Raw genomic sequence first — 53806 nt, forward strand, 5'->3', positions numbered from 1 at the left:
AGGCGGGGCTGTCGGACGTTGCGCAGGCGCATGTCCATTCCGATCCGAAGAAGGGTGATTTCTACGTCGCGCATATCTCGAAGCCCGGCCGGGCGGCGGAAGAGGTGATCGCCGGGCTGGTGCCGGCGACGATCCGGAAATTCCCGTGGCCGAAGGAGATGCGCTGGGGCGCGGCGTCGGGGCCGAAGGGCCGCCGCTACGGCAGCGTCGAGGGCAGGGGAGGCGAGGTGCTGCGCTGGGTGCGCCCGCTACAGTCGATCGTATGCACCTTCGGGCCGGAGACCGAGGAGCCGGTCGTCGTCGCCTTCGAGGTCGACGGCATTGCGTCGGGCAACGTCACCTACGGCCACCGCTTCCACGCGCCGGGTGCGATCACCGTGCGGCGGTTCGAGGACTATGTCTCGAAGCTGGAGGCGGCCAAGGTCGTGCTCGACGCCGAGCGGCGCAAGGAGATCATTCGCGCGGACGCGAAGAACCTCGCGTTTGCGGCGGGCCTGGAACTGGTCGAGGACGAGGGCCTGCTGGAGGAGGTCTCGGGTCTGGTCGAATGGCCGGTCGTGCTGATGGGCGAGTTCGAGGAGGACTATCTCCAGATCCCGGCCGAGGTGATCCGGCTGACCATCCGGGCGAACCAGAAGTGTTTTGTCTGTGCGCCGCCGGCCGGCGCCCTTTCGGACGGCTTGACGCTGAGTGACGGAAGGCTCTCCAACCGCTTCCTGCTCACCGCCAACATCGAGGCCTCCGACGGCGGCGCCGAGATCGCGCGGGGCAACGGCAAGGTTGTGCGGGCGCGGCTGTCGGACGCGCTGTATTTCTGGCGGACCGACCAGGCGAACCTGCCGGACCGCGACGCGCTCAAGGACAGCGCGACGAAATTCGGCCTCGACCTCGCCAAGCCGCTCGACCAACGCATGGCCCGCCTCGATCATCTCGGCGTGACGTTCCACGCCAAGCTCGGCACGCAGGGCGAGCGGGTGCAGCGCATCGCGCGGCTGGCTGAGGACATCGCTCCGTTGGTCGGCGCCGATCCGGCGCTCGCCCGCCGCGCGGCGGTTCTGGCCAAGGCGGACTTGCAGACGGAGGTCGTTGGCGAGTTTCCGGAACTGCAGGGCGCGATGGGGCGGAAGTATGCGCAGCTGCAGGGCGAGGATGCCTCGGTCGCGGCAGCGATCGAGGAGCACTACAAGCCGCAGGGCCCGAGCGATTCCATCCCGACCGAGCCGGTGTCGATCGCCGTGGCGCTGGCGGACAAGCTGGATGTGCTGGTGGGATTCTGGACGATCGACGAGAAGCCGACCGGGAGCAAGGACCCATACGCGCTGCGGCGGGCGGCGCTGGGGGTGGTACGGATCCTGGTGGAGAATGGGATTCCAACAAATCTGGAGGCCGTCCTGCGTCGCAGTTGGTCATATTACCTTTTGCGAAGAGTTGTCCTTACCGAGGAGTCATTGGAGTGGCCTCACCAAGAAGATGACCGATTTGATGGGTTCTTTCTGCCAGTCAGTGACGAAATACTCAGCTTGGTCGTTCCTAGCAGTACTGACGACTTAGTGCCTATCAAAGTGTTGCAATCCGCACCTCTCAAAATCGAGAAACCAGCATACATCCTCTCCGCGAGTGAGGAGCGGATTGACCACGATGAAGATCTTGTCGAATTGCGACTTGAGGGTCGCGGGTTTGAAGAGGAAAGGCCTGAGCCGATTTGGGATGTTATTTATGGTAACGATCGGCTCCTCTCCTTCTTCCACGACCGCCTGAAAGTCTATCTCCGCGACAAGGGTGCGCGGCATGATCTGATCGACGCGGTCATCACACCGGCGGCCGACGACCTCCTCGCCATCGTGCGCCGCGTCGAGGCGCTGGGTGAGCTTCTGGCGACGGACGCCGGCAAGAATCTCCTCGCTGGCACGAAGCGCGCGGCGAATATTCTGGCGGCGGAGGAGAAGAAGGGGACTGCCATCGCCGACGCGGTCAATCTCGCGCTGTTCCGTCATCCGTCGGAGACGGTGCTGTTCGACGCGGTGAATCATGCCGAGAAGAGCGCGGCGGAAGCGATTGAACGCCAAGACTTTTCCGCTGCCATGCGTTCGCTTGCAGCATTGCGTGAACCGGTTGATTCATTCTTCGAGGATGTTCTCGTGAATGATGAGGATCAGGCCGTGCGGGCGAACCGGCTGGCGCTGCTGGCGCGCATCCGCTCCGTCACCGGCCAGGTCGCCGACTTCTCGAAGATCGCCGGCTGAGGCCTGCCGGACGTCCTTACTGGACGCCCTTGAGCGGGGCGGCTCCCCTGGGAGGCGAAGGCGGTTCAGCGGCCTTGTCCGCAGGCGGGTCGACCGTTTCGCGCACGGCCGGTTCGGGCGCCTTCGCCGGCGCGGACTTTGGTGTTCCGGCCGGTGCGGACGCCTGTGTCACCGGAACCGTCTCGGGCGTCGAGGCAGCTTCGCCGCCGGGGAAGGCGTCTCCCCGGATGCCGCCGCGCATCAGCAGCGGCATGCCGGCGAAAAGCGATCGCGCAGGCGTTTCCGGCTTGACCGCGGCAGCCTTGAAATATTCGACCGCCGGCTCGCCCATTGCGATGACGGAGGCGCTGACCCTGGTCTGCGCAACAGATGCGTCGATGCCGCCCGGCAGGGGCGGCGGGTAATGCAGTGCCAGCAGCGTCTTCTCGTCGGGACCGGCCTGACTCTTCGTTGCTTCGGCGGGCGTGTCGGCATGCGCGGCGAACGAGAGCGATAGGGGAGCCGGGTAATGCAGCGCGACCTCGATCGCGGGCGCTTCGGCGGGCTTCGAGGCTACGGCAGCTTCCGGCGGAGCGCCGAGGTGCACGACGGACGGCGACGTGGCCTCCCGATTCAAGGGCACCGTCACGAAGGACGAGGCGGAGGCGCCGGTGGAAGCGGCTACTCCGGCAAACAGGGCTATGCAGTACAGACGCATCGAGGATCCGGCTCCTGAGGCGGATATCGAAAGCTAGCCTATCCGGGTTAATTTGACGTGAGGTTGAGGAATCGATCGAAACTTTAACGATTGACGCCGTGGCCAGCGGCTGTATGTCGCTCGCGACGAAGGAAGTTTTCCGCACTTGGCGAAGATCATCCCAGCACACAGCGCCCTCGAGGAAGCCGCGGCCGCCCTTGCCGCCGGCCAGCTCGTCGCGATCCCGACCGAGACCGTCTATGGCCTTGCCGCCGACGCGACCAATGGCGAGGCGGTGGCGCGCATCTTCGAGGCCAAGGGCCGGCCGCGCTTCAACCCGCTCATCGCCCATGTCGACCGGTTTCCGCTCGCAGAGCGCATCGCCATCTTCGATCCGTTGTCGCGCCGGCTGGCCGAGCATTTCTGGCCTGGTCCGCTGACGCTGGTCCTGCCGCTCGCCGAAGGCAGCCCCGTCCATCCGCTTGTCACCGCCGGCCTCGATACGGTCGCGGTACGTATGCCGCGCGGTATCGCCCAGAGCCTCATCGCACGGCTCGGCCGGCCGCTGGCCGCACCCAGCGCCAACTCGTCAGGCAAGGTGAGCGGCACGACGGCCCAGGCCGTGGAAGCCGACCTCGGCGCCCGCATTGGCCTGATCGTCGACGCCGGCCGCACGCCGGTGGGGCTGGAATCGACTATCCTCAAGGTGGAGGACGGCCGTCCGGTTCTCCTGCGACCCGGCGGGGTGACGGTTGAGGAGATCGAGGCCTTTCTCGGCATGCCCGTCGAGCGGTTTTCGGGAACCGGCATCCAGGCGCCCGGTATGCTGTCGTCGCACTATGCACCCGCCGCCGCCGTCAGGCTCGATGCGCGGGAGGTCCGCGAGGGCGAGGCGTTGCTGGCCTTCGGGCCGACGCGCGTTGCCGGCGCGGCGCGGGCCGTGGCAATGCTCAACCTGTCCGAGGCGGGTGATCTGAGGGAGGCAGCGGCCAACCTGTTCTCTCACATCCAAGCGCTCGACCGGGAGGGCGCCCGCGCCATAGCAGTGGAGCCCGTGCCGCGCCATGGACTGGGCGAGGCGATCAACGACCGGCTGGCGCGCGCCGCCGCTCCGCGCAACGATCCGCCGGGATCAGACTAGGACATGCCGATGACTGCGATGCCGGAAGACGCCCTGCTCGATCGTTTCGCCGCCATCGTCGGCCCGGCTCATGCGCTGCGCTCCGAGATCGACATCGCGCCCTACGTCACCGAGCCGCGCGGCAGATATGGCGGCTCGACGCGCCTCGTCCTGCGGCCCGGCAGCGTCGCGGAGGTGAGCGCGATCATGAAGCTCGCCAGCGAGACGCGCACGCCGATCGTGCCGCAGGGCGGCAATACCGGTCTCGTCGGCGGTCAGATGCCGGACGGGTCGGGGCGCGAGGTCGTGCTGTCGCTATCGCGGCTCAACCGCATCCGCGAGATCGACCTGCAGTCCAACACCGTGACGGCCGAGGCGGGCGTGATCCTGCATGCGCTGCGGGAGGCGGCCGACGGGGTGGAACGCCTCTTCCCGCTCTCGCTCGCCTCGCAGGGCTCCTGCGAGATCGGCGGCAACCTGTCGTCCAATGCGGGCGGTGTGGGGGCACTTGCCTACGGCGTCGCGCGCGACCTCTGCCTCGGCCTCGAAGTCGTGCTGCCCACCGGCGAGGTGCTGGACGACCTGCGCAAGCTGAAGAAGGACAATACCGGTTACGACTTGAAGGACCTGTTCGTCGGCGCGGAAGGCACGCTCGGCGTCATCACCGCCGCCGTGCTGAAGCTGTTTCCCAAGCCGAAGGGGCGGACGGTAGCATGGCTGGGCATCATGTCTCCCGAGGAAGCGCTCTCACTGTTTACGCTCGCCACAGAAAAGGCTGGGCCCGCTTTGACCGCCTTCGAGCTGATGTCGGAACGCACGCTATCGTTCGTCTTGAAGCACGTGCCGGGATCGGTCGCGCCGCTAAAGGAGAGCTGTCCGTGGAACGTTCTGATGGAGATATCGTCCGGGCGCTCCGAAGAAGATGCGTTGGCGCTGCTGGATGACATTGTCCAAGAATACATGGTTGGAACGGACAACGACGATGTCCCGTATTTCGAGGGCGTAATGGCATCAAGCCTCGCGCAGTCCGATGCCTTCTGGCACCTGCGCGAGTCCATGTCCGAGGCGCAGAAGGGGGAAGGTGGCTCGATCAAGCACGACATCTCGGTGCCGGTCGCCTCGATCCCACGCTTCATCCGTGAGGCGGGCGAGGCCGTGGCGTCCGTCGCGCCGGATGCCCGCGTGGTCTGCTTCGGCCACATGGGCGACGGCAACCTGCACTACAATGTCTCGCAGCCGGCGGGCGGCGATACGGCGGCGTTCCTGGCGCTCTATCCGGCCATGAACCACGCCGTGCACGAGGTCGTCCGCTCCCTCGGCGGCTCGATTTCCGCCGAACACGGCATCGGCCGCATGAAGCGGGACGAGCTGATCGCCACCGCGCCGCCGGTCGCGATCGACCTCATGCGCCGCGTCAAGCGCGCCTTCGATCCCGCCAACATCATGAACCCGGGCAAGGTTATCTAAGTATTCGCAATTGTTGACAGAATCTTGCACATGGTCGCAAAGCGATAACCATTCGCGGGATTCAGAACAAATTTAACCGAACTTCTAAGGCACCCGGTAAGGGACCGCGCCTAGTCTCTGCACATAACGAGCGGGAAAACCCGCCGTCGGGATCCGGAAACGGCTCTCGGGAGCAAACAGGGAATAGGCGATGCAGAACACCCATCTGAAGCCGGTCTGGGCCGGCCAGGAGTTGCGACTGGACCCGTTCCGGCTGCCGCAGGTCGTGAGCTACGCGACCCGTGACGACCAAGGTGATGTGACCTTCTCCATCGACCATCGCGGCGTCGTCGTGCGCCGCGTTCTGGAAATGAGCGGCCTGCCGGTGACGCTCGTCATGCCGGCGAAGGCGTTCCGCGGCATCGCCGCTCGCGCCATCGAGGACGGCGAGGGTAACGTCACCGTGACGCTCGAACTGATGCACAACGACCCGGCGTTGTCGGTGCCGCTGCTGGTGGCGCACGATCTCGAGGACGTCGCGGCCGACTGGCGCGCCTGGGCCGAGGCCTATCGCCTGCCGATGCTGCTCGTCGAAGCCGACGGTGTGGCCCGCAACCTCGAAGAATCGCTGGGCGCCGTCCGCAAGGGCGAGCCGAAGCTGCGCCGCAAGCGCTCGACCTCGCAGCCGCGTCGCCCGCGCTTCCTGGCGCGGCGCAGGCAGGGCAACCTCGGCCTGCGGCTGGTGGTCTCGGGCGAAGAGATCATCGCGCCGGAGTGAGGCGTCTCAGATCAGCGGCCTGACGGCGGGCCACATCGCGCCGCCGATCAGGCCGAGGAAGATCAGCCATCCCACGACATTGTTCGACTTGAACAGGCGCAGGCACTGGTCGGGATCGTCGATGTCGAGCGTCCTGACCTGCCGCGCCATATGCGCGCCGGCCGCGAGCAGGCCGGCCAGCGCCGGCATCGGCACTTCGGCCAGCGCGAAGGCCCAGGCGAACAGGATCAGCGTTCCGCTGTAAAGGCCGACGAGCCAGTAGACCGTGTGCCGGCCGAACAGCCGCGCCGTCGAGCGCACGCCGACGATCGCATCGTCTTCCTTGTCCTGGTGCGCATAGATCGTGTCGTAGCCGATCACCCACAGGATCGAGCCGGCATAGAGCAGCAGCGCCGGCGGATCGATCTCGGCGAACTCGACCGCCCAGCCCATCAACGCGCCCCAGGAAAACGCAAGCCCCAGAACGAATTGCGGCCAGTTGGTTATTCTCTTGGCAAAGGGATAGGCCGCCACGACGGCGAGCGAGGCGACGCCGAGCAGGATCGCGAAGGAATTGAACTGGACGAGCACGACCAGGCCGAGAAGCGCCTGCGCGATGACGAAGATCCAGGCCTGGCGGCGGGTGACCTGGCCGGACGGCAGCGGGCGCGATCGCGTCCGCTCCACCTGGGAATCGATGCCCTCGTCGACGATGTCGTTGTAGGCGCAGCCGGCGCCGCGCATCGCGACCGCGCCGATGAAGAAGAGCAAGAGGTGCCACGGCGAGGGCAGCAGGGTCGACAGCGGTTCCGTGGCGGTTGCATAGGCGCTCGCCGCGAGCGCGGCCGACCACCAGCAGGGCCACAAGAGCAACTGCCAGCCGATCGGCCGGTCCCACCGCGCCAGCTGCGCATAGGGCCAGACGGGGCGTGGCAGAAGCTTGTAGACCCAATGTCCTGACGGCGCGTCGGCGACGCGGCCCTGGACGCCTCTTGTCTGCACGGTTTCCATGCAGCGTGAGTGGCAGGACGGGGCAGGGGCGTCAAGCTCGCGGAGCGACGCAGGCCCGCGAACTCAAAGCGTTTGCGAATCCGTGACCGCGCCGCTAGGGAGGGGCGTCACCAAAGGGGATGGATGAATGCCGGGACGGAGACTTCTCGCCGCCTTCCTGTTGTCGCTCATGACACTGCCTGCTTCGGCGGCGGAAGCGCATGGCCTGCCGGGCGCGGCGATGTCGCTGCTCTGGGCGCTGCCCTTCGCCGGAATCCTGTTGTCCATCGCCACCGGCCCGCTGCTCTACGCTCATTTCTGGGAACACCACTACGGCAAGATCAGCGCGCTGTGGGCGGCCCTCGTCATCGTGCCGATGGCGCTCGCCTTCGGGCCGATGGTCGCGGCCGAGGCCGTCGCGCACACGATGCTGCTCGAATACATCTCCTTCATAATCCTGCTGTTCGCGCTCTTCACCATCGCCGGCGGCATCTGGATCAGCGGCAACATCCACGGCACGCCGCCGGTCAATGCGGGGCTTCTGGCGATCGGCATGGTGCTCGCCTCCATCGTCGGCACCACCGGCGCCTCGATGATCATGATCCGCCCGCTGATCCGCGCCAACGACAACCGGCCGTTTAACGTCCATGTCGTCGTCTTCTTCATCTTCCTGGTGTCGAACATCGGCGGCTCGCTTACGCCGCTCGGCGACCCGCCGCTCTTCGTCGGCTTCCTGCGCGGCGTCGACTTCTTCTGGACGACGCAGCACCTGATCTGGGAAACGCTCTTCGTCGGCGGACTGGTTCTGGCGGTCTTCTTCGTCCTCGACCTCTGGTTTCATCACGGGGAAGACGGGCAGCCCAAGATCAAGGACCCGACGCCGGATTCGAAGGTGCGCATCTTCGGCGCGATCAATTTCCTGCTGCTGGCCGGCGTGATCGGTGCGATCCTGCTCTCGGCCTCCTGGAAGCCGGGCGTGGCGTTTACAGTGCTCAACGTGCCGGTGGAGCTGCAGAACCTCGTTCGCGACGTGCTCATCCTGGCGCTGGCAATCCTGTCGCTGTTCCTCACCAAGCGGCAGTATCGCGCGGCGAACGGCTTCTCCTGGGGGCCGATCAAGGAGGTCGCGAAACTGTTCGCCGGCATCTTCGTCTGCATCATCCCGGTGATCGCGATCCTGAAGGCGGGCATGGACGGGGCGCTGTCGCCGCTCGTCTCGCTCGTCACCGCTGCCGACGGCACGCCCAACGAGTTTGCCTATTTCTGGATGACGGGCTTTCTCTCGTCCTTCCTCGACAATGCGCCGACCTATCTCGTCTTCTTCGAACTCGCCGGCGGCGACCCGCAGACCCTGATGACCACGCTCGGCCTGACGCTGACGGCGATCTCGGCCGGCGCGGTCTTCATGGGCGCCAACACCTATATCGGCAACGCGCCCAACTTCATGGTCTACGCCATCGCGCGTGAGCAGGGCGTCAACATGCCGAGCTTCTTCGGCTACATGCTGTGGTCGGGTGCGGTGCTGGTCCCCGTCTTCCTGATCGCGGGCTTCCTCTTCTTCGGATGATCTTTCAATGAACGTTCTCCTCATCGGCTCGGGCGGGCGCGAGCATGCGCTGGCCTGGAAGCTGTCGCAGTCGCCGATGCTGACGGCGTTCTATGCCGCGCCCGGCAATCCGGGCATCGCGGAGGTAGCGACCTGCGTGCCGGTCGACGTGACGGACCATACGGCGGTCGTCGCATTGTGCCGCGACAAGGCGATCGATCTCGTCGTCGTCGGCCCCGAAGCGCCGCTGGTGGCAGGTCTCGGCGACGACCTACGCGCGGTGGGCATCAAGGTCTTCGGGCCCTCCGCCGCGGCGGCCGAGCTGGAAGGTTCGAAGGGCTTCACCAAGGATCTCTGCGCCGAATACGGCATCCCGACCGCGGCCTTCGGCCGGTTCGACAATGCGGCGGATGCGGCCGCCTATGTGCGCGGAGTCGGCGCGCCCATCGTCGTCAAGGCCGACGGGCTCGCGGCCGGCAAGGGCGTGACGGTGGCGATGACCCTCGAGGAAGCGCTGGCGGCGGTCGACGAATGCTTTTCCGGCAGCTTCGGCGTCGCCGGCGAGGAGGTGGTGGTGGAGGAGTTCCTGACCGGGGAGGAGGTCAGCGCCTTCTATCTCTGTGACGCCCGCACGGCGCTGCCCTTCGGCTCGGCGCAGGACCACAAGCGCGTCGGCGAGGGCGACACAGGGCCGAACACCGGCGGCATGGGTGCCTATTCGCCGGCGCCCGCGATGACGCCGGAGATTGAGGCGCGGGTGCTGAACGAGATCATCGAGCCGACGCTGCGCGGCATGGCGGCCATGGGACGCCCGTTTTCAGGCGTCCTCTTTGCCGGCCTGATGCTGACGGACGAGGGGCCGAAGCTGATCGAATACAATGTCCGCTTCGGCGATCCGGAGACGCAGGTTCTGATGATGCGGCTGAAGGACGACCTGCTGGTGCTGCTGTCGGCCGCGGCCGACGGCCAACTGGCTCACATGTCCGCCCGCTGGCGCGACGAGGCGGCGCTGACGGTGGTGTTCGCCGCGGAGGGCTATCCGGCTGCACCGCGCAAGGGAACCGAGATCAGGGGGCTGGAGAAGGCGGCGGGCGACGGCGTCCGCGTCTTCCATGCCGGCACCGCCCTGAAGGACGGCCGGCTGGTCGCCAATGGCGGCCGGGTGCTCAACGTCACGGCCGCCGGCAGGACGGTCGGCGAGGCGGCGGCGAAGGCCTATGCGGCGGTAGATGCCATCGACTGGCCGGGCGGCTTCTGCCGCCGCGACATTGGCTGGCGGGCGATCGCGCGCGAAAGGGGACAGGCCTAGTTCGGCCCGCCCTTGCGGACCGAGCCGGTGGTGATCCTGGCGTCGGAGAGTGCGATCAGGTGCAGGGCGAAGGCCTGGTCGCGGGCGAAGCGCTCGATGATCTCCCGCCGCGCGTTCGGCCGTTTTTCCCATTCGTCGAGATGAAGCTCGCAGGCTGCCGGCCCGAGCTTGTCCGAGCACTCGACGAAGCGCCTGGCGAAGTCCGCGCCCGGATCCCTTCGCTCCGCCAACGGCGCGAGCGCCGCGGCAGCGAGAACGCCACCGGCGAGAAGGAACGGCAGGGTCTTCACGGCTGGAACTCCGGACGGATGCGAAAGTCCGGAGATGGCGCGCGCCTGGTTAATAAAATGCAAACAGGACATTGAAAATCCTGTGCTTCTGACGATGCGTCAGCCGAAATAGCCGGTCATCGGATTGGGCGGCGGCATGGTCGGCAGCGTCCCGTCCGCCCGCCGCTTACGGTGATGCGCGAGCGAGCATTTCGCCGAGCACAGCACGCCGCGGTCAGTGTAGTAGGCCGGGCCGTGGTCGATGTTCCCGCCATGATAGGCGAAGTCATCCGCCCCGAACGGCAGTCCGCATTCGATGCAGGCGAATTTCTCGGGGCGTGCAAGCATGGGTCAACTCGTTCGGTCTACGGAGCGAAAAGGCCGCTCGCGGATCATCCGGCGGACGACCGGCACGAAGAAGCCGTCGCTGAAGGATCCCAATGCAGGATCAGGCAGAAGATAGAAGGAACGGCCGATCACGTCCACATTCGCTTCGTCGATGACGATCCAGAGACGCATTCCAGCCGAGAGGCCGGCCCTCTTCTTCTCGGCCTCCGGAATCTCGACCGCTCTCTGGTCCGGCAGAGGCGCCTTCGATGTGATTGCGAGGAGGACGAGAACGTCGCCATCGGGTCGTGGAAGCCGGACGGCGACCGCGGCCGGGCGATCCTTTCGCCCTTCGGTCTCGCCCTTGGACGATTGCCGTGCCCAGAGATAGGGATAGCGTATGACGCTTCCGGTGCGCAGGTCGGCGCGCCGGTTCTTCACGCGGCATCCGTCTTGGTGTCGCGTTCATAGGCATCGAGCGCTGCCTCGATCTCCTTGACGAGCTCGTCCGGCATGTCCTCGATCCGGTAGGCTTTGCGCGTGTCGCCGTGGGCGCGGAGGCGTTCGAAGTCTTCGATGTTCATGAGGACGAGCCGAGGCTTGTTACGTTGGGTGATCGTCACCGGTGCCCGCATCGCCTCGGCGATGATGTCGCCTGATTTGCGCGACAGGTCGCTGGTGGTGAAGGTCGATCTCGACTTGGGCATCGCCCGCTCCCGGTTTGCAACATTGCTGGAATATACAGCATTGTTGTATTTGATGGAAGCGCCCTGACCCCGGCATAAAATCGGTTTGGCGACATGTCGCCGTCTGGCGGCGGGAAGCGGTGTCCGCTATGGCGTGGGCCTCGAAATCACGGAGGTCCTGATGTATCGTGCGCCCGTCGAGGAGATCGCGTTCACCCTCAAGCAGGTGGTGGGGCTGGAGAAGGGGATCGGGGAAGGCCGCTTCGGCGATCTTTCTTCCGACCTCGTCGACGCGGTGCTGCAGGAGGCCGGACGCTTCGCGACCGACGAAGTGGCCCCGCTCGGGCTCGCGGGCGACCGGCAGGGCGCGCGCTTCAAGGACGGCAGCGTGACCATGCCCGACGGCTGGCGCGACCTCTACCATCGCTGGATCGAGGGCGGCTGGAACGGCCTGTCCGGCCCGGTCGACTTCGGCGGCCAGGGCCTGCCGGTCATGCTCGGCATCGCGACGATGGAGATGTGGAATTCCGGCTCCGTCGCCTTCGGTCTCGGCCCGACGCTGACGCAGGGCGCGGTCGAGGCGCTCGACAAGCACGGATCGGACGAGCTGAAGGCCGTCTATCTCGAAAAGCTCGTCTCTGGCGAATGGATGGGGACGATGAACTTGACCGAGCCGCAGGCGGGTTCCGACCTCGCCGCGCTGCGGGCGCGTGCGGTGCCGGTCGGCGACGGCACCTACCGCATCTTCGGCCAGAAGATCTTCATCACCTATGGCGAGCACGACTTCACCGACAACATCGTTCACCTCGTGCTCGCACGCCTGCCCGATGCGCCGGCCGGCACGCGCGGCATCTCGCTGTTCCTGGTGCCGAAGTTCATTCCCGATGCCGACGGCAAGCGCGGACGCCGCAACGATGCCTTCTGCCATTCGATCGAGCACAAGCTCGGCATCCATGCCTCGCCCACCTGCACCATGATCTATGGCGACGGCCGCGCCGACGGCGAGCCGGGCGCGATCGGCTGGCTGGTCGGCGAGGAGAACCGCGGGCTCGCCTGCATGTTCACCATGATGAACAATGCCCGCCTCGCGGTCGGGATAGAAGGCGTGGCGATCGCCGAGGCCGCCTATCAGAAGGCGCTGGCCTATGCCAACGAGCGCCGGCAGGGCAAGGCGCCGGGTTATACCGGCGAGGGCATGAGCCCGATCGCTGCGCACCCGGACGTCAAGCGCAACCTGCTGACGATGAAAGCGCTGACCCAGGCCGCGCGTGCGATTGCCTATTCCTGCGCCCATGCCCTCGACATGGCGCATTCGTCGGAAGGCACGGAGGCCACCTTCTGGCAGGAGCGCGCCAACCTGCTGACCCCGATCGCCAAGGCGTTTTCGACCGACATCGGCGTCGAGGCAGCCTCCATCGGCGTGCAGATCCACGGCGGCATGGGCTTCATCGAGGAGACGGGCGCGGCCGTGCTCTACCGAGACGCGCGCATCGCGCCGATCTACGAGGGCACCAACGGCATCCAGGCGATCGACCTCGTCACGCGAAAACTGCCGCAGTCGGGCGGCGAGCATGTCCATGCCTACATCGCCGAGCTGAAGGCGGACGCCGAGGCGCTGCGCAACTCGAACCTGCCGGGCCTCGGCCGCACGGCGGATCGGCTGGACGCGGCTCTCGCCGACCTCGAAGGCGCGACGCGCTTCCTGCAGAAGGCTCTGGCCGACGGCAAGATGGCGGAAGCGCTGTCCGGCGCGACGCCTTATCTCAGGCTCTTCGGCCTCGCCTCCGGCGGCGCCTATCTGGCGCGCGGCGCGGTGGCCGGCCGGGATGTCGCCCGCGTGTCGCTGGCGCGCTTCTTCGCCGAGAACCTGATCGCCGAATGCGCGGCCCTTCGCGACCGCGTCGAGAACGGGGCGGAAAGCCTGGAAGCGGCGACTGCCGCGCTGGCGAGCTGAGGGGCACCATGAGCGAACATATCGTCGTCGAGCGCCACGGCGCCGTCCAGACCATCCGGATGAACCGCCCGGACAAGAAGAACGCCATCACGCGCGCCATGTACGGCGCGATGGCGAAGGCGTTGACAGACGGCGACGCCGATCCGGCGGTCAGGTGCCACCTCATCCTCGGCGTGCCCGGCGCCTTCTCGGCCGGCAACGACATGGCCGACTTCATGGTCGTCGCCATGGGCGGCGACGGCGGCACGGAGGTGTTCGACTTCCTGGTCGCGCTCGCCCGCGCGGCCAAGCCGATCGTCTCGGCCGCCGACGGCATCGCGGTCGGCATCGGCACGACGATCCATTTCCACTGCGACATGACCTTCGCCACGCCGCGCACCATGTTCCACACCCCCTTCGTCGACCTCGGCATCGTGCCCGAAGCCGGCTCGACCCTGATCGCGCCGGCGCTGCTCGGCACGCAGGCATCCTTCGCGCTCCTGGCGCTCGGCGAGCCGTTTTCGGCCGAACGGGCGAAGGCGGCGGGACTGATCTACGAGGTCGTGGCGGAGGAAGAGCTGGAGAGCCGCGCGATGGCGGCGGCCACGTCGATTGCCGCCAAGCCGCCGGAGGCCCTGAAACTGTCGCGCGACCTGATGCGCGGCAACCGCGACGCTCTGGTCGAGCGGATCAAGGAGGAAGGGCGGCTGTTCACCGCGCGTCTTAAGTCCGACGAGACGAAGCAGGCGCTGATGGCGTTCATGAGCAGGAAGAAGGGGTAGAGCTGCGGGCGGGGGGATTGAGGCAGAATATAGGGGTGGAGCTTTATATCTGAAAATCTGCGGTGGGGTGGGAGCGGAAGACAGCTTTTAGCCAGCGGCAGGCCAAATCTGACATCGTCCAGCCGCTACCAGGAATCCCTTGAACGCTGAGCAGGTTAGTCGACTTTGTTGCTCAAAATGGGCTTGGCAATGACGGTGACACAGAATGACGAAGCGCAAGAAGCCTTTGGGTCGCTGTCTGTTGACTGGCGTGGAGGGGCCTCTGGTGAAGTCGCATATCATTCCGCGATTCGTGGCTGACAAGGCGCTCGGCCAAGCTCATCGGATACAGTTCGGCGAGGAGGGAAGGCCCCAACTCCTTTTCAATAGCTGGGCTGACAACACCATTGTAGTTGCGCAAGGTGAGAAGCGGTTGGCGGATATCGACACCGCAGCGGCAAGGATATTTCGTAGCCTGGGCTTGTCGTGGCGACATTTTCCGCTGACTGCTGATGCCAAGCGTGCGCAAATTGGCGCATTCGACAGTGAGTTGATTACGATCCCCGTAGCGATGGAGGATGCTGTCGCGCTTCGGTTGTTCTTCCTGAGCATTTTGTGGCGCTGCGCGGTCAGCTCAAGGGTAGAGTTTGCGGAGATATTTCTTGACCGGGCCGCCACAGAGAAGCTCCGCAGGATTATTCTCGGACTCGAACAACCCGGCGACTCCGATTTTCCCATCGTGTTGGTGCTTCTCACATCACAGGGCGAGCCCCAGGTTCATTCGCCGTTGGCGCAGACCATCGACATGAAGGAGTTGGGATTTGACCTTCCTAACGTGCCGATATTTCGTTTCTTCTTCGACGGTTTGATTGTTCACATGGGGCGACAGCTCAATGACAAAGGCCTGCTGGAAGCGTGGGGCTCTAGAGTGGTCGGGACCAAGTCCGAACTGATACTTATCGGGCGGCCGTATGACGGTTCGTCCCAAGAGATGAATTTGGGCCATCTCAAACGGACGCTGTTCGAAGAGCATCCCGAACAAGCGATACGTATCTATCGGACATTGTGGGAAATAGACGCGCGAAACGGCAAGGAATAGCAGCAGTGGCCCGGAGCGACGTTGATCAAATTCTTGCGCGCAAGGAGCGATGGGGAACCAATCGGGCGGCGATGGAGCTGTCTTCGGCAGTTGAGCGCCTTGAGCGCGAGTGGCTGGCAATTCGAAGACAGGCGGCCGCGTTCACAGACTTCATCCCGATGCGGTTGGTGACACTCATCGAGGTGTTCGTACGTGAGGTCATCCGTGAGATTGTTGACTATGGACCGCCCTATCTCGATAGGGCGGAGAAGCTGGCGAAAGGGGCAAGGATAGACTTCATCTTTGCTTCGAACCTCCAGGGTCGGAAGCTATCCATCGGCGACTTGGTGGCTCACTCAATTCCGGTCAATAGCCCAACCAACATAATAGCTGCGTTTGAGGGGCTAATCCCCGATTTCACTGCCTCGCTTAAGCTGGCTCACCCTAGATGGTCAGAGGAAGTCGATACGTGGCCGCAACCTCCTGTCATTCAAGATTTTGACCTGACACTCGCCACGTTAACAAAGCTATTTGAGGTCAGGCACATTCTCACCCACGAATTTCCCCAAGAGCGCCCGTACGAATCGAATGAAATTGTAGGCTTCTTGGCGGCCGCCCGTGAACTGCTCAGCGCGATAGATTGGGTCATCGTAGACAAGCTGAAAGGGTCGGTCCCGCAAACACAGATCATGATGAATATTCAGGCGGGCAACTCCCTCATCGACCTTGAGGCGCAAATGAAAGGCCTGTTGCAGGCCGTCAGTGACAAACAGGACGTCAGTTCAGAGTTGCTGGAAACTAGCCAAATCGCGTGGCTCGAGTATGCCGATAGGGAGGCAGATCTGCACGCATCGCTGGTTGAGGGCGGTTCTATGCATTCAATGGTATGGGCATCGGCAAAGTCAGACCTCGTGCGACATCGGATCGATGAACTGCAATGGTGGATCAATCGCGAGGAAGGAGACTTGTGATGGTGCCGCCACTGGAGCTACGTTCCCTAGCCAATGACAGCTTTCGAGCAATGCTCCAATGGACCTGCGTGACCGCAATGGGGTCGTAGCGGGCTCTTAAAATCGGCCGCTCTGTCCGCCCGCGCCCCCGTCATGGACAAAGCCTTATCTGCTCCCAACCGCCGACCTTCAGCGTGGCCGCCACCCGGCCGTGTAGGCGGAACGGCCGGTCGTGCCATACCTCGATCCGTGCCGCCAGCATGCGGACCCCCACCAGCGAGGCGGTGTGACGTCTCCGACCGGTCAGCGGGCGGCGCGAGGCCGCCCGCGTTCGTCTTGTGTGCTACTCGCCCTTCGCCGCGAGGAAATCCGCGACGTCGAGCAGGATGAACTCGTTGTTGGCGGCCTTGCCGATCTCGCGGCCGCCGGAGAAGGGCAGGTTGTTGTCGTTGGCCACCATGATGTGCGTGTCGTCGACGCGCATCACGTCCTCGATGGTGAAGAAGGGGAAGGTAAGCTTGCCGGCGGTTGCGTTCGGGCCGACGATCGAGGCGATGGCCTTGTTGTCCGGATCCTGGATGTCCATCAGGTTGATCGTGCCGATGCGGGCGATGAAGCCGTCGTCGCTGACCTTGGCGGTGTCGACCAGCACGATGTTCTTCACCTTGGCCGGCAGCGGATAGCAGGCCGACTTGTCTTCGCCGGTGCAGGTGACAGAGGCGTCGCCCTCGCCGTTGTCGCGTTCGATCACCAGTGCGCGGGTGTCGTCGATGAAGTTGAAATCGCCGATCGCGGTGGCTCCCTCGGCGAGCTGGAACTTGTAGCTGGTGCCGGTCCAGTCGCGCTTGGCGGTGTCGAAGGTGATGACGCGCAGGAACGAGCCTTCCGGCTTGCCGTCCTCGCCGAGCAGCGGCTTCTCCAGCATGCCCCAGAGCAGGTTGGTGCCGGGCTGCAGCGCCATGCCTTCATAGCCGCCGGAGCGCTGGACGCGGAAATCCTTGCCTGCGACGGCCGGAACGACGACGCCGGGCGTGTCCGGACCCTTCAGCGCCTGGCCGTCGAGCATGGTCTGGTGGACGGACAGCACGCGGCCGTCGAGCGAAGCGCGGATGACGAAGGGGCCGAACTCCTCGCCGATCCAGATCTCGTCGTTGAGGAACTGGATGCTCTCGGGATCGAAATCAGCGCCGGTGAGGTAGCGGCTCTCGGTGCCCTCATAGGCGATGCGGAACGGCACCTTGCGGTCGGGATCGCGCAGGAAGACGGTCTCGGCGCGCTCGACCGTGCCGGTGGCGAAATCGGGCTTCATGCGATGGAAGAACAGCATGGCGTCGGGGCTGTTGACCTTGGAGCCGAAGCCGTTGTCGGTCAGCGTGTAGACGCTGCCGTCGGCGGCGCGGTTCATGGCGAAGCCCGACATGCCCTGCACCGGCTGGCCGAGGAAGGGCAGCGAGATGCCGGTCGTGTGCTTGCCGTAATTGGCGCCGACGTCGCCCATGACGCTCATCGGCTTGTCGTTGCGGGCGCCGGCCGTGAACTTGCCCGACGTCCAGGCATCGCGCGGGGCATCGGCCGGCGGCGCGACCATGGTGAATGCCGGCAGATAGGCATGGCCGGCAAGCTTGGCGGGGAACACCTGTTCGGCCTGCGCGGCGGCAGCGAGGGCGAGCAAGGCGGCGGAGGCGAGTAGTGATCGGATCATGGCGGGCTCCTTCGGAGGACTGGAAACCCGGACCGACTAACCGTCCTGCGTGACAGGACCTCTACCCTTGCATGACGAAACGATGTCGCGGGTGTTGATAGCCGGGAGTGCCTGCTCTTTCGGGTCTCTTGGCCGGTGCGCTTCGGCCTCAGATTACGCCCATCGCGCATCGCCGCGGCGTTCGGATCTCCTGCGCCGCGATCCGGCGCAGCCCTTCGGAACGCGGCAATCCTCACACTTTGGATTTCGAAAGCCGTGACCAGGCTAGATACTGAATCCAGTGGACACCAATGAATTCTGCCGGTTTACTTGACGTTAGGGAATGTCGAACACTTGGGATATCTCAATATGAAAACCGTCATTGCATCCGTGGGCGTCGCCCTGGCGTCATATGTGTCTTGCGCGCACGCTGAAGTTCAGGATTGCATCGAGATCGTTTCCCTACCGGCAGTGATCACCCAGCAAGGGATTCATTGCATGAAGAAGGATCTCGCCACCTCCGCCACGACCGGTAATGCAATTACCATCAACGCCAACAACGTGACCATCGAGATGAACGGCTACAAGCTCGGCGGCTTGGGCGGCGGCGTGAACACTCAAGCAACGGGCATCTCTGCCTACAATCGTCAGAACATAACCATCCGTAACGGCGCGATCCGCGGCTTTCTTCACAATGTCAAAATCGAAGGCCCGCAGATCGGAGGGTCGAGCACGGGTCATCTCATCGAAAATGTCAGGAGTGAGAGCGCGCGCTATGTCGGTCTTTGGATAATGGGTTCGCATTCGGTCGTGAAAAACAACACGGTGATCTTAACCGGCGGCGGAACTCTCGCTTCCGCGTACGGCATCGTCGTTCAGTTCGGCGAGGGACATTCCGTCATGAACAACATCGTCAACGACGTTTCGGAGAGCAACCTGGCTTACGGTATTACAGCGTCGGACACGATTGGCGCGGTCGTCGAGGGTAATCAGGTCCGGGATGTCGCGGCCAGTACGTCGTACGGCATTTTCTCGTCCGGAGAGCGGAACGTCATCCAACGGAATACTATTATCAACTTTTCGGCCGGCACCACCGGAATAGACGGCCAGGCGACCAACGACGCGTGTATAGGGAACGCGATCACGAATTTCACCGCGCCGCTCAACGGATGCTCGCTGTCCAGCGGAAATCTGACGTTCTGAGACTTTCAGCCACGGCAACATCAGGCTGCACAGAGCGAGGATCGGCCTGCGACGGACTTTACGGATAGAGCCGCGTCTTCTCCCAGCCGCCCGCGCCATGCGTGAAGACCACCCTGTCGTGCAGGCGGAACGGCCGGTCGTGCCAGAACTCGATCTGCGTCGGCATGATGCGGAAGCCGGACCAGTGGGGCGGGCGGGGAATATCGCCGACGGGATAGCGGGCGGTGTATTCGGCGACTGCCTTCTCCAGCGCGAAGCGGCTTTCGAGCGGACGCGACTGCTTCGACGCCCAGGCACCGATGCGGCTGCCGCGCGGCCGGCTGGTGTAATATTCGTCCGCCTCGGCATCGCTGACGATCTCGACCGGCCCGCGCACCCGCACCTGCCGGCGCAGGCTCTTCCAGTGGAAGCACATAGCGGCCTTCATCGAGCCGAGGATCTCGCGGCCCTTGGCGCTCTCGAAATTGGTGTAGAAGACGAAGCCGCGCTCGTCATAGCCCTTGAGCAGGACCATGCGCACGTCGGGCAGGCCGTTTTCGTCGACGGTCGCGAGCGCGAGCGCATTCGGGTCGTTCATCTCGCTCTTCGTCGCGTCGGCGAGCCATTCGCCGAACAGGCGAAGCGGCTCCTCCGCGAGCGTGAAGTCACTTTCCGTTAACCCTGGTGCAGCCATACTTCCACCCTGAACTGATTTCGTGGGGAGATTGCGCATTGTCGCGCGCAGCGCAAGCCGCAGGACGCGAAAGGAAGGGGGCCAGCGACAGGCTCCTTCCGGCATTCGTTCTCGCCTCCTGCGCCGGCCTTGCCGGTTGCGGCGGCGGGATGAGCCTGTCGAAGATCGAGGCCGACAGGTCCATCCTCACCAGTGCGGTCGAAACGACGCCCGCCGTGAGTTCCGAGGCGATCTCGGACCAGACGACGATCCGAAATGCCGTCTCCTCCGCGAATCTCGACGAGCTCAGCGGCAAGCCGCTCGCCTGGGCCAATGTCGACACCCAGTCGCGTGGATCGATCTTCGATGTCGTCGAGACCCGGAAGAAGGATGTGCTCTGCCGACGGTTCCGGACGTCGCGCGAGAGCTTCGACGGCGTGGCGATCTATGCGGGCGAGGCTTGCCTGGGCCGCGACGGCGCGTGGTATATGCGCGCATTCTCACAAAGCTGACGTGGTCGGTCTGGAATTTCTTCCTAGACTCGCTCATATACGGGACAACTCAGTCCACTCTGGAATTGGCTTCACATGCGCAATCCCTATGACGTTCTGGGCGTTGCCAAGACCGCTTCGCCCAAGGAGATCAAGGCCGCGTTCCGCAAGCTCGCCAAGCAGCATCATCCGGACCAGAATCCGGACGATCCGAAGGCGAAGGACCGTTTCGCGGCCGTCAACCAGGCCTATGAGATCCTCGGCGACGAGAAGCGCCGGGGCGAATTCGATCGCGGCGAGATCGACGCCGAGGGCAAGCCGCGCTTCGCGGGCTTCGAAAATGCCGGCGCCGGCGGCGATCCGTTCGGCGGCTTCCGCCGTTCGGGGCAGGGGCCGGGCGGCGCGCGCTTCGAGTTCCGCTCGACGGGGCCCGGCGGTCCGGGCGCCGGCGGTTTCGGCGGCGCGGGCGATATCTTCAGCGAACTGTTCGGCTCCGCCTTCGGGCGCGGCGAGCCGGAGATGGGCGCCCGCGGCCCGCAGGCGCCCGAAATGAAGGTCAATCTCGACGTCTCGATCGAAGAGGCGGCGACCGGCGTCCGCAAGACGGCGCTGTTCCCGGATGGCCGCAAGGTCGGGGTCCAGCTTCCCGCCTATCTGGAAGACGGACAGGAGATCCGGCTCCAGGGCGAGGGCGCGCTGCTGCCGACCGGCGGGCGCGGCGACGCGGTCGTCAGGATCCGCTTCCGCAAGCATCCGCGCTACACGCTCGACGGGCGTGACCTGCGCGTCGACCTGCCGGTGAGCCTGCGCGACGCCGTCCTGGGTGCGAAGGCGCCTGTCGAGACGCTCGGCGGGCGCGTCGCGGTGACGGTGCCGCCGTGGTCGAGCTCCGACCGCGTTCTGCGCATCAGGGGCCGTGGCCTGCCGACCAAGACCGGTGAGAAGGCGGACCTGTACGTGCATGTGCGCGTCATGCTGCCGGAGGGCGGCGATGCCGAACTCGAAGCGCTGATGAGGAAGCGCGGCGCTTGATGCCGCTGCCTCCCTATGCGATAGCCAGCACAAAATGACGGCGGCGCAGGGAGAAAGCGACATGGCGGCTGGACAGGGCCTGATGGCTGGCAAACGCGGCCTGATCATGGGCGTTGCGAACAATCGCTCCATCGCCTACGGCATCGCCAAGGCCTGCGTCGACCACGGCGCAGAGATCGCGCTCACCTATCAGGGCGAAGCCTTCAGGAAGCGCGTCGAGCCGCTGGCGGAGGAACTCGGCGCCTTTGTCGTCGGCCATTGCGACGTCACCGAGATGGCGACGCTGGACGCGGTGTTCGATGCGCTGAAGGAGAAGTGGGGCAAGATCGACTTCGTCGTCCATGCCATCGCCTTCTCCGACAAGGACGAGCTGACCGGCCGCTATGTCGAGACGACGCGGGACAACTTCCTGCGCACCATGGACATTTCCGTCTATTCCTTCACGGCGGTCGCCAAGCGCGCCGAGCCGCTGATGACCGACGGCGGCTCGCTGTTGACACTGACCTATTACGGCGCCGAGAAGGTGATGCCGCACTACAACGTCATGGGCGTCGCCAAGGCCGCGCTCGAGGCGAGCCTGCAATATCTGGCGGTCGACCTCGGGGCGAAGAACATCCGCGTCAACGCCATCTCCGCCGGACCGATCAAGACGCTGGCCGCTTCCGGCATCGGCGACTTCCGCTATATCCTGAAGTGGAACGAGTACAATTCGCCGCTGAAGCGCACGGTGACGATCGAGGAAGTGGGCGATTCCGGCCTCTATTTCCTCTCCGACCTGTCGCGCGGCGTCACTGGCGAGGTGCTGCACGTCGATTCCGGCTATCACGTCGTCGGCATGAAGGCCGTCGACGCGCCCGACATCTCGGTCGTCTGACCGTTTCCAGACCTTTTGAAAAGGGAGCGGCAATGTCCCCGCCGATCTACATCGCGCGCCACGGTCAGACCGCCTGGAATGCGATCGCGCGCGTCCAGGGGCAGGCGGAGGCCGATCTGACGGAGAAAGGGCGCGAGCAGGCGGCGCAGAACGGCAGGACGCTGGCGCGCCTCATCCCCGACCCGTCAGCGTTTCGCTTCGTCGCGAGCCCGATGCGTCGCACGCGCGAGACGATGGAGATCATCCGCGCGGAGATGGGATTGCCGCGGGAGGGTTATGCGCTCGAACCGCGCATCGTCGAGGTGCATTTCGGCGACTGGCAAGGCTTCACCTTCGCCGAGCTGGAGGCGGCCAATCCGGGCTCGACCTCCACGCGTGACCTCGACAAATGGAATTTCGTGCCGCCGGGACAAGGCGCCGAGAGCTACGCCATGCTGGCGGATCGCATCCGGCCCTGGTTGTCGGAGCTGGAAGGCCCCGTCGTAGTCGTCACCCATGGCGGGGTGATCCGCTCGATCTTCCGCATCCTCAACGGAATATCTGACCGTGACGCGGCGATGATGGACGTGGCGCAGGACCGCATCCTGGAAATTCGCGACGGCCGTATCGGCTGGGTCTGACCCGCTCAGTCGGGGATGATCTGGAGGACGATCTTCTCGCCGTTGATCTCGTCGTACGAGATCGTCACGTCCATGCCCTCGCTGTAGTCCTCGAGCGCGAATTCCTCTGACAGCTTGAAGGATTGGCCGCCCTTGAGGGTGAGGGTCATGGTCGACTTGTCGATCTTGGCGATGGTGCCCTCGGTGTCGGCGGCATAGGCGGACGAGGCAAAAAGAAGAAGTGCGGCCAGCGCGCCGGAAATGGCTTTCATGCGTTCCTCGGTTCTGATTGGGCGCCGCCGCAGGCTGGCGCAGATCGTGGATGCGTGAAAAAACAGCTAAGCCGCGAATGTGTCAAAAGTTAAATTCAGATGCCTGCATCCGGCGGCCGCATGTTTGACCGGTGGATGAAACGCCAATAGAAGGCAGCCCAGACCGGCTGAGACACTGTTTGGAAATTCTACTCTGGCGGCCATCTGATGGCGTTTTCTGCGCTTCCGGTGCTCACGGACCCAAATGTCCGCTGCGCTCCGGTTCTCGAAACCACCACCAGCTGACTCGCCGGAGCGAATTTCGAAACAGTCTCTGAGACCGACGGGGTTTTCGGCATGTCGCACAACACTTTCGGCCATCTTTTCCGCGTCACGACCTGGGGCGAAAGCCATGGGCCGGCGCTGGGTTGCGTGGTCGACGGCTGCCCTCCCGGCATCCGCTTCAAACTGTCGGACATCCAGCGCGACCTCGATCGCCGGCGGCCCGGACAATCGCGCTTCGTCACCCAGCGCCGCGAACCGGACGAGGTGAAGATTCTCTCCGGCGTGGTGATGGACGCCGACGGCGAGACGCTGATCACGACGGGTACGCCCGTCTCGATGATGATCGAGAATGTCGACCAGCGTTCGAAGGACTATGGCGACATCGCCAGGCAATACCGCCCGGGCCATGCCGACTACGCCTACGACCAGAAATACGGCATCAGGGACTATCGCGGCGGCGGCCGGTCCTCGGCGCGCGAGACGGCGGCCCGCGTCGCGGCCGGCGCGCTGGCGCGTCTCGTCGTGCCCGGCGTCTCGGTGCGCGGCGCGCTGGTGGCGATGGGCGAGAAGGAAATCGACCGCGCCAACTGGAACTGGAACTTCGTCGAGGACGCTGAAAACCCGTTCTTCACGCCGGACCCGGCCTCTGTCCCGCTGTTCTCCGACTATCTCGACCGCATCCGCAAGGCCGGCTCCTCGGTCGGCGCGGTGATCGAGATCGTGGCGGAAGGCGTGCCGGTCGGCCTCGGCGCGCCGCTCTATGCCAAGCTCGACCAGGACATCGCCAGCAACCTGATGTCGATCAACGCGGTCAAGGGCGTGGAGATCGGCGAGGGCTTCGCGGCGGCGCGGCTGACCGGCGAGCAGAACGCCGACGAGATGCGCATGGGCAATGACGGCAAGCCCGTCTTCCTGTCGAACCATGCCGGCGGCATCCTCGGCGGCATCTCGACGGGCCAGCCGATCGTCGCCCGCTTCGCGGTCAAGCCGACCTCCTCGATCCTCACCCCGCGCAAGTCCATCGATACATCCGGCCACGATGTCGACGTGATGACGAAGGGCCGCCACGATCCCTGCGTCGGCATCCGCGCCGTGCCGATCGGCGAAGCGATGGTCGCCTGCGCCATCGCGGATCACTATCTGAGGCACCGAGGGCAAGTAGGCAGTAGGGCAGTAGAGCAGTAGGGCGGAGTATCGCGCTGCTTGAACGCTCAGTACCCGACTGGGCGTCTTTCCCTTACTCCCCTATTCCCTTATTGCCCTACTGCCCTATTCCCACCTGCCCTGCGAGCGAAGCGAGCCAATGCCCTACGATCAAAAACGCATCGTCGAAGCCCTCCGCGCCTTCGAGCGCGGTGAGATCGTGGTCGTCATGGACGATGACGGCCGCGAGAACGAGGGCGACCTGATCGTCGCGGCCGTGCACTGCACGCCGGAGAAGATGGCCTTCATCGTGCGGCACACGTCCGGCATCGTCTGCGCGCCGATGCCGCGCGAGGAGGCGCGGCGCCTCAATCTCGCGCCGATGGTGGCCGAGAACGATTCGGCCCACACCACCGCCTTTACCGTTTCCGTCGATTTCCGCCACGGCACGACGACCGGCATTTCCGCCGAGGACCGCACGGCGACCGTGCGCAACCTCGCCAATTCCAACGTCGGCCCGCATGATTTCGCCCGGCCGGGCCACATCTTCCCGCTGGTCGCCCGCGAGGGCGGGGTGCTGATGCGCTCGGGCCATACCGAGGCCGCCGTCGACCTGTGCCGCCTCGCGGGCCTGCCACCGGTCGGCGTCATCTGCGAGCTCGTCAACGACGACGGCACGGTGATGCGCGGGCCACAGGTCACCGCCTTTGCCGCGACCAATGGCCTGAAGCAGGTCTCGGTGGCCGATCTGATCGCCTATCGCCAGCGGCAGGAAACGCTGATCGAATGTGTGGGCAGCTTCGACATCGAGACGGTCGGCGGGCTTGCGAAGGCGCATGCCTACACACTGCCGTGGGACCCGATGCAGCATCTCGCCGTGGTCTACGGCGACATCCGCGATGGCACCGACGTGCCGGTCCGCCTCCATCCCGAGAATGTGGTCGCCGACGTGTTCGGCGGGGCGAGCCGGCTCGACGGCATCATGAAGATGATGGGCGAGGAGAAGCGTGGCGTCATCGTCTACCTGCGCGAAGGCTCGGTCGGCGTCGCACACCAGGCGCGCAATCGCCCCGTCAACAGCGACCAGGAAACCCATGCCGAAGCGCTGCGCCGCGAGAGCGAGTGGCGCGAGATCGGCCTCGGCGCCCAAATCCTGAAGCATCTCGGCATTTCCTCGATCATCCTGCTGTCGTCACGCGAACGCCACTATGTCGGCCTCGAAGGATTCGGCATCAAGATCGCCAGAACCGAGATCGTCTAGCCGATGGCCAATCCGGGCCGGTCGTCCTATATGATGACGGCATGACCACCCGCCTCTACAGCAACCCGATCCATCTCGACCACCTGACGCCGCCCGGGCATCCCGAGCGGCCCGACAGGCTGCGAGCGATCGAAAAGGTGCTGGAGCATGAGGCGTTCTCGGTGCTCGACCGCGTGCAGTCGCCGATGGGCGATCCCGCCTCGATCGTGCTGGCGCATCCGAAGCACTATGTCGACCGGATCGAAGCCGCCATCCCCGAGACAGGCATGGCACGGATCGATAGCGACACCTCGGTGAGCCCGAAGAGCTGGGAGGCGGCGCTGACCGGGGTTGGCGCGGCGAATGCGGCCGTCGACGACGTCTTCGAGGGCCGGGCCGCCAACGTCTTCGTCGCGACCCGCCCGCCCGGCCACCACGCCGAGAAGGTCAAGGCGATGGGCTTCTGCCTGTTCAACAATGCCGCGATCGCCGCCCGCCACGCGCAGAAGACGCATGGGGCCGAGCGCGTCGCCATCGTCGACTGGGACGTGCATCACGGCAACGGCACGCAGGACATCTTCTGGACCGACCCGACGGTACTCTATTGCTCCACCCACCAGATGCCGCTCTATCCGGGCACCGGGGCGAAGACCGAGACGGGCGTCGGCAACATCGTCAACGCGCCGCTGGCGCCGGACACCGACGGCGAGGTGTTCCGCGACGCCTTCGAGAGCCGCATCCTGCCGGCGCTCGACGCCTTCCGCCCCGACCTCATTATCATCTCCGCCGGCTTCGACGCGCATCACCGCGATCCGCTGGCCGAGATCAACCTCGTCGAGGACGACTTCTCCTGGGCGACGGGCAAGCTGATGGACCGCGCCGCGCGTTTCTCGTCCAACCGGCTTGTCAGCCTGCTGGAGGGTGGCTACGACCTGCAGGGACTCGCGCTGTCCGTGGCCGCCCATGTCGGCCGCCTGATGAGAGGTTGACCCATGGCCGAAGACGCCAACGACGACATCAAGGCGATGAGCTTCGAGCAGGCGCTGGAAGCGCTGGAGCGTATCGTCGAGAATCTGGAGCGCGGCGACGTGCCGCTTGACCAGTCGATCCGCATCTACGAGCGCGGCGAATCGCTGAAAGCGCATTGCGACCGGCTGCTGAAAGCCGCCGAGGACAAGGTCGAGAAGATCCGCCTGTCGCGCGACGGCAAGCCGGCCGGCGTCGAGCCGCTGGATGGGGCATAGTTGTCCCGGAAGGGCTCCCGCCTCATATTAGCCAAGCTTGGCTAAGGAGGCCGGGATGCGCAAGGTCGACATGCTCGAGGCGAAGAACTCGCTCTCCCGCCTCGTCAAGGCGGTCGAGAGCGGTGCCGAGCCCGAGATCATCATTGCCCGCAATGGCAAGCCCGCGGTCAGGATCGTGCCGATGAGCCACGCACGCAAGCGGGGCATCGTGCTGGGCTTACTGGAAGGCAAGCATCCGCCGATGACGCTGGAGCAGTTAAACTCGACCGACGCTGAGATCGCTGCATTGTTCGAGGCGTCCGAGATTGAACCTCCTCGTTGACACTCACGTGGCGATCCGTTCGACCGGCTTCTCATCGCGCAGGCCCTGTCGGAGCCGATGCGTTTCGTCACCGGCGACAAACAATTGGCTGCTTACAGCGATACGATCATTTCCTGGTAGCCGCCGCCCAACCCAACCGCACAAAGGAGCGATCCCGTGTGCCGCAACATCAAGCAACTGTTCAACTTCGATCCTCCCGCGACGGACGACGAGGTGTATGAGGCCGCGCTTCAGTTCGTGCGCAAGGTTTCCGGTGCGAACGCGCCATCGAAGAAGAACCGGAAGGCATTCGACCGGGCCGTCAGCAAGATCACCGCGGCCACCCGCGAATTGATCGACACGCTCGATACCAGCCAGCCGCCGAAGGATCGCGACGAAGAGGCCGCCAAGGCGCGGGCGCGATCTGCATTGCGTTTTTCCCCGCCACCTGTGATCGTATTCGAATGAGCTACTTTCCCGTCCGCGATCCCGAGCCCGGCGACGCCTTCTCCTGCGACGCCGTCGAACTGATGGTGATTCCGAATGCCAAGGACATCGGCGGCTTCGAGGTGCGCCGGGCGCTGCCGACTGCGAAGCGCCGGCTGGTCGGGCCGTTCATCTTCTTCGACCGGATGGGGCCGGCGATCCTGCGGGCGGGACAGGCGATGGACGTGCGGCCGCATCCGCATATCGGCCTGTCGACCGTGACCTACCTTTTCGACGGCCGCATCCGCCACCGCGATTCGCTCGGCACCGAGATGGTGATCGCGCCGGGCGACGTGAACCTGATGACGGCTGGCCGCGGCATCGTGCATTCGGAGCGCACGCCTCAGGAGCTTCGCGGCGCGCCGATGTCGATCTCGGGCCTGCAGACCTGGATCGCGCTTCCCGACGGCAAGGAGGAGATCGCGCCGGAATTCGCCAACACGGCCAAGGCGCACCTGCCGGACTTCGATGACGGGGGCGTCAGCGGCTCGGTGGTGATCGGCGCCTTCCAGGGGCTGGCCTCGCCGGTGAAGGCCTATTCCGACACGCTCTATGCATCGCTGCGCCTCGACGCCGGCGCGCGCGTGCAGATCCCGGCGGATGCCGAGGAACGGGCGATCTATGTGCTGGAAGGATCGGTGATCATCGCCGGCGACCGCTTTCCGTCCGACCGCCTGCTGGTCTTCCGCCCGGGTGACGAGATCGTCGTCTCGTCCGAGACCGGCGCGCACTTCATGCTGTTCGGCGGAGCCTCGCTCGGCTCGCCCCGCCACATCTGGTGGAACTTCGTCTCGTCGTCGAAGGAACGCATCGAGCAGGCCAAAGAAGAATGGCGGACGGCGAAGTTCGACATCGTTCCCGGCGACGAGGAAGAGTTCATTCCCCTGCCGGCCGGCTAGGCTGCGACCGCGCCCCACGTTTACTTTTCGGGCCGCACTGCCTATGTCGGCAGCATTATAGGAAAAAGAAGCCGGACAATTGCCCTCACCGTCCACGCCACTCCTCGATAAGGTCCGCATCCCTGAGGACCTGCGCAAGCTGTCGGAAGCCGAACTGCCGCAGCTCGCCGCCGAACTGCGCGAGGAACTGATCGATGCGGTTTCGCAGACCGGCGGCCATCTCGGCGCCGGCCTGGGCGTGGTCGAGCTGACCGTTGCGCTGCACTACGTCTTCGACACGCCGGCCGATCGGCTGATCTGGGACGTCGGCCACCAGGCCTATCCGCACAAGATCCTGACCGGCCGCCGCGACCGCATCCGCACGCTCAGGAGCGAGAACGGCCTGTCCGGTTTCACCAAGCGTACCGAGAGCGAATACGATCCGTTTGGCGCGGCGCACTCCTCGACCTCGATCTCGGCCGGACTCGGCATGGCGGTCGCCCGCGACCTCGACGGGCGAAAGAACAACGTCATCGCCGTGATCGGCGATGGCGCGATGTCGGCCGGCATGGCCTATGAGGCGATGAACAATGCCGGCGCGCTCGATGCCCGGCTGATCGTCATCCTCAACGACAACGACATGTCGATCGCCCCGCCAACGGGTGCGATGAGCGCCTATCTGGCGCGCCTCGCCGTCGGCAAGACCTATCTCGGCTTCCGCGACTTCGGCAAGAAGCTGACCTCCTACCTCGGCAAGCGCGCCGACCGCGCCATCACCCGCGCCGTCGAGCATGCGCGCGGCTATGTGACCGGCGGCACGATGTTCGAGGAGCTTGGCTTCTACCACATCGGGCCGATCGACGGGCACAATCTGGAGCACCTGATCCCGGTGCTGAAGAACGTCCGCGACAATGGCGACGGGCCGGTGCTGATCCATGTCATCACCAAGAAGGGCAAGGGCTACGCCCCGGCCGAGGCCGCGTCCGACAAATATCACGGCGTCAACAAGTTCGACGTCATCACCGGCGCCCAGGCGAAGGCGCCGGCCAACGCGCCGGCCTATACCAAGGTCTTCGCGGAGGCTCTTGTCGACGAGGCGTTGCGCGATGAGAAGATCGTCGCGGTCACGGCGGCGATGCCTTCCGGTACCGGCCTCGACCTGTTCGGCGAGGCATTCCCGACCCGCACTTTCGATGTCGGCATCGCCGAACAGCACGCCGTCACCTTCGCCGCGGGCCTGGCGACGGAAGGCTTCAAGCCGTTCGCTGCGATCTATTCGACCTTCCTGCAGCGCGCCTACGACCAGGTCGTGCACGACGTGGCGATCCAGAAGCTGCCGGTGCGTTTCCCCATCGATCGCGCCGGCTTCGTCGGCGCCGACGGACCGACGCACTGCGGCGCCTTCGACGTCGGCTTCCTGGCATCGCTGCCGGGCTTCGTGGTGATGGCGGCCGCCGACGAGGCGGAACTGCGCCACATGGTGCGCACCGCGGCGGAGTATGACGAAGGGCCGATCTCGTTCCGCTATCCGCGCGGCAACGGCGTCGGCGTCGACATGCCGGCGCGGGGCTCGTTCCTCGACATCGGCAAGGGACGCATCCTGCGCGAGGGTTCGAAGGTGGCACTTCTGTCGCTTGGCACGCGCCTGGCGGATTGCCTGCTGGCGGCTGAGGAGCTCGATGCGGCCGGCCTGTCGACCACCGTCGCCGACGCCCGCTTCGCCAAGCCGCTCGACACCGATCTCATCAGCCGGCTGGCGCGCGAGCATGAGGTGTTGATCACGGTGGAGGAGGGAGCCGTGGGCGGCTTCGGCAGCCAGGTGCTGCAGTTCCTCGCCATGAACGGCCTGCTCGACAATGGCCTGAAGGTGCGCCCGCTCTGCCTGCCGGACGAGTTCACCGATCACGCCAAGCCCGAGAAGATGTATGCCGACGCCGGCCTCGACGCCGCCGGCATCGTGCGCACCGTCTTCGCCACGCTCCATCGCGAGATCCGCGCCGCGAGCGCGTGAGCGGCTTGAATCAATTTCTCAGGCACGTGAATCTGCCCGACAGCGTCTTTGCCTAAGACTCTGTTTACGCTGCGATTTGGCGTTTTCCTAACCTTGTCCCTTGGCCGTTTTTCAATCGGCCGCTGGTAGAAAGCTTCCCGGGACAGGGAGCACAACAACATGAAAACGACGATTGTCGCGGCGCTGGCCCTCGCCGCTTCGCTGACCGCGGCGATGGCCGAGCAGCGCTATGACCGCAAGCTCGAAGCGGCCGCGATCAGCATTGCCGCCTCGAAGATGGGCGAGCTGCGCGGCGGCTTCGGAGTGGACGCCCGACCGGTGTTCGTGTCGCCGATCGACAGGTCGCAGCCGACGCATCTTTCTGCCGCGCGCATGGACGCGACGCCGACCGGCTCGGTCAGGATTGCCTCGCGCTGTACCCCTTTCTGACCGTCGCTCGCAGGCTTGCTTTCGCCGGCCCGACCGGCCAAGGAAGCGCGATGTCCGCCGCAAGCCCCGCCAACCGCCAGCGCCTCGACGAGCTCCTCGTCGTCCGCGGCCTCTTCGCCAGCCGCTCGCGCGCCCGCGATGCGATCGAACGGGGCACCATCACCGTCTCGGGCAAGGTCGAGACCAAACCGGGCAAGGTGGTGGAGCAGGGCGCGGACATCGCCGTCGACGATCCGGCGCGCGGCTATGTCTCGCGGTCGGCGCTGAAGCTCGTCGCGGCACTCGATCATTTCTCTATCGATCCGTCGGGCTGCCACGCCCTCGATGTCGGCGCCTCGACGGGCGGCTTCACGCAGGTCCTGCTGGAACGGGGTGCTGCATCCGTCACCGCCATCGATGTCGGCCGCGATCAGTTGCACGAGAGCCTGCGCGCCGATCCGCGCGTCCGGTCGATCGAGGGTCTGAACGTGCGCGATTTGACGATCGAACATCTTGACGGGAGAGCGCCTCAGGTCGTCGTCGCAGACGTGAGCTTCATCTCGCTGAAGCTGGCTTTGCCTCCCGCGCTTGCGCTTGCGGCGCCTGGTGCTGCCACAGCGCTTCTGGTGAAGCCGCAGTTCGAAGCCGGCCGCGAGGCGATCGGCAAGGGCGGGCTGCTGCGCGATCCGGCGCTGGGCGAGAAGATCGCACGGGACATGTCGTCCTGGCTGGAGAGTCAGCCCGGCTGGCGCTCGCTCGGCATCGCGCCATCGCCGATCGCGGGCGGCGACGGCAACCGGGAATTCCTGCTCGGCGGAAGGAAAGACCGGTGAACGTGCGGCTCAAAATCGATTCGCTCGGCGGGCAGGGCGACGGCGTGGCCCGAACCGAGCGCGGGCAGGTCTTCGTTCCGTTCACCCTGCCGGGCGAGATCGTCAACGTGGCCGTCGAGCGCGACCGAGGCACGCTGATGGCGGTGGTGGAACCGTCGCCGCTCCGGGTCGAGCCGCCGTGCCGGCATTTCGGCACCTGCGGTGGCTGCTCTCTGCAGCATATGGACGATGCGGCCTATCGCGCCTTCAAGTCGGAGCGCGTGGCCTCGGCCCTGAAGCGGGAGCGGATCGACGTGGCGCTCGAACCGTTGATCGCCTGCGCGCCGGACAGCCGCCGCCGCGTGGTGCTGAGCGGCCGCAGGACGGTGGGCGGCATGCTGCTGGGCTATCACCGCATGCAGTCTGCCGAGATCGTCGACATCGAGGAATGCCGCATCGCCGTGCCGTCGATCGTTTCGGCCTTGCCGCTGCTGCGCGATCTCGCCGGCATAGTCTGCCAGAACACGAAGCCTTTCCATGTCACGGTGACCTCGACGGAGACCGGCCATGACGTCGCCTTCGCCGATGTCGACGACGTGCCCGACGCGGCACGGCGCGCGGCGGGCGATATGGCGATCCGCCAGAAGCTTGCGCGGCTCTCCATCGATGGCGACATCGTGGTCGAGCATCACAGGCCCGCTATCCGCTATGGCAGCGTGGACGTCTCGCCGCCGCCCGGAAGCTTTCTCCAGGCGGTCGCCTCCGCCGAAGAGGCGATGGCCGGCCTCATCATGGCGCACCTTGCCAAGGCCAAGCGCGTGGCTGATCTCTTCTGCGGCTCCGGCGCCTTTGCGCTGCGCCTTGCCCACGGCTCGGAGGTTCACGCCGTGGAGGCGGAAGCCGCCCCTTTGGCCGCCCTCGACCGCGGCTTCCGCTTCTCGACAGGATTGAAGCGCGTCACGACGGAAAAGCGCGACCTCTTCCGCCGCCCGCTCACCTTCAAGGAACTCGACGCCTTCGATGGCATCGTCTTCGATCCGCCGCGCGCGGGCGCCGAGGACCAGTCGCGGCAGATCGCGCGCTCGAACGTGCCGAAGGTCGCAGCGGTGTCCTGCAATCCCGCGACGCTCGCCCGCGATCTGCGCATCCTCATCGACGGCGGCTACAAGCTCGTGAGCGTGACGCCCGTCGACCAGTTCCTCTGGTCGCCGCACGTCGAGGCGGTCGCGCTGCTGGAGAAGCCTCGCAAGCGGCGGTGACGGTCAGAGCGAGTTTCGAAACAGTCTCTCAGGCCTGCGCCAGCAGCCGGTCGACGAAGGCCGGCACGGTGGTCGACGCGGGACCGCGGATCACTTCGTCGAAGAGTTGCGTGTTGTCTGACGTGTCGAGATTGATCTCGACCGTGCGGGCGCCGGCGGCACTCGCCTCCTCGACGAACTGGGCGGCGGGGTAGACGTTGCCCGAGGTGCCGATCGCGACAAACAGGTCCGCCTTGCCGAGCGCGCGGTAGATCCGCTCCATCTGATAGGGCATCTCGCCGAACCAGACGATGTCCGGCCGCATCCGTCCGATGATCGAGCAGTGCGGGCACTGCGAATAGGTCGACATGTCCGTCTTCCAAGGGCCGCGCATGCCGCAAGCTTCGCACAGGGCGGAGTTCAGTTCGCCATGCATGTGGATGAGCCGGCGCGAGCCGGCCGATTCGTGCAGGTCGTCGACGTTCTGCGTGACGAGCAGGAAATTGTCGCGCCAGGCGCCTTCGAGGCGCGCCAGCGCATGATGCGCCTCGTTGGGCCGGGTGTCGCGGAGCTGCCGGCGGCGCTTGTTGTAGAAGTCGTGCACCTTCACCGGATTGTGGGCGAAGCCTTCCGGCGTCGCGAGCTCGCGATGATCGACTTTCGCCCAGATCCCGTTCTTGTCACGGAACGTGTCGAGCCCGGATTCGACGGAAATGCCGGCGCCGGTGAGGATGACGATGGAGGGGGGATGGTCAGGCACTGCGTTCGGCGTCTCTTCGGGTCCGCGACGAATCTGATCTGAAGACGCTGCGCAGGCGTCGTGTCAACAGGATCGTGTTGCGTGAAGCCGTCCGCGTTACGCCTTCGTCCCGCCGACCGTCATCTGGTTCATGCGCAGGTGCGGCTGGCCGATGCCGACGGGCACGCCCTGGCCGGCCTTGCCGCAGGTGCCGATGCCGGTGTCGAGTTTCAGGTCGTTGCCGACCATCGTCACGCGGTGCATCGCGTCTGGTCCGTTGCCGATCAGCATCGCGCCCTTGATCGGCTGGGTCACCTTGCCGTCCTCGATCATATAGGCCTCGGTGCAGCCGAACACGAACTTTCCGCTCGTGATGTCCACCTGGCCGCCGCCGAACGACACGGCGTAGATGCCCTTCTTCACCGAGGCTATGATCTCTTCCGGCGTCTTGTCGCCCGCGGTCATGTAGGTGTTGGTCATGCGCGGCATGGGTTGATGGGCATAACCTTCGCGGCGGCCGTTTCCGGTTGGGCGCATGCCCATCAGCCGCGCATTCTGGCGGTCCTGCATGTAGCCGACCAGCTTGCCGTCCTCGATCAGCACATTGTAGGCCGACGGGGTGCCTTCGTCGTCGATCGTCAGCGAGCCGCGCCGTTCCATGATCGTGCCGTCGTCGACCACGGTCACGCCCTTCGCCGCCACCTGCTGGCCCATCAGGCCGGAGAAGGCGGAGGTCTTCTTGCGGTTGAAGTCGCCTTCGAGCCCATGGCCGACGGCTTCGTGCAGCATCACGCCAGGCCAGCCGGAGGCCAGAACGATGTCGAAGGTCCCGGCAGGGGCGGGGACCGCCTCCAGGTTCACCAACGCCTGGCGCAGCGCCTCGTCCGCGCCGTCTCTCCAGGCACCGTCGGCGACGAACTCGTCGAAGCTCTTGCGCCCGCCAGCGCCGTAAGAGCCGGTCTCCTGTCGGTCGCCATCGCCGACGACGACCTGGATGCTCATGCGCACCAGCGGGCGGATGTCGCGCGCGATCTGGCCGTCGGCGCGGACGATCTCGACATGCTGCCAGGAGGCGGTGAGCGAGGCGGTCACCTGCCGCACGCGCGGGTCGCGGGCGCGCACATAGGCGTCGATCTCCTGAAGGATCTTCGCCTTGGCCTCGAAGCCAGGCGCCTCGATCGGGTTCGCATCGCCGTAGAGATGGCGGTTGGTCCGCGCCGGCGCCTCGGCAAGGGTGCCCGAATAGCCGGTCTTGACGGCCGACACGGCATCGGCCGCGCGCCGGAGAGCCGCGCCCGACAGTTCGCTCGAATGCGCGTAGCCGGAGGCCTCACCCGCGACGGCGCGCAGGCCGAATCCCTGGTCGGTGGAGAAATTGGCCGTCTTCAGCCGGCCATTGTCGAACATCAGCGCTTCGGACTGGCTCTGCTCGAGGAACAACTCCCCGTCATCGGCGCCGGTGATCGTGTCGCGCACGATCTGCCGGACCTCCTCGTCGGAAATGTCGAACTGGGTGAGCAGGCTGTCCATCGCACGGGTCCCGGCTGGTTGGAATGTCACCCGCATATAGGCATGGGGTCGGCGCGCAGCAATCGCGCGGCCGGAGCCGTCACGGGAGGGCGGCGAAACCCTCGGCGAAACCGGTGAGGTCGACCGGGATGCCGATGCCTTCCTCGGGCGCCTGGAAGACGATGAACACCGCCGACTTGCCGGTCTTGAACGTATCGAGAAGCTGCTTCTCCAGGATCACCTCGGCGTAGCAGCCGTCCTCGAAGCAGCGGGCGAAATAGGCGCGGCCGATGTCCTTGCCGTCGACATAGAGGCCGAGGCCGTTCGGCAGAAGCACGCCGAGCGGGGTCAGCACGCGCAGGATCTCGGCCTTGTTGTCGGCGGTGCGGAACACGACGACGGAAAGCCCCATCTCGGGCCTCTCCTCGGCAACCACGTTCTGCATCATCGCGCACTGCTCGGCGGTCGCCCCCGCAGGCGTCGAGCAGACCATCGACCATGCGCCGTGGGTGCCCTTCACCGTCTCCTGCTGCTGTGCCGAGGCAGGCGTCGAAGCAGCCGCGCAGCACAACAGCGCAGACAGTATAATGCGACGGATCATCGTGAACTCCGTGACGAATCAGGCAAAGTTACCGCGCGAGGCCCCGCATTTCAAAGCCGGCGGGCCCGCGCCGCGCGATGCGTTGGGCAAAACCGCTGTCTCCGGAAAATCCGCCGGAATTGCGGCCCCGCTGGCGAGCCGCCCGAAACGCGCGCAAAGCTGAGGTAAACGGCTGTTTCAGACGGGCTTTCGGGTATTTCTACACAGACGGCGCGGCGCGCGCAAAAATGCCGCATGCGCCGGACGATGGCTTTCTTGCGGTCGGATTGAGAGTATGGTTTTAACGCGCCAACGGTGGGACCCTGTCCGCTGCACGCGGGTCCGGACAAGACGTTGCGGGAGACGATCGTCGTGATGAAGAGATTTTTGGCCAGCCTCGCGGCAACTCCGGCCTTTCTGGCTGCTGCTTCCGCTTATGCGGCCCAGCCCGAACCCTGGCAGGCCCGGTTCCAGCCGGCGGCCACGGCGATCATGGAACAGATCACCTGGTTCGAACAGTATACGCTCTGGTTCATCATCCCGATCACGCTTCTCGTGCTGATCCTGCTCGCGGTCGTGATCATCCGTTTCCGCGCGAGCGCCAATCCGGTTCCGTCGCGCACCAGCCACAACACGCTGATCGAGGTCATCTGGACCGTCGGGCCGGTCGTGATCCTGCTGTTCCTCGCGGTTCCGTCCTTCCAGCTCCTGACGGCGCAGTACACGCCCCCGGAGGAGCCGTCGCTCACCATCAAGGCGACCGGAAACCAGTGGAACTGGGACTATGAGTACCAGATCGAGGAGCCGCTGACCTTCAACTCCGCCATGCTGCAGGAGAATGCGCGCCAGGCGGCGGGCAAGGAAGACGTGAAGGCCTATCCTCGGCTCCTGGCTGTCGACAACGAGGTCGTCGCGCCGGTCAATGCGACCGTGCGCATCCTCGTCACCGCCACCGACGTCATCCACGCCTTCGCGATGCCGGCCTTCGGCATCAAGACCGACGCGGTCCCCGGCCGCATCAACGAGATCTGGTTCAAGGCGACCAAGGAAGGCCTCTACTACGGCCAGTGCTCGGAGCTCTGCGGCAAGGACCATGCCTTCATGCCGATCGCGATCCGCATCGTCACGCAGGAACAGTACGACACCTGGCTGACCGCCGCGAAATCCGACCTGTCCGGCGCCAATCGCGCGCTCATGGCCGCAGTCGACACGAACAAGAAGGTTGCCGACGCGGGCCAGTAAGCCCTTTGCGTCGCTGAACAGGAACGAACGGAGCGGACATATGGCAGGCGCTGCAGCTCACGACGACCACAGCCACGCGCACGGCGCGCCAGCAAGCTTCGTCAAGCGCTGGCTGTTTTCGACCAACCACAAGGACATCGGCACGCTCTACCTGATCTTCGCGATCATGGCGGGCATCATCGGCGGCTTCCTGTCGGTGATGATGCGCTGGGAGCTGGCCGAGCCGGGCATCCAGATCTTCACCGGTCTGGCTGAGATGGTCTACGGCTTTCAGGGTGATGCCGCCATCGACGGCGGCAAGCACATGTACAACGTGTTCACCACCGGCCATGCGCTGATCATGATCTTCTTCATGGTCATGCCCGCCCTTATCGGCGGTTTCGCCAACTGGATGGTGCCCATCATGATCGGTGCGCCTGACATGGCGTTCCCGCGCATGAACAACATCTCGTTCTGGCTGCTGCCGCCGGCCTTCATCCTGCTGCTCACCTCGATGTTCGTTCCCGGTCCGACCGGTGGCTTCGGCGTCGGTGGCGGCTGGACGATCTATCCTCCGCTGTCGACCTCCGGCCAGCCCGGCCCGGCGATGGATCTCGCGATCCTGTCGCTGCACATCGCGGGCGCCTCGTCGATCCTCGGCGCGATCAACTTCATCACCACCATCTTCAACATGCGAGCCCCGGGCATGACGCTGCACAAGATGCCGCTGTTCGCCTGGTCGGTGCTGATCACCGCCTTCCTGCTGCTGCTCTCCCTGCCGGTTCTGGCGGGCGGCATCACGATGCTTCTGACGGACCGCAACTTCGGCACCGCCTTCTTCGTGCCCGAGAACGGCGGCGACCCGATCCTGTTCCAGCACCTGTTCTGGTTCTTCGGTCACCCCGAGGTGTACATCCTGATCCTGCCGGGCTTCGGCATCGTCAGCCACATCGTCTCGACCTTCTCGAAGAAGCCGATCTTCGGCTATCTCGGCATGGCATACGCCATGGTCGCGATCGGCGCGGTCGGCTTTGTCGTGTGGGCGCACCACATGTACACGACCGGTCTTTCGCTCAACACGCAGCGCTACTTCGTGTTCGCCACGATGGTCATCGCGGTGCCGACCGGCGTTAAGATCTTCTCCTGGATCGCGACGATGTGGGGCGGTTCGATCTCGATGCGCACGCCGATGCTGTGGGCGATCGGGTTCATCTTCCTGTTCACGGTCGGCGGCGTGACGGGCGTGCAGCTCGCCAATGCCGGCCTCGATCGCTCGCTGCACGACACCTACTACGTCGTGGCGCACTTCCACTACGTGCTGTCGCTGGGCGCGGTGTTCGCGATCTTCGCGGGCTGGTACTACTGGTTCCCGAAGATGACGGGCTACATGTATTCGCCCTTCATCGCGCGCGCCCACTTCTGGATCACCTTCGTCGGTGTGAACCTGGTGTTCTTCCCGCAGCACTTCCTCGGTCTCGCCGGCATGCCGCGCCGCTACATCGACTATCCGGACGCGTTCGCCGGCTGGAACATGGTGTCGTCCTACGGCTCCTACATCTCGGCCTTCGGCGTGCTGGTATTCCTCTACGGCGTTGCCGAAGCCTTCATGAAGAAGCGCGTCGCCGGTGCCAATCCGTGGGGCGAGGGCGCCACGACGCTGGAGTGGCAGCTGCCTTCGCCGCCGCCCTACCACCAGTGGGAACAGCTGCCGAAGATCAAGTGATCGGCGGACGAATGAAGGAAACCGCCGGGCTCCGGCGGTTTCTACCTTAAAGGTACGTGAACGGGCGCCTTGATGGCAATTGTTGAGAATATCGGCCGCGAAGACATCCGCCCCTCGGAGGCGATGGCCGGCGACTATTTCGCGCTGCTGAAGCCGCGCGTGATGGCGCTCGTCGTCTTCACGGCGATCGTCGGGCTCGCCGCTGCGCCGACGCCGATCAATCCCTTAATCGCCTTCATCGCGATCGCCTGCGTAGCGGTCGGCGCGGGCGCGTCGGGCGCGCTGAACATGTGGTACGACGCCGACATCGACGCCATCATGTCGCGCACCGCCAGCCGCCCGATCCCGAGCGGCCGCGTGCAGCCTGGCGAGGCGCTGGCCTTCGGGCTGGTGCTGGCCGTCCTGTCGGTGATGACGCTCGGCGTGCTGGTCGACTGGATGGCGGCATCGCTGCTCGCCTTCACCATCTTCTTCTACGCCGTCATCTACACGATGTGGCTGAAGCGCTGGACGCCGCAGAACATCGTCATCGGCGGTGCCGCGGGCGCATTTCCTCCGATGGTCGGCTGGGTTGCCGCGACTGGCTCGATCGGCCTCGAGAGCGTCATCCTCTTCCTCATCATCTTCCTGTGGACGCCGCCGCACTTCTGGGCGCTCGCCCTGTTCAAGTCGGGCGACTACGGCCGCGCTGGCATTCCGATGATGCCCAACGTCGCCGGCGAGCTTTCGACGCGGCGACAGATCTTCGCCTATTCGCTGGTGCTCGTGCCGGTGGCCGTGCTGCCCGCCATCCTCGGCTATGTGTCGTGGGGTTACGGCGCGGTGGCGGTCGTGCTGGGCGCGGGCTTCGTCTGGAAGGCCTGGCAGGTGCTCGCCATGTCGTCCGACGACACGACGATGAAGCCGGCCCGGCAGCTCTTCGTCTTCTCGATCGTCTACCTGTTCGCGATCTTCGCAGCCTATCTCGTCGACGTCGTCGCCTGGCGTCTCGTGGCCGGAGCGTGACGATGGAAAACGATCTCGTCACGCTGAGCCCCGCCCAGAAGAAGGCGCGCCGCAGCCGCAACGTCGCCATCGGCGTTGCACTGGGCGTTCTCGTGATCCTGTTCTACGTTGCGACGATCGTGAAGTTCGGCCCCGCCATTCTCGACAGGGCGATGTGATGGCCGGCGATCCGCAGACCGAACAGCGCCAACGCTCCAACCGCGTGATCGCGGCGTCGGCCTCCGCCTTCGTCGCCGGCATGGTCGGCATGGCCTACGCCGCGGTGCCGCTCTACGCGATGTTCTGTCAGGTCACCGGCTATGGCGGCACGACGCAGCGCGTCGAGCAGTATTCCGACAAGATCCTCGACCGGAAGATCACTGTCCGCTTCGACGCGAACGTGTCCGGAGGCCTGCCCTGGGATTTCAAGCCCGTGCAGCGCGACGTGACGATGCGCATTGGCGAGACCACCCAGATCGCCTATCAGGCCCGCAACGAGTTCAACGTGCCGACGGCCGGCCGCGCGAGCTTCAACGTGACGCCGGAGCTTGCCGGCGCCTACTTCAACAAGGTCGAATGCTTCTGCTTCACCGATACGTCGCTGAAGCCTGGCGAGGCGCTCGACATGCCCGTTGTCTTCTACGTGGATCCGGACATCGTCAACGTTCCGGAACTGGCACAACTGAAGACGATCACCTTGTCCTACACCTTCTTCCCGATCGACGCGGCGAAGCCCGTGGCTGTTGCGCCGGCGGGGAAAGATGGTAGGACCGACACCAAGACGCAAACGACGGAAATCGGGGGCTGAGATGGCCGACGCGCACGCCAAACCGCAACACGACTATCACATCATCGATCCGAGCCCGTGGCCTTTCCTCGGCTCCATCGGCGCGCTCGTCATGGCGCTCGGCGGCGTGGCCTGGATGCAGTCGCTGAAGAGCGGCTCGCTACACCTGTTCGGGCTCGAACTCGCTGGCGCCAATTACTGGATCTTCGCGATCGGTCTCGCGATCGTGCTCTACACCATGTACGGCTGGTGGTCGGACACGATCAAGGAAGCGCATGAGGGCCACCATACCCGCGTGGTGTCGCTGCACCTGCGCTACGGCATGATCATGTTCATCGCCTCCGAGGTGATGTTCTTCGTTGCCTGGTTCTGGGCCTTCTTCGATGCCAGCCTCTTCCCGAACGAGGTTCACCAGGTCGCGCGCGACGCCTATACCGGCGGCGTCTGGCCGCCGAAGGGCATTGAGGTGCTCGATCCCTTCCACCTGCCGCTCTACAACACGATTATCCTGCTCCTGTCGGGCACGACCGTAACCTGGGCGCACCACGCGCTGCTGCATGACGACCGCAAGGGCCTCGTCTGGGGCCTGACGCTGACCGTCGCGCTCGGCGTGCTGTTCTCCTTCGTGCAGGCTTACGAATACATCCACGCGCCGTTCACCTTCCACGACTCGATCTATGGCGCCACCTTCTTCATGGCCACGGGCTTCCACGGCTTCCACGTGATCATCGGCACCATCTTCCTGCTGGTCTGCCTGATCCGGGCGATGCGCGGCGACTTCACCCCGAAGCAGCATTTCGGTTTCGAGGCGGCCGCGTGGTACTGGCACTTCGTCGACGTGGTGTGGCTGTTCCTCTTCGTCAGCATCTACATCTGGGCCTCCCAGGGCGCGACGATCGCGGCCGGCCACTGAGGCGGCCGACAAATTCAAAGCGCGGCCGGAGCGATCCGGCCGCGTTTTCTTTTGGGCTGCTGCAATCGGTCTGATCGACGGCTCCGGGCCGGACGACTATTGTCCGCTGGCCGACCCCGGGCCGGCTTGTCGAAGGAGAACTGTCCGATGAATGGCGACCAGGCCCATTATCCGCCGGTGGAGCCGTTTGGCGCGGGCTTCCGCGGCCGGTGCCCGCGTTGCGGCGAAGGAAAGCTGTTCGACGGCTACATCAGCCTCAAGCCGCGCTGCACCGTCTGCGGCCTCGACTACGACTTCGCCGATTCGGCCGACGGCCCGGCCGTCTTCGTCATGCTGATCATCGGCTTCATCGTGGTCGGCCTGGCACTCTGGCTCGAAGTGTCGTACGGCCCGCCGCTGTGGGTGCACTTCCTCCTCTGGGTGCCGCTCGTCCTCATCCTCTGCCTACCGACGCTGCGCTGGCTCAAGGGCATCATGATCGCGCTGCAATACTCCAACAAGGCAGCGGAGGGCCGGCTGGACGAACAGAAATGAGCCGTTCGATCGACGACCGTGCCACTGCGCGCGGCTTTCCGTGGGCACTGACGCTGGTCACGATCCTGTGCCTGGCCATCCTTCTGGCGCTCGGCACCTGGCAGGTCCAGCGCCTCGCCTGGAAGGAAGCGCTGATCGCGACGATCGACAGCCGCGTCTCGGCCGCGCCCGTGCCGCTGGCTGAGGTGGAGAAGACGGCTGGCGCCGGAGGCGACATCGAGTACCAGCCGGTCGCGGCGGCCGGCGCCTTCCTGCACGACAAGGAACAGTTCTTCTTCGCCACGCATGACGGGCAGTCGGGCTGGTATGTCTATACGCCGCTGCGCCTGGCAGACGGGCGATTTGTCTTCGTCAATCGCGGCTTCGTCCCGTTTGACCGGAAGTCGCCGGCGACCCGCGAGCAGGGCGAGGTCGCGGGCCAGGTGAACCTCGTCGGGCTTGCCCGCACCGCGCCTGCCGCCAAGCCGTCGTCGCTGGTGCCCGACAACCAGCCGGCCGAGAACGTGTTCTACTGGAAGGACATCGCCGCCATGACCGCCAATGCCGGCCTGGACCGGGCGTCGGTGCTGCCCTTCTTCATCGACGCGGCGAAGTCGGACGTGCCGGGCGGCTATCCGGTTGGCGGCGTGACCATCATCGACCTGCCGAACAACCATCTGCAATATGCGGTGACCTGGTACGGACTCGCAGCGGCGCTGGCGGGCGTCTATGTCGCCATGCTGCTGCGCCGCCGCAAGCCCATATCGGCCGCGCGCACTTGACAGCAGGCGACCGCGCCCCCCATGTCCGGGCGTCAATGCAAGCAGGAAGCAGATGCTCGACCGTCCCCAAAAGCCGCCGCTGACGATCCGCCTGTGCGGACCGCGCGGCTTCTGCGCGGGCGTCGACAGGGCGATCCAGATCGTCGTGCTGGCGCTGAAGAAATACGGCGCGCCGGTCTATGTGCGCCATGAGATCGTGCACAACCGCTACGTCGTGGAAGGCCTGCAGAATCTCGGTGCGGTGTTCATCGAAGAGCTGGACGAGATTCCCGACGCGCACCGCGATTCACCCGTCGTCTTCTCGGCGCATGGCGTGCCGAAGTCGGTGCCGGCGGATGCCGAGGCGCGCAACCTCTTCTATCTCGACGCGACCTGCCCGCTGGTGTCCAAGGTGCACAAGCAGGCGATGCGCCACCAGCGCCTCGGCCGGCACGTCGTGCTGATCGGCCATGCCGGTCATCCCGAGGTGATCGGCACGATGGGGCAACTGCCGGAAGGCGCGGTGACGCTCATCGAAACCGAGGCGGAGGCCGGCGCATTCGACGCGCCGGAGGGCGTCGAGCTCGGCTTCGTCACGCAGACGACCCTGTCGGTGGCCGACACCGCCGGCGTGATTCGCGCGCTGGAGACGCGGTTCCCCAACATCAAGGCGCCGGCGGCCGAATCGATCTGCTACGCCACGACCAACCGCCAGGAGGCGGTACAGGCGGCAGCCCCCGGCGCCGACCTGTTCCTTATCGTCGGCGCGCCGAATTCGTCCAATTCCAAGCGTCTTGTCGAGGTCGCAGAGCGGGCGGGCGCGAAGAGGTCGCTGCTCGTGCAGCGCGCGTCGGAAATCCCGTGGGACGAGGTCGGCGAGATCGGCACACTGGGCCTGTCGGCGGGCGCATCCGCCCCGGAGATCATCGTGGACGAGATCGTCGAGGCCTTCAGGCAGCGATTCAACGCAACGCTCGAACTGGCGATCACGGCCGAGGAGACCGAGAACTTCCCGGTCAACCGCGTGCTGCGCGACGTCGAGCTGACGGCCGCGGACATGGCCTTCGTCAACGGCGCTGCGTAAGGACACAGTCTGGATGGCCGTCTATACCGACATCACCGAGACGGAACTGAGCGTGTTCCTGACCGGCTACGACCTCGGCGAGCTGCGCTCCTATCGCGGCATCGCGGAAGGCTCGGAAAACTCCAACTTCGTGCTGCACACCGGCAAGGGCGAGTTCATCCTCACGCTCTACGAGAAGCGGGTGGAGGAAGCCGACCTGCCGTTCTTCCTCGGCCTGATGCAGCATCTGGCGCTGAAGGGTATCACCTGTCCCTTGCCGGTCGCGCGAAGCGACGGCTCGCTAATCGGCCGCCTTGCAGGCCGCCCGGCCGCGATCATCACCTTCCTCGAAGGCATATGGCCGCGCCGCCCGACGGCTCCGCAGTGCCGCGAGGTCGGCAAGGCGCTGGCCGGCATGCATCTGGCGAGCGCGGATTTCACGCTGTCGCGGCCGAACGCGCTGTCGGTAGAGGGATGGCGCAAGCTGTGGGCCGGCGCCCGCGAGCGCTCCGGCGAGGTCGATACGGGGCTGAAGGAAGAGATCGACAGGGATTTCGAGCTGTTCGCCCACGCCTGGCCAGCAGACCTGCCATCTGGCGTGATCCACGCCGATCTGTTTCCAGACAATGTCTTCTTCCTCGGAGACAAGCTGTCGGGGCTGATCGACTTCTATTTCGCCTGCAACGATTTCTACGCCTACGATGTCGCGACCTGCCTCAACGCCTGGTGCTTCGAGAAGGACGGCGCCTTCAACATCACCAAGGGAGCGGCGCTCCTGTCAGGCTATGAGAGCGTGCGGCCGCTCTCCGGCCGGGAAAAGGATGCCCTGCCAGTGCTGGCACGCGGTTCGGCGCTGCGCTTCACGCTGACGCGGCTCTACGACTGGCTGACCATTCCTGACGGCGCGCTGGTGCAGAAGCGCGACCCGATGGAGTTCGTGCGCCGCTGGCGCTTCCACCGGCAGGTGGTGTCGGCCACGGAATATGGATTGATCCCCGCATGAAGACGGTCGAGATTTTCACCGACGGCGCCTGTTCGGGCAATCCCGGGCCGGGCGGCTGGGGCGCGATCCTGCGTTTCAACGGCACGACGAGGGAACTCTCGGGCGGCGAGGCCGAGACCACCAACAACCGTATGGAGCTGATGGCGGCGATCGAGGCGCTCAACGCGCTCAAGGAGCCATGCGAAGTGCTGATGCACACCGACAGCAAATATGTGATGGACGGCATTTCCGGCTGGATCCACGGCTGGAAGAAGCGCGGCTGGAAGACGGCCGACAACAAGCCGGTGAAGAATGTCGAGCTGTGGCAGAAGCTGGACGAGGCGAACCGCCGTCACAAGGTGACGTGGCACTGGGTGAAGGGCCATGCCGGCCACGACGAGAACGAGCGCGCCGACGAACTTGCGCGCATGGGCATGGCGCCCTTCAAGGGGAAGGGGCGCAAGCCCGATCCGATCGTCGCCGCGGCGCGGACGCCGCGGCTGATGGGAAATTCGACCCGCAAGGCCTGATCCTGACGATCAGGCCGTCTGGCGGTCAGAGCTGTTCGAGAATGCGCGCCGCGCCCGAGATTTCGGCCTTGCCGGGCGTTTCCTCGATGTTGAGCGTCTTCACCACGCCGTCGTCGACGATCATCGAGAAGCGCTTGTAGCGCGTGCCCATCCCTGCCTTCGACAGGTCGTTGTCGAGGCCGGCCGCCTTGGCGAAGTCGGCGCTGCCGTCGGCGAGGAAGGTGATCTTGCCGTCATTTCCAGCCGACTTCGACCAGGCGTTCATCACGAAGACATCGTTGACCGAGACGACCGCGATGGCATCCGCGCCCTTGGCGAGGATGGCGTCGTGGTTCTCCAGGAAGCCGGGCAGGTGGTTCATGCTGCAGGTCGGCGTGAAGGCGCCGGGGACGCCGAACAGCACCACCTTCTTGCCGGCGAAGAAGTCGCCCGTGCTGACATTTGCCGCGCCATCGTCGGTCATGGTCTTGAGCGTGGCGTCGGGAAGCTTTTCGCCGGGGGCGATGGTCATGGTCTGCTCCTTGGAAGGGTCTGGTTCTCGGATGGGCGTGGGCCGGACATAAGGTTTCAGGCGGATTTGTCCAGTGCCTCACGGAAGCGGGAATTGGCCCTCGACCGCCTTGCCGCCGGCGACGAGCGTGTAGTCGAAGGCGATTGTACCGGTCGCCGCCGGTCGATCGATGACGGGTATGCGGAACGCCGGCCGCTCGCCGCTCGCGTCTAACACCGGAACGCCGAGCAACCAGCCCTTGGGCGCGACGACGAACAGTTCGGCGCCCTGCGCATCGGCGGGCAGCGCGGCGTCGGCGACGAGCGACTCGCCTTCGTCGCGCAGACCCGCCAGGCCGAAATCGGCGGAGGCGGCGGAGGGAAGCCGGCCGTAGCTCTCGGCGATGACCGGGTCCGCCGCTCCGACCTCGCCGCCGGGCGTGACGGACAGCTTTGCCTGCACCGGCACGCAGATTTCCTTGCAGATGCCGAGGAGGATGTCGGCGTCGATCGCCGTAAATTTTTCCGGGTCTCCGACCTTGAAGGTGACAGGCAGGGCGACCGGCTCGACATAGCCGGTCGATACCTCCTCGCCTTCGCGGAAACGGTTCGGTGCGGGGAAGGAGAATGCGGCGCTTTCGACATTGATGCTGGCAGATATGTCGATCTGCGGCGCGATGCCGGAAGCGCCGGGATCCTTCCAGTAGGTCTTCCAACCTGGCTGGAGATCGATCTCGAGAACGCCCTTCATCCGGCCGTCCGCGTCGGCCGCATCTTCCGTGACCAGCCGCAGCCGCGCGCCCTCCGTCTCGAACCAGTCGCTCGAGGCGGCCTGCGCGAAGCCGCATGCTGACAGAACGATCGCGAGGGAGCAGACGATGCGCTTCATGGGCGCCTTCATGCGCCGACAGCTGCGGCGCTGCAACTCATCCGGGTGCACATCCGATCAGATTTCGGTGACGTGAAACGAATTGGCGCAGCAAACTTGGTCAAATCTGCATCTTCCGTGACGGGACAATTCGCGTTACGCTTTTCGGATGGACATTCTGCGCCATAACCGGAGACCGCACAGCGGCGGTTTCCTCAACGACCAGTTCCTCATCGCCATGCCCGGCATGAAGGACGAGCGCTTCTCCCGCGCGGTCATCTATGTCTGCGCACACAGCGATGAAGGCGCGATGGGCCTGATCATCAACCAGGCGCAGCAGATGCGGTTCCCCGATCTCCTCGTCCAGCTCGGCGTCATGGACGAAACGAGCGCGATCCGCCTGCCGCCGCAGACGCGCGATTTCCAGGTCCGCAATGGCGGCCCAGTGGACCGCAGCCGCGGCTTCGTGCTGCATTCGGATGACTACCGTGTCGATTCCTCGCTGCCGGTCGCCGAGGACATCTGCCTGACCGCGACGGTCGACATCCTGCGGGCGATCTCGAAGGGCAGGGGGCCGCGCCATGCGCTGATGGCCCTCGGCTATTCCGGCTGGGGTGCAGGGCAGCTCGAACGTGAGATCATCGAGAACGGCTGGCTGACCTGCCCGGCCAATCCCGACCTGCTGTTCGACACCGACATCGACAGGAAATACGACCGGGTTCTCGCCTCGATCGGCATCGACCAGGCGCGGCTCAGCCACTTCGCCGGTCACGCCTGAGCGGCTGAATACTGCTCTTTCAAAAGCTTGACCGCATGGTCGGCCGTCATCGGCGAGCCGAAGGCGAAGCTCTGGACGTATTCGCAGCCCATCTGGCGCAGCTGCAGCGCGGCGGCCTCGTCCGGCACGCCCTCCGCCACCACCGACAGCCCGAGGTCGTGCGCCATGTTCACCATCGAGCGCAGCAGCACGTTCTTCTTCGGGCTGGTGTCGTCGACGAAGCTCCTGTCGATCTTGATCGTGTCGAAGGGGAAGCGGGTGAGATAGGAGAGAGACGAATAGCCGGTGCCGAAATCGTCGAGCGAGAGGCCGATGCCGAGCTGCTTGAGCCGGTTCAGCACATGGGCCGATTGCTCCGGATTGTCCATCACCAGCGACTCGGTGAGTTCAAGCCGAAGGCAACGCGGTTTGAGGCTCGAACGGGCAAGCACCGAGCGCACGTCGGAAACCAGGTCGCGGCGCAGGAGCTGGCGGCTCGACAGGTTCACCGACACGGAGATCGGGTTGTCTCCGGCAAATTTCTGCCAGGCCCCGAGGTCGTCGGCCGCCTGCTGCATGGCGAACAGGCCGAGCTGGACGATCAGGCCGCAGCTCTCGGCGATGGGGATGAATTCGGACGGCGGGATGACGCCGCGGCGCGGGTGTTCCCACCGCAATAGCGCCTCGAAGCCGGCGACGGTGCGGTCTTCCAGCCGCACGATCGGCTGATAGACGAGGCGGAACTCGCCCTTCTCGATCGCACGCCTCAAGTCGGATTCGAGCTGCAGGCGATCGCTGCCGAAGGATCGGAAAGCAGGCCGGAACGGCTCGATGCGGTCGCCGCCAAAGCGCTTGGCCTGGTGCATGGCAAGCTCGGCGTCCTTCAGCATCTCCTCGGCCGAGCTTTGCGTCGAGGTCCACGAGATCAGGCCGATGGAAGCCGTCAGAACGATCTCGCGCTTGGCGAAGGTGATCGGCGCGCTGATGGCGTGCCGGATCGCGTCGGCGATTGCCGCGACGCGCGCCGGGTCCTGCTCGGACAGCACCATCAGGGCGAACTGGTCGCCGGTGACACGCGAAAGCGAGTCGCGCGGCTTCAGCAGCCTGTGCAGGCGGCGCGCGATCGTCAGAAGGATCGTGTCGCCGGCCGACATGCCGAGGCTCTCGTTGACATGCTTGAAGCGGTCGATGTCGATCGCGAAGACGGACGGGCGGACATTCTCCTCGGACTTGGCGATGGCGACGACGGCCTCGAGCCGGTTGAGGAACAGTTCGCGGTTGGGCAGGCCGGTCAGATTGTCGTGGATGGCGTCGTGCAGCAGGCGCTCCTCGGCCTTCTTCTGCTCGGTGACGTCGACCAGCGTGCCGACGCAGCGGATGATCTCGCCGTCCGAGCCGATCACCGGCCGCGCCTTCAGCGAATACCAGTGGTAGTGGCCGTCGGCGCCGCGCAGGCGGAAGCTCTGCTGGATGCGGCCGCGCCGGTGCTCCAGCACCACGTCGAGCGTGGTGCGGAACGGATCGCGGTCTTCGGGATGTAGCGCCGGCAGCCAGTTACGGGCCGGACCGTTGAGACTGCCGGGCGCGAGGCCAAGCGGGTCCGACACATCGGGTCGCGTCACGACGCGGTCGCGCAGAACGTCCCAGTCCCAGACGATATCGCCGGCCCCGGTGATGGCGAGCGCCTGGCGCTCCATGTCGGAGAACAGGCCCTGGTTCAGCCCGCCGCCGGCAAAGGCGTGCTGCATCACGGTGAAGCCGATGAGCAGGATGATCAGGATCAGCCCGCCGCCCAACGCCGGCTGGACGATGTCGTTGTTGAGCATGCCCGTGACCGCGAGCCACGATCCGGCGAGCCAGACGAGCACCATCAGCCAGCTCGGGATCAGCATGATGGCGCGATCGTATCCGCTGGCCGCCAGATAGGCGATCAGGCCGATGCCGATGATTGCGGTGGCTGCGAAGGAAAGGCGCGCGATGCCGGCGGCGATCGCGGGATCGAAGATCGCGACGCCCGCGATCATGGCAAGACCGAGGATCCAGGCTAGCGCCCCATAGCTGAAATGGTCATGCCAGCGGTTGAGGTTGAGATAGGCGAAGAGGAAGACGACGAAGGTGGCCGCGAGCGACACTTCCGCGCCCGCCCGCCAGATCTGCTCGTTCCCCGGCGCGATTTCGATGACCTTGTTGAGGAAGCCGAAGTCGATCGAGATGTAAGCGAGAACTGCCCAGGCGAGCGCCGCCGTCGCCGGGAACATCGACGTTCCCTTCACCACGAACAGGATGGTGAGGAACAGCGCCAGGAGACCCGAGATGCCTATGACGATGCCGCGGAACAGCGTGTAGGAGTTGACCGAATCCTTGTAGGCGTCCGGCTGCCACAGATAGACCTGCGGTAGCGACGGCGAGGCGAGCTCGGCGACGAAGGTGACCACAGAGCCGGGGTTGATCGTCACCAGGAAGATGTCGGAGTCCGGACTCTCCTCGCGGTCGAGCGCGAAGCCCTCGGACGGTGTGATCGAGACGATGCGGTTGGAGCCGAGATCGGGCCAGATCAGGCCCGAGCCGACCAGCCTGAAATGCGGCGCGACGATCAGCCGGTCGAGCTGCTGCTCGGTGTTGTTGGCGAGCGCGAACACGCCCCAGTCGCCGGAGGAACGGGGGCTCGACGCCTCCACCTCGATGCGCCGCACGATGCCGTCTGCGCCGGGCGCGGTGGATACCTGGAACGTGTCGCCCTGATTCCGGTAGATCTCGACCGCCTTGGACAGGTCGAGCGCGAGGTCGTCGCGGGAAATGTCGATGATCTCCACGGCGCTTGCCGGAAGCATGGCGAGGAAAACCAGCAGCACTGCCAGAAACGGCGCGAACGCGTGAATCCGTCCGGTTCTAGTCAAGCGGTCAGCCCTGTTCCTGCTTGCTCCCGCCGTCGCCGGCAATGAGCGCGTAGAGAAGATGATCCTGCCAGGCGCCGTTGATGCGCAGGTAGGAGCGCAGAAGTCCTTCACGCTGGAATCCGGCTTTTTCAAGCACGCGGATCGAACGATCGTTGCTGGGAATACAGGCAGCCTCGATCCGGTGCAACCTGAGCGTCTCGAAACCGAAACTTACGACGAGGTCGACGGCCTCGTGCATATAGCCCTTGCCGGCATGTCCGACCCCCATCCAATAGCCGATCTGCCCCGATTGCGCGACGCCGTGGCGGATGTTGCCGAGCGTGATGCCGCCGGTGAGCTTGCCTGTGGACTTCTCGAAGATGAGGAACGGGATGCCGCTGCCCTGCGCCATCTCCTCGCGATACCGGCGCATCCGCTGGCGCCACGCGCCGCGGTCGAGCTCGTCGGCGGCCCATTTGGGTTCCCAGGGCGAAAGGAAGTTCTGGCTTTCCCGGCGAAGCGCCGCCCACTGCGCGTAATCGGACGCGACCGGAGGGCGCAGCGTCACCTTCTGGCCTGCAAGCGTCGGTTTCGGCTGGCGGAAGAAGGGCAGCGCGAACATCTCGTTCGCGTCCGGTCAGACGGCGATTTTCCGCAGCAGCGGCGAGGGACCGGAAAGCGTGTCGCGGATCGCGTCGTAGGACGCCAGTCCGCCGATCGGGCCGATGCCAGCCACCGTGGGGGGCGACGAAAACAGGCGCGAGGACAGATCCGTGAGCCGTTCGGTGGTGATCTTCGACAGCCGGTCGAGGAGCTCTTCCATCACGATCGGCTGGCCATAGAGCATCATCTGCCGGGCGATCTGGGAGGCACGGCTGGCCGCGCTCTCTCGCGACATCAGCAGCCCGGCGCGATACTGGGCGCGTGCGCGGTTGAGCTCTTCTTCGGAAATGGTTTCGCCGGCCTTGCGCAGTTCCTCCATGATCACCGGAACGAGCTCGGCGATATCCGCCTGGCCTGTCGCCGCGTGGACGCCGAAGAGCCCCGTGTCGGAGAAGCCCCAGTGGAAGGCATAGACGGAGTAGCAGAGGCCGCGCTTCTCGCGCACTTCCTGGAAGAGGCGGCTCGACATGCCGCCTCCGAGTATCATCGACAGGAGCTGCGAGGCGTAGAAGTCGCGCACGTGGTAGGCGCGCCCCTCGAAGCCGAGGATGATCTGCGCGTCCTGCAGGTCGCGCACCTCGCGGAAATCGCCGCCGGTATAGGAAGCGATGGCCGCCGGCTTGCTGGTGCAGGTCGCACGGAAGCCGCCGAGATGCTTTTCGACCAGCTTGACGAATTCGTCGTGGTCCACCGCGCCGGCTGCGACCACGACCATCCGATCGGCCGCGTACTGTCGCTCAAGAAAGTCGCGGATGTTGGCCGAGGTGAAGGACTCGACCGTGGCGGGTGTGCCGAGGATGGAGCGGCCGATCGTCTGGTTGCGGAACGCGACCTCGGTGAAGCGGTCGAAGACGATGTCGTCGGGCGTGTCGTGCGCTGCGCCGATCTCCTGCAGGATCACGTGCTGCTCGCGCTCGAGTTCGTCCGGATCGAAAGAGGAGTCGGTCAGGATGTCGGCCAGAATATCGATCGCCAGCGGCACGTCGTCCCGCAGCACGCGGGCATAGAACGAGGTCGTCTCGACGCTGGTCGCGGCGTTGATCTCGCCGCCGACATTTTCGATCTCGGAGGCGATGCGCCAGGCGGAGCGGCGCGATGTGCCCTTGAAGGCCATGTGCTCGAGCAGGTGCGCCATGCCGTGCTCTTCGGGACGTTCGTCGCGCGCGCCGGACTTCACCCAGACGCCCAGCGCTACCGTTTCGATGTGGGGCAGGTTTTCGGTTGCAACCGTCAGGCCGTTCGACAGACGGCTTACCTCAACGCCCATGCGCACTTCTCTCCCTAGACACGCTCCGCGGCGGCCCTGGACCGGGCGGATACGTAGTCTTCTATCATTTTCGGGTCCGAGGGAAGCACCTTGTAGTTTTCGGGCCTCGTCATCAGGTCGGACAGCCATTCAGGCAGGGCGGGAGCGATACCTGTAGCCGATTTCACCGCATCGGGGAACTTGGCCGGATGGGCAGTCGCCAGCACGACCATGGGCGATGCCCCCCTCTGACCCTGCGCCACACGCACACCGATCGCGCTGTGCGGATCGAGCAGGTAGGAATTGCGGGACAGGACGGATTTCATCGTCTCGGCTGTCTCGGCCATCGACGAGCGGCCGGCGTCGAACTCGGCGCGGATCCTGGCGAGGTGATCGTCGGCGATGGTGAACGCGCCGGACTGCTTCAGCCTGTCCATATAGCCGCGCACCGCGGCGGCGTCGCGTCCGGCCGCCTCGAACAGGAGCCGCTCGAAGTTGGACGAGACCTGGATGTCCATCGAGGGCGAGGTCGTGGGAACGACACCGCGCGTCTCGTAGGTTCCGTTCGCCAGCGTGCGTGCCAGAATGTCGTTGTCGTTGGTGGCGATGACCAGCCGGTCGACGGGCAGGCCCATCCGCTTGGCCGCGTATCCGGCGAAAATGTCGCCGAAATTGCCAGTCGGCACGGTGAAGGAGACGGAGCGGTCCGGTGCGCCGAGCGAAAGCGCAGACGAGAAGTAATAGACGATCTGGGCCATGATCCGGCCCCAGTTGATCGAGTTAACGCCCGACAGCATCGTGCGGTCGCGGAAGGCATGGTCGTTGAACATGCCCTTCACCAGCGCCTGGCAGTCGTCGAAATTGCCCTCGACCGCGATGGCGTGGACATTGGATGCGCCGGAGGTCGTCATCTGCCGCTGCTGCACAGGGGAGACGCGGCCGTTGGGAAACAGGATGAAGATGTCGGTCCGCTCGCGCCCCGCGAAAGCGTCGATCGCCGCCCCTCCTGTGTCGCCCGACGTGGCGCCGACGATCGTCGCCCGCTGGCCCCGCTCGGCCAGCACATGGTCCATCAGCCGGGCGAGCAGCTGCATCGCCACGTCCTTGAAGGCGAGGGTGGGGCCGTGGAAGAGTTCCAGCAGGTAGCTGTCAGGGCCGTGCTGCACGATCGGGCACACGGCGTCGTGGCGGAAGGTGGCGTAGGCCTCGCGCACGATTTTCGCGAAGGTGGCCTGCGGAATCTCGTCGCCGACGAAGGGCGTCAGAAGGCGGATTGCGAGGTCGGGATAGGAGAGGCCGCGCATGGCGCGGATGTCGGCGGCGGAGAAGGTCGGCCAGCTTTGCGGCAGGTAAAGACCGCCGTCGCGCGCCAGCCCTGCAAGCAACGCGTCGGAAAAGCCGAGAATGGGAGCCTCGCCCCGGGTGCTGACGAATTTCATCTGTGGAAGCCTGTAGCCTGTGCGTGGTCGGTCTGTCGTCTCGCCCGAAAAAGCGCCGCAATCCGGGTCGCAATCTGAAGTCGGCGTTGGTATAGAGGGCCGCGTCGCGCGAGGAAAGTGTAGTTCATGCAGTCAGTTTCGTTCGGTGTCCGCAATCTCGGCAAATTCGCGGCCGCAGGCTTTATGCTCTTCGCCGCCGGGTGCCAGTCGAACGACACGGCCGGCGTGCTCAATCTGGGCGGC

58 protein-coding genes (2 of these 58 only partly in view) are annotated in these 53806 nt (G+C 65.4%); 39 read left to right on the forward strand and 19 right to left on the reverse strand.

Going from position 1 to position 53806, the window contains the following annotated elements; all coding sequences use genetic code 11:
• A protein-coding gene (gene glyS / locus B9Z03_RS12220; RefSeq protein WP_085464447.1) for a glycine--tRNA ligase subunit beta crosses the window boundary here: on the forward strand, positions 1-2243 show its 3' portion. It extends 262 nt beyond the left edge of the window; only the last 2243 of its 2505 coding nucleotides appear in the window; the start codon falls outside the window, past its left edge; it ends in the stop codon at positions 2241-2243.
• A 16-nt stretch (positions 2244-2259) separates the two neighbouring features.
• Here glyS and B9Z03_RS12225 read toward each other — a convergent pair whose 3' ends face one another.
• Positions 2260-2940, reverse strand: a complete 681-nt coding sequence (locus B9Z03_RS12225; RefSeq protein ID WP_085464448.1) for a hypothetical protein — start codon at positions 2938-2940, stop codon at positions 2260-2262.
• Between the two features lie 145 nt (positions 2941-3085).
• Between B9Z03_RS12225 and B9Z03_RS12230 the strand changes: the two genes are divergently transcribed.
• From B9Z03_RS12230 to B9Z03_RS12240, 3 genes are all read left to right on the forward strand, one after another.
• Positions 3086-4060, forward strand: a complete 975-nt coding sequence (locus B9Z03_RS12230; RefSeq protein ID WP_085464449.1) for an L-threonylcarbamoyladenylate synthase — start codon at positions 3086-3088, stop codon at positions 4058-4060.
• Positions 4061-4069: 9 nt separating this feature from the next.
• The gene (locus B9Z03_RS12235; protein ID WP_085467628.1) at positions 4070-5506 is read left to right on the forward strand and encodes an FAD-binding oxidoreductase; all 1437 of its coding nucleotides are present in this window, start codon (positions 4070-4072) and stop codon (positions 5504-5506) included.
• Positions 5507-5696: 190 nt separating this feature from the next.
• Positions 5697-6263, forward strand: a complete 567-nt coding sequence (locus B9Z03_RS12240) for a DUF6101 family protein (protein ID WP_085464450.1) — start codon at positions 5697-5699, stop codon at positions 6261-6263.
• A gap of 6 nt (positions 6264-6269) precedes the next feature.
• Here B9Z03_RS12240 and ubiA read toward each other — a convergent pair whose 3' ends face one another.
• Entirely contained in the window at positions 6270-7253 is a 984-nt protein-coding gene (gene ubiA, locus B9Z03_RS12245; RefSeq protein WP_085464451.1) for a 4-hydroxybenzoate octaprenyltransferase, read from the reverse strand.
• Between the two features lie 127 nt (positions 7254-7380).
• Here ubiA and B9Z03_RS12250 point away from each other — a divergent pair, with 127 nt between their 5' ends.
• Entirely contained in the window at positions 7381-8799 is a 1419-nt protein-coding gene (locus B9Z03_RS12250; protein ID WP_085464452.1) for a sodium:proton antiporter, read from the forward strand.
• Between the two features lie 7 nt (positions 8800-8806).
• Positions 8807-10087, forward strand: coding sequence for a phosphoribosylamine--glycine ligase (purD, locus tag B9Z03_RS12255; RefSeq protein WP_085464453.1), 1281 nt, complete (start codon positions 8807-8809; stop codon positions 10085-10087).
• Here the strand turns inward: purD and B9Z03_RS12260 are convergent.
• The 4 genes from B9Z03_RS12260 to B9Z03_RS12275 all read right to left on the reverse strand — a co-directional run bounded on the left by B9Z03_RS12260 (position 10084) and on the right by B9Z03_RS12275 (position 11390).
• Positions 10084-10377: a hypothetical protein gene (locus B9Z03_RS12260; protein WP_085464454.1), complete on the reverse strand. Its 294-nt coding sequence runs from the start codon at positions 10375-10377 to the stop codon at positions 10084-10086. The two genes, purD and B9Z03_RS12260, sit on opposite strands and share 4 nt — an antisense overlap.
• Before the next feature lie 99 nt (positions 10378-10476).
• Entirely contained in the window at positions 10477-10704 is a 228-nt protein-coding gene (locus B9Z03_RS12265) for a hypothetical protein (protein WP_085464455.1), read from the reverse strand.
• A 3-nt stretch (positions 10705-10707) separates the two neighbouring features.
• Positions 10708-11124: a hypothetical protein gene (locus B9Z03_RS12270; protein WP_085464456.1), complete on the reverse strand. Its 417-nt coding sequence runs from the start codon at positions 11122-11124 to the stop codon at positions 10708-10710.
• Positions 11121-11390 carry a type II toxin-antitoxin system prevent-host-death family antitoxin gene (locus tag B9Z03_RS12275; protein WP_085464457.1) on the reverse strand — a complete coding sequence of 90 codons (270 nt, stop codon included), beginning with the start codon at positions 11388-11390 and terminating at the stop codon, positions 11121-11123. Before B9Z03_RS12275 ends, B9Z03_RS12270 begins: the two co-directional genes overlap by 4 nt.
• A 160-nt stretch (positions 11391-11550) precedes the next feature.
• Between B9Z03_RS12275 and B9Z03_RS12280 the strand changes: the two genes are divergently transcribed.
• The 4 genes from B9Z03_RS12280 to B9Z03_RS12295 all read left to right on the forward strand — a co-directional run bounded on the left by B9Z03_RS12280 (position 11551) and on the right by B9Z03_RS12295 (position 16112).
• Positions 11551-13323 carry an acyl-CoA dehydrogenase gene (locus tag B9Z03_RS12280; protein ID WP_085467629.1) on the forward strand — a complete coding sequence of 591 codons (1773 nt, stop codon included), beginning with the start codon at positions 11551-11553 and terminating at the stop codon, positions 13321-13323.
• A gap of 8 nt (positions 13324-13331) precedes the next feature.
• Entirely contained in the window at positions 13332-14084 is a 753-nt protein-coding gene (locus B9Z03_RS12285; RefSeq protein ID WP_085464458.1) for a crotonase/enoyl-CoA hydratase family protein, read from the forward strand.
• A gap of 205 nt (positions 14085-14289) precedes the next feature.
• Positions 14290-15162 carry a hypothetical protein gene (locus B9Z03_RS12290; protein WP_085464459.1) on the forward strand — a complete coding sequence of 291 codons (873 nt, stop codon included), beginning with the start codon at positions 14290-14292 and terminating at the stop codon, positions 15160-15162.
• 5 nt (positions 15163-15167) lie between these two features.
• Positions 15168-16112, forward strand: coding sequence for a lysozyme inhibitor LprI family protein (locus B9Z03_RS12295; protein ID WP_085464460.1), 945 nt, complete (start codon positions 15168-15170; stop codon positions 16110-16112).
• Positions 16113-16242: 130 nt separating this feature from the next.
• Here the strand turns inward: B9Z03_RS12295 and B9Z03_RS30635 are convergent, their stop codons facing one another.
• Both B9Z03_RS30635 and B9Z03_RS12305 read right to left on the reverse strand, forming a co-directional pair.
• Positions 16243-16353: a pyridoxine 5'-phosphate oxidase C-terminal domain-containing protein gene (locus B9Z03_RS30635; protein WP_085464461.1), complete on the reverse strand. Its 111-nt coding sequence runs from the start codon at positions 16351-16353 to the stop codon at positions 16243-16245.
• An 81-nt stretch (positions 16354-16434) separates the two neighbouring features.
• Entirely contained in the window at positions 16435-17793 is a 1359-nt protein-coding gene (locus B9Z03_RS12305; protein ID WP_085464462.1) for an esterase-like activity of phytase family protein, read from the reverse strand.
• Positions 17794-18141: 348 nt separating this feature from the next.
• On the opposite strand from B9Z03_RS12305, the gene B9Z03_RS12310 reads away from it, so the two are divergent.
• Entirely contained in the window at positions 18142-18975 is an 834-nt protein-coding gene (locus tag B9Z03_RS12310) for a right-handed parallel beta-helix repeat-containing protein (RefSeq protein ID WP_139832250.1), read from the forward strand.
• A 58-nt stretch (positions 18976-19033) separates the two neighbouring features.
• On the opposite strand, the gene pdxH is transcribed toward B9Z03_RS12310, so the two are convergent.
• Positions 19034-19648, reverse strand: a complete 615-nt coding sequence (gene pdxH, locus B9Z03_RS12315; RefSeq protein WP_085464464.1) for a pyridoxamine 5'-phosphate oxidase — start codon at positions 19646-19648, stop codon at positions 19034-19036.
• Between the two features lie 149 nt (positions 19649-19797).
• On the opposite strand from pdxH, the gene B9Z03_RS12320 reads away from it, so the two are divergent.
• From B9Z03_RS12320 to B9Z03_RS12335, 4 genes are all read left to right on the forward strand, one after another.
• Positions 19798-20139: an RT0821/Lpp0805 family surface protein gene (locus tag B9Z03_RS12320; RefSeq protein WP_244561731.1), complete on the forward strand. Its 342-nt coding sequence runs from the start codon at positions 19798-19800 to the stop codon at positions 20137-20139.
• 75 nt (positions 20140-20214) lie between these two features.
• Positions 20215-21150 (forward strand): DnaJ C-terminal domain-containing protein, encoded by a 936-nt coding sequence (locus tag B9Z03_RS12325; RefSeq protein ID WP_085464466.1) that lies wholly within the window; start codon positions 20215-20217, stop codon positions 21148-21150.
• Between the two features lie 61 nt (positions 21151-21211).
• Complete coding sequence (fabI, locus tag B9Z03_RS12330) at positions 21212-22024, forward strand: enoyl-ACP reductase FabI (protein WP_085464467.1); 813 nt, start codon at positions 21212-21214, stop codon at positions 22022-22024.
• Between the two features lie 32 nt (positions 22025-22056).
• Positions 22057-22644, forward strand: a complete 588-nt coding sequence (locus tag B9Z03_RS12335) for a histidine phosphatase family protein (RefSeq protein WP_085464468.1) — start codon at positions 22057-22059, stop codon at positions 22642-22644.
• Positions 22645-22649: 5 nt separating this feature from the next.
• On the opposite strand, the gene B9Z03_RS12340 is transcribed toward B9Z03_RS12335, so the two are convergent.
• Positions 22650-22895 (reverse strand): DUF1344 domain-containing protein, encoded by a 246-nt coding sequence (locus tag B9Z03_RS12340; RefSeq protein ID WP_085464469.1) that lies wholly within the window; start codon positions 22893-22895, stop codon positions 22650-22652.
• 336 nt (positions 22896-23231) lie between these two features.
• Between B9Z03_RS12340 and aroC the strand changes: the two genes are divergently transcribed.
• The 11 genes from aroC (at position 23232) to B9Z03_RS12400 (ending at position 32941) form a co-directional block, all read left to right on the forward strand.
• Positions 23232-24344 carry a chorismate synthase gene (gene aroC / locus B9Z03_RS12345; protein ID WP_085464470.1) on the forward strand — a complete coding sequence of 371 codons (1113 nt, stop codon included), beginning with the start codon at positions 23232-23234 and terminating at the stop codon, positions 24342-24344.
• 118 nt (positions 24345-24462) lie between these two features.
• Entirely contained in the window at positions 24463-25563 is a 1101-nt protein-coding gene (ribB, locus tag B9Z03_RS12350) for a 3,4-dihydroxy-2-butanone-4-phosphate synthase (RefSeq protein ID WP_085464471.1), read from the forward strand.
• A 41-nt stretch (positions 25564-25604) separates the two neighbouring features.
• The gene (locus B9Z03_RS12355; RefSeq protein ID WP_085464472.1) at positions 25605-26531 is read left to right on the forward strand and encodes a histone deacetylase family protein; all 927 of its coding nucleotides are present in this window, start codon (positions 25605-25607) and stop codon (positions 26529-26531) included.
• Positions 26532-26534: 3 nt separating this feature from the next.
• A complete protein-coding gene (locus B9Z03_RS12360) occupies positions 26535-26786 on the forward strand; it encodes an exodeoxyribonuclease VII small subunit (protein ID WP_085464473.1) in 252 nt (83 codons plus the stop codon).
• 55 nt (positions 26787-26841) lie between these two features.
• Positions 26842-27108: a type II toxin-antitoxin system Phd/YefM family antitoxin gene (locus B9Z03_RS12365; RefSeq protein ID WP_085464474.1), complete on the forward strand. Its 267-nt coding sequence runs from the start codon at positions 26842-26844 to the stop codon at positions 27106-27108.
• A gap of 156 nt (positions 27109-27264) precedes the next feature.
• The gene (locus tag B9Z03_RS12375) at positions 27265-27555 is read left to right on the forward strand and encodes a DUF2277 domain-containing protein (RefSeq protein ID WP_085464475.1); all 291 of its coding nucleotides are present in this window, start codon (positions 27265-27267) and stop codon (positions 27553-27555) included.
• Positions 27552-28472, forward strand: a complete 921-nt coding sequence (locus B9Z03_RS12380; protein ID WP_085464476.1) for a pirin family protein — start codon at positions 27552-27554, stop codon at positions 28470-28472. Before B9Z03_RS12375 ends, B9Z03_RS12380 begins: the two co-directional genes overlap by 4 nt.
• A 79-nt stretch (positions 28473-28551) precedes the next feature.
• Positions 28552-30462 carry a 1-deoxy-D-xylulose-5-phosphate synthase gene (gene dxs / locus B9Z03_RS12385; RefSeq protein WP_085464477.1) on the forward strand — a complete coding sequence of 637 codons (1911 nt, stop codon included), beginning with the start codon at positions 28552-28554 and terminating at the stop codon, positions 30460-30462.
• 159 nt (positions 30463-30621) lie between these two features.
• Positions 30622-30891: a hypothetical protein gene (locus tag B9Z03_RS12390; RefSeq protein ID WP_085464478.1), complete on the forward strand. Its 270-nt coding sequence runs from the start codon at positions 30622-30624 to the stop codon at positions 30889-30891.
• Between the two features lie 50 nt (positions 30892-30941).
• The gene (locus B9Z03_RS12395) at positions 30942-31703 is read left to right on the forward strand and encodes a TlyA family RNA methyltransferase (protein WP_085464479.1); all 762 of its coding nucleotides are present in this window, start codon (positions 30942-30944) and stop codon (positions 31701-31703) included.
• Positions 31700-32941 carry a class I SAM-dependent RNA methyltransferase gene (locus B9Z03_RS12400; RefSeq protein WP_085464480.1) on the forward strand — a complete coding sequence of 414 codons (1242 nt, stop codon included), beginning with the start codon at positions 31700-31702 and terminating at the stop codon, positions 32939-32941. Before B9Z03_RS12395 ends, B9Z03_RS12400 begins: the two co-directional genes overlap by 4 nt.
• Before the next feature lie 28 nt (positions 32942-32969).
• Here the strand turns inward: B9Z03_RS12400 and B9Z03_RS12405 are convergent, their stop codons facing one another.
• From B9Z03_RS12405 to B9Z03_RS12415, 3 genes are all read right to left on the reverse strand, one after another.
• Complete coding sequence (locus B9Z03_RS12405) at positions 32970-33680, reverse strand: NAD-dependent deacylase (protein WP_085464481.1); 711 nt, start codon at positions 33678-33680, stop codon at positions 32970-32972.
• Between the two features lie 96 nt (positions 33681-33776).
• A complete protein-coding gene (gene tldD, locus B9Z03_RS12410; RefSeq protein ID WP_085464482.1) occupies positions 33777-35189 on the reverse strand; it encodes a metalloprotease TldD in 1413 nt (470 codons plus the stop codon).
• Positions 35190-35268: 79 nt separating this feature from the next.
• The gene (locus tag B9Z03_RS12415) at positions 35269-35769 is read right to left on the reverse strand and encodes an invasion associated locus B family protein (RefSeq protein WP_085464483.1); all 501 of its coding nucleotides are present in this window, start codon (positions 35767-35769) and stop codon (positions 35269-35271) included.
• Positions 35770-36123: 354 nt separating this feature from the next.
• Between B9Z03_RS12415 and coxB the strand changes: the two genes are divergently transcribed.
• The 11 genes from coxB to rnhA all read left to right on the forward strand — a co-directional run bounded on the left by coxB (position 36124) and on the right by rnhA (position 45225).
• Entirely contained in the window at positions 36124-36990 is an 867-nt protein-coding gene (coxB, locus tag B9Z03_RS12420; protein WP_085467630.1) for a cytochrome c oxidase subunit II, read from the forward strand.
• 40 nt (positions 36991-37030) lie between these two features.
• Complete coding sequence (gene ctaD / locus B9Z03_RS12425) at positions 37031-38692, forward strand: cytochrome c oxidase subunit I (protein ID WP_085464484.1); 1662 nt, start codon at positions 37031-37033, stop codon at positions 38690-38692.
• 72 nt (positions 38693-38764) lie between these two features.
• Positions 38765-39697 carry a heme o synthase gene (gene cyoE, locus B9Z03_RS12430; protein ID WP_085464485.1) on the forward strand — a complete coding sequence of 311 codons (933 nt, stop codon included), beginning with the start codon at positions 38765-38767 and terminating at the stop codon, positions 39695-39697.
• A gap of 2 nt (positions 39698-39699) precedes the next feature.
• Positions 39700-39855: a hypothetical protein gene (locus B9Z03_RS29830; protein ID WP_176247505.1), complete on the forward strand. Its 156-nt coding sequence runs from the start codon at positions 39700-39702 to the stop codon at positions 39853-39855.
• Complete coding sequence (locus B9Z03_RS12435; RefSeq protein WP_085464486.1) at positions 39855-40484, forward strand: cytochrome c oxidase assembly protein; 630 nt, start codon at positions 39855-39857, stop codon at positions 40482-40484. Before B9Z03_RS29830 ends, B9Z03_RS12435 begins: the two co-directional genes overlap by 1 nt.
• 1 nt (position 40485) lies before the next feature.
• Positions 40486-41376: a cytochrome c oxidase subunit 3 gene (locus B9Z03_RS12440; protein WP_085464487.1), complete on the forward strand. Its 891-nt coding sequence runs from the start codon at positions 40486-40488 to the stop codon at positions 41374-41376.
• Positions 41377-41523: 147 nt separating this feature from the next.
• Complete coding sequence (locus B9Z03_RS12445) at positions 41524-41910, forward strand: DUF983 domain-containing protein (RefSeq protein ID WP_085464488.1); 387 nt, start codon at positions 41524-41526, stop codon at positions 41908-41910.
• Positions 41907-42671, forward strand: a complete 765-nt coding sequence (locus B9Z03_RS12450; protein ID WP_085464489.1) for an SURF1 family protein — start codon at positions 41907-41909, stop codon at positions 42669-42671. Before B9Z03_RS12445 ends, B9Z03_RS12450 begins: the two co-directional genes overlap by 4 nt.
• 52 nt (positions 42672-42723) lie before the next feature.
• Positions 42724-43734, forward strand: coding sequence for a 4-hydroxy-3-methylbut-2-enyl diphosphate reductase (gene ispH / locus B9Z03_RS12455; RefSeq protein WP_085464490.1), 1011 nt, complete (start codon positions 42724-42726; stop codon positions 43732-43734).
• A gap of 13 nt (positions 43735-43747) precedes the next feature.
• Complete coding sequence (locus tag B9Z03_RS12460) at positions 43748-44716, forward strand: homoserine kinase (protein WP_085464491.1); 969 nt, start codon at positions 43748-43750, stop codon at positions 44714-44716.
• Positions 44713-45225: a ribonuclease HI gene (gene rnhA, locus B9Z03_RS12465; RefSeq protein WP_085464492.1), complete on the forward strand. Its 513-nt coding sequence runs from the start codon at positions 44713-44715 to the stop codon at positions 45223-45225. The genes B9Z03_RS12460 and rnhA overlap by 4 nt, the downstream gene beginning before the upstream one ends.
• Before the next feature lie 25 nt (positions 45226-45250).
• Here the strand turns inward: rnhA and B9Z03_RS12470 are convergent, their stop codons facing one another.
• Positions 45251-45736, reverse strand: coding sequence for a peroxiredoxin (locus B9Z03_RS12470; protein ID WP_085464493.1), 486 nt, complete (start codon positions 45734-45736; stop codon positions 45251-45253).
• 78 nt (positions 45737-45814) lie between these two features.
• A complete protein-coding gene (locus B9Z03_RS12475; protein ID WP_176247506.1) occupies positions 45815-46603 on the reverse strand; it encodes a protein-disulfide reductase DsbD domain-containing protein in 789 nt (262 codons plus the stop codon).
• Positions 46604-46751: 148 nt separating this feature from the next.
• Between B9Z03_RS12475 and B9Z03_RS12480 the strand changes: the two genes are divergently transcribed.
• Positions 46752-47360, forward strand: a complete 609-nt coding sequence (locus tag B9Z03_RS12480; protein ID WP_085464495.1) for a YqgE/AlgH family protein — start codon at positions 46752-46754, stop codon at positions 47358-47360.
• Here the strand turns inward: B9Z03_RS12480 and B9Z03_RS12485 are convergent.
• The 4 genes from B9Z03_RS12485 to thrC all read right to left on the reverse strand — a co-directional run bounded on the left by B9Z03_RS12485 (position 47351) and on the right by thrC (position 53563).
• On the reverse strand, positions 47351-50170 hold the full coding sequence (locus B9Z03_RS12485; RefSeq protein WP_085467631.1) for an EAL domain-containing protein: 2820 nt from the start codon (positions 50168-50170) through the stop codon (positions 47351-47353). The genes B9Z03_RS12480 and B9Z03_RS12485 overlap by 10 nt on opposite strands.
• Before the next feature lie 70 nt (positions 50171-50240).
• Positions 50241-50837 carry a GNAT family N-acetyltransferase gene (locus B9Z03_RS12490; protein WP_085464496.1) on the reverse strand — a complete coding sequence of 199 codons (597 nt, stop codon included), beginning with the start codon at positions 50835-50837 and terminating at the stop codon, positions 50241-50243.
• A 15-nt stretch (positions 50838-50852) separates the two neighbouring features.
• On the reverse strand, positions 50853-52145 hold the full coding sequence (locus B9Z03_RS12495) for a M16 family metallopeptidase (protein ID WP_085464497.1): 1293 nt from the start codon (positions 52143-52145) through the stop codon (positions 50853-50855).
• A 14-nt stretch (positions 52146-52159) separates the two neighbouring features.
• Positions 52160-53563, reverse strand: coding sequence for a threonine synthase (thrC, locus tag B9Z03_RS12500; protein ID WP_085464498.1), 1404 nt, complete (start codon positions 53561-53563; stop codon positions 52160-52162).
• A 126-nt stretch (positions 53564-53689) separates the two neighbouring features.
• Between thrC and B9Z03_RS12505 the strand changes: the two genes are divergently transcribed.
• On the forward strand, positions 53690-53806 hold the 5' portion of the coding sequence (locus B9Z03_RS12505) for a hypothetical protein (protein WP_139832251.1). Its footprint extends 489 nt past the window's final position; the window shows 117 of its 606 coding nt (coding positions 1-117); it begins with the start codon at positions 53690-53692; its stop codon lies beyond the right edge, outside the window.

It is taken from the genome of Mesorhizobium australicum (genome assembly GCF_900177325.1).
Taxonomy (GTDB): domain Bacteria; phylum Pseudomonadota; class Alphaproteobacteria; order Rhizobiales; family Rhizobiaceae; genus Mesorhizobium_A; species Mesorhizobium_A australicum_A.

What these genes read in the sequence shown, in the direction of transcription:
- fabI (WP_085464467.1), top strand. Translation starts at nt 21,212, where the DNA reads ATGGCGGCTGGACAGGGCCTGATGGCTGGCAAACGCGGCCTGATCATG.
- B9Z03_RS12305 (WP_085464462.1), bottom strand. Translation starts at nt 17,793, where the DNA reads ATGATCCGATCACTACTCGCCTCCGCCGCCTTGCTCGCCCTCGCTGCC.
- B9Z03_RS12490 (WP_085464496.1), bottom strand. Translation starts at nt 50,837, where the DNA reads ATGTTCGCGCTGCCCTTCTTCCGCCAGCCGAAACCGACGCTTGCAGGC.
- B9Z03_RS12325 (WP_085464466.1), top strand. Translation starts at nt 20,215, where the DNA reads ATGCGCAATCCCTATGACGTTCTGGGCGTTGCCAAGACCGCTTCGCCC.
- B9Z03_RS12250 (WP_085464452.1), top strand. Translation starts at nt 7,381, where the DNA reads ATGCCGGGACGGAGACTTCTCGCCGCCTTCCTGTTGTCGCTCATGACA.
- tldD (WP_085464482.1), bottom strand. Translation starts at nt 35,189, where the DNA reads ATGGACAGCCTGCTCACCCAGTTCGACATTTCCGACGAGGAGGTCCGG.
- B9Z03_RS12450 (WP_085464489.1), top strand. Translation starts at nt 41,907, where the DNA reads ATGAGCCGTTCGATCGACGACCGTGCCACTGCGCGCGGCTTTCCGTGG.
- cyoE (WP_085464485.1), top strand. Translation starts at nt 38,765, where the DNA reads ATGGCAATTGTTGAGAATATCGGCCGCGAAGACATCCGCCCCTCGGAG.
- B9Z03_RS12460 (WP_085464491.1), top strand. Translation starts at nt 43,748, where the DNA reads ATGGCCGTCTATACCGACATCACCGAGACGGAACTGAGCGTGTTCCTG.
- B9Z03_RS12275 (WP_085464457.1), bottom strand. Translation starts at nt 11,390, where the DNA reads ATGCCCAAGTCGAGATCGACCTTCACCACCAGCGACCTGTCGCGCAAA.
- B9Z03_RS12365 (WP_085464474.1), top strand. Translation starts at nt 26,842, where the DNA reads ATGCGCAAGGTCGACATGCTCGAGGCGAAGAACTCGCTCTCCCGCCTC.
- B9Z03_RS12395 (WP_085464479.1), top strand. Translation starts at nt 30,942, where the DNA reads ATGTCCGCCGCAAGCCCCGCCAACCGCCAGCGCCTCGACGAGCTCCTC.
- B9Z03_RS12470 (WP_085464493.1), bottom strand. Translation starts at nt 45,736, where the DNA reads ATGACCATCGCCCCCGGCGAAAAGCTTCCCGACGCCACGCTCAAGACC.
- B9Z03_RS12485 (WP_085467631.1), bottom strand. Translation starts at nt 50,170, where the DNA reads ATGCTTCCGGCAAGCGCCGTGGAGATCATCGACATTTCCCGCGACGAC.
- B9Z03_RS12355 (WP_085464472.1), top strand. Translation starts at nt 25,605, where the DNA reads ATGACCACCCGCCTCTACAGCAACCCGATCCATCTCGACCACCTGACG.
- ispH (WP_085464490.1), top strand. Translation starts at nt 42,724, where the DNA reads ATGCTCGACCGTCCCCAAAAGCCGCCGCTGACGATCCGCCTGTGCGGA.
- ubiA (WP_085464451.1), bottom strand. Translation starts at nt 7,253, where the DNA reads ATGGAAACCGTGCAGACAAGAGGCGTCCAGGGCCGCGTCGCCGACGCG.
- B9Z03_RS12280 (WP_085467629.1), top strand. Translation starts at nt 11,551, where the DNA reads ATGTATCGTGCGCCCGTCGAGGAGATCGCGTTCACCCTCAAGCAGGTG.
- B9Z03_RS12445 (WP_085464488.1), top strand. Translation starts at nt 41,524, where the DNA reads ATGAATGGCGACCAGGCCCATTATCCGCCGGTGGAGCCGTTTGGCGCG.
- B9Z03_RS12340 (WP_085464469.1), bottom strand. Translation starts at nt 22,895, where the DNA reads ATGAAAGCCATTTCCGGCGCGCTGGCCGCACTTCTTCTTTTTGCCTCG.
- B9Z03_RS30635 (WP_085464461.1), bottom strand. Translation starts at nt 16,353, where the DNA reads ATGCTGGCGGCACGGATCGAGGTATGGCACGACCGGCCGTTCCGCCTA.
- B9Z03_RS12310 (WP_139832250.1), top strand. Translation starts at nt 18,142, where the DNA reads ATGAAAACCGTCATTGCATCCGTGGGCGTCGCCCTGGCGTCATATGTG.
- B9Z03_RS12360 (WP_085464473.1), top strand. Translation starts at nt 26,535, where the DNA reads ATGGCCGAAGACGCCAACGACGACATCAAGGCGATGAGCTTCGAGCAG.
- coxB (WP_085467630.1), top strand. Translation starts at nt 36,124, where the DNA reads ATGAAGAGATTTTTGGCCAGCCTCGCGGCAACTCCGGCCTTTCTGGCT.
- B9Z03_RS12225 (WP_085464448.1), bottom strand. Translation starts at nt 2,940, where the DNA reads ATGCGTCTGTACTGCATAGCCCTGTTTGCCGGAGTAGCCGCTTCCACC.
- B9Z03_RS12235 (WP_085467628.1), top strand. Translation starts at nt 4,070, where the DNA reads ATGACTGCGATGCCGGAAGACGCCCTGCTCGATCGTTTCGCCGCCATC.
- aroC (WP_085464470.1), top strand. Translation starts at nt 23,232, where the DNA reads ATGTCGCACAACACTTTCGGCCATCTTTTCCGCGTCACGACCTGGGGC.
- thrC (WP_085464498.1), bottom strand. Translation starts at nt 53,563, where the DNA reads ATGAAATTCGTCAGCACCCGGGGCGAGGCTCCCATTCTCGGCTTTTCC.
- pdxH (WP_085464464.1), bottom strand. Translation starts at nt 19,648, where the DNA reads ATGGCTGCACCAGGGTTAACGGAAAGTGACTTCACGCTCGCGGAGGAG.
- B9Z03_RS12240 (WP_085464450.1), top strand. Translation starts at nt 5,697, where the DNA reads ATGCAGAACACCCATCTGAAGCCGGTCTGGGCCGGCCAGGAGTTGCGA.
- B9Z03_RS12415 (WP_085464483.1), bottom strand. Translation starts at nt 35,769, where the DNA reads ATGATCCGTCGCATTATACTGTCTGCGCTGTTGTGCTGCGCGGCTGCT.
- B9Z03_RS12285 (WP_085464458.1), top strand. Translation starts at nt 13,332, where the DNA reads ATGAGCGAACATATCGTCGTCGAGCGCCACGGCGCCGTCCAGACCATC.
- B9Z03_RS12335 (WP_085464468.1), top strand. Translation starts at nt 22,057, where the DNA reads ATGTCCCCGCCGATCTACATCGCGCGCCACGGTCAGACCGCCTGGAAT.
- B9Z03_RS12440 (WP_085464487.1), top strand. Translation starts at nt 40,486, where the DNA reads ATGGCCGACGCGCACGCCAAACCGCAACACGACTATCACATCATCGAT.
- B9Z03_RS12265 (WP_085464455.1), bottom strand. Translation starts at nt 10,704, where the DNA reads ATGCTTGCACGCCCCGAGAAATTCGCCTGCATCGAATGCGGACTGCCG.
- B9Z03_RS12480 (WP_085464495.1), top strand. Translation starts at nt 46,752, where the DNA reads ATGGACATTCTGCGCCATAACCGGAGACCGCACAGCGGCGGTTTCCTC.
- B9Z03_RS12495 (WP_085464497.1), bottom strand. Translation starts at nt 52,145, where the DNA reads ATGGGCGTTGAGGTAAGCCGTCTGTCGAACGGCCTGACGGTTGCAACC.
- ctaD (WP_085464484.1), top strand. Translation starts at nt 37,031, where the DNA reads ATGGCAGGCGCTGCAGCTCACGACGACCACAGCCACGCGCACGGCGCG.
- B9Z03_RS12320 (WP_244561731.1), top strand. Translation starts at nt 19,798, where the DNA reads ATGAGCCTGTCGAAGATCGAGGCCGACAGGTCCATCCTCACCAGTGCG.
- purD (WP_085464453.1), top strand. Translation starts at nt 8,807, where the DNA reads ATGAACGTTCTCCTCATCGGCTCGGGCGGGCGCGAGCATGCGCTGGCC.
- B9Z03_RS29830 (WP_176247505.1), top strand. Translation starts at nt 39,700, where the DNA reads ATGGAAAACGATCTCGTCACGCTGAGCCCCGCCCAGAAGAAGGCGCGC.
- B9Z03_RS12290 (WP_085464459.1), top strand. Translation starts at nt 14,290, where the DNA reads ATGACGAAGCGCAAGAAGCCTTTGGGTCGCTGTCTGTTGACTGGCGTG.
- B9Z03_RS12380 (WP_085464476.1), top strand. Translation starts at nt 27,552, where the DNA reads ATGAGCTACTTTCCCGTCCGCGATCCCGAGCCCGGCGACGCCTTCTCC.
- rnhA (WP_085464492.1), top strand. Translation starts at nt 44,713, where the DNA reads ATGAAGACGGTCGAGATTTTCACCGACGGCGCCTGTTCGGGCAATCCC.
- B9Z03_RS12435 (WP_085464486.1), top strand. Translation starts at nt 39,855, where the DNA reads ATGGCCGGCGATCCGCAGACCGAACAGCGCCAACGCTCCAACCGCGTG.
- B9Z03_RS12475 (WP_176247506.1), bottom strand. Translation starts at nt 46,603, where the DNA reads ATGAAGCGCATCGTCTGCTCCCTCGCGATCGTTCTGTCAGCATGCGGC.
- ribB (WP_085464471.1), top strand. Translation starts at nt 24,463, where the DNA reads ATGCCCTACGATCAAAAACGCATCGTCGAAGCCCTCCGCGCCTTCGAG.
- B9Z03_RS12390 (WP_085464478.1), top strand. Translation starts at nt 30,622, where the DNA reads ATGAAAACGACGATTGTCGCGGCGCTGGCCCTCGCCGCTTCGCTGACC.